Raw genomic sequence first — 53,921 nt, forward strand, 5'->3', positions numbered from 1 at the left:
GCCCGCCTCTGCCAGCGGTTCGATGAGGGTGGCGATCGCGTCGGCTGCCGTGCGGAGCCGGGCCGCGGTGGCGGGGTCGGTGGTGCGGGCGGCGAAGCGGTGAGTGAGGAGCCGTGTGCCGGCGGTGCCGTGGCACAGCGTGTTGCCGGTGAGCCCGGTCAGCTGCCGCGGGTCGGTCAGGCAGGTGAGGAGGGCGTGTTCGGCGAGTTGCCAGCGGTGGTGATCGCCGGTGGCGAGGGCGGCCAGGTGCTGGGCGTGGGCGATGCCGGGAGTGCCGTAGCACCAGGACGGGCGGAGCGGGCCGTTCTGGAGGCTTCGGCCTACCCGTTCCTCAGCGGGTGTGACGGCTTCGGGCCACCACGGTCCGGTGCCGGTGTCCTGCTGCCAGGCGTCGAGCCAGTCGGTGATCCGGCCGATCGCTTCCCGGTGGCCGGGGACCCGGATGCCGTCGGTCCAGGTCAGGGCGAGGAGGGCGAGCGGGCCGGTGATGCCGTGGGCCAGTCCGAGGTTGCCGTGACCTCCGGGGTAGTGGGGTGAGGTGGCGCCGGAGGGCGCGATGTCGGTCCACCAGCCGGGCAGACCGCGCAGGGGTTCGGTGAAGCGGACCAGGTAGGTCAGCACGTCGCGCAGCAGGTGGCTGTCGCCCCGGGATCGCAGGGTGACGCCGAGTCCGGTCATGCCGTAGACGAGGTCGTACTCAGCGAAGATCGGCCGTTCGAGCCGGGTGATGCGCCGGTGGGCGGAGGCCAGGCGCCGTTCGGTCATCCGGTCGACGGTAGCGTCCAGCGCGGTGACCTGCCGCTCGAAGCTGCGGGGCCCGGTCGAGGCCCGGCGCAGGACGTGGGCGACGGCGGGGGCGCCGAAGAACAGGCCGGTTCCGGGGGTGGAGAGCACGGGCTGGCGCAGGCAGGCCGCGATCCAGGCATGCGCCGTCTTCCAGTCGCCGGCGCCGGTGGCGGCGCGCGTGATGTGCAGCAGGGTGATGCCTGGGGCGCCCTTGGCCAGGGACTGTCCCCACTTGGCGGAGGCGCTGTCGGGCGGGGTGAGGAGCGGTTCGGTGAGCGCGGCGAGCAGGTCGCGGTCGGCGGTAGTGGTCATCGGGGCTTCTCCGAGGTCCGGATGTGTGTCAGGGCGGCGGCTCGGGCGAGCCGGTGGCAGGCCCGCTCGTGGTCGGGATCGATGCCGATCGCCCGCGCGTGGTGCAGGTGCAGCAGCGCGCCGGCCACCTCGTCCGCCTTCGGGTCCTTGTGTCGGTCGAGCAGGTGGCGGTAGTCGGCGAGGGCTTCGGCGCGTTCGTGCCAGGCCCTGGCCAGGGCCGGGCCGGAGGCGGTGGTCTCCACCGCGGGCGGGGTGCCCGGTTGCCCGGTGAGGGCGAGCGTCTGCCAGCGGACGTCGCGGGGAAGGGCCTGCTCGGCGTGGTGGGGGACGTGCTCCAGCAGCCAGCGCGGTCCGGCATCGGCGCCGAGCAATCCGGTGGCCAGGAGCAGCATGCTCGCCCCGGTCACGGCCGTCCGGTCGGCCTTCGTCTGCTCGATGTGGGCGAGTTGGGCGAGGACGGCGCGGGAGTCGGCGGCGAACACCTCCTCGGCCTGGCGCATCGCCGCGCTCCGGCCGTAGCGGCCGTTCTCCGGCTGGTAGGTGTCCAGTTGGAGGCGCGTCAGCAGACCGGCCGCGCGAAGGTCGGCGGCCCATGCTCCGATCCTCTCAGCGGCTACGGCGAACGCCTCCGGGCCCGGCAGCGCGATCCGCAGCCGCAGGTGCGGTTCGGGGTCGGTGTGGCGCAGGAACCACCAGGCCGGGTCGTTGCCCCAGCGGCCCAGCAGGGCGGGCACGTGGGTCAGAATGTCGTCCGCCCTGGCCGGGTTGCCGTACAGGCGGGCGTACACCCAGCGGGACGCCCCGGGCAGGTGCCCGTCCCGGTGGCTGGTGGCGCGGACGGTCCGGCGGCGGGTGGACGGCAGCGGGCTCCGGGTGGAGTGCAGTTGGAAGGTGATCTCGTGCGCCCGGCCTTCGCACCAGCCGTTCGCCCCCGGCCCTGGAGCCTCGGTGAGGACGGCGGTGGTCTGCTGGGTGAGGTGGTCGCGCAGCAGGACCAGGTGCTCGTGCAGGTCCAGGTCGATCGGCAGTTTCAGGTCGCGCTGGGTCAGATAGACCCTGGCCGGGGTGCGGTAGAGCTTCAGCCATGAGCGGGCGGCGTGCTCCCACTCGGCCCACGACGTTCCCTGGGGCGGCAGGTCGGCGGCCGGGAGGTTCCAGCGTGCCGGGGAGAGGACGACACGGCCGCGGCGCAGCCGGGGCAGGAAGGGCAGCTTCCCGGCGGCTCCCCAGTCGAAGCCGGTGTACACGGGTGTGAACGCGCCGGTGATTTCGCACAGGAACCGGGCGAGGGGCTGGGTGTGTGCCCGGAACTCGACCGCGTTCAGCACGCGCGGCTCGACAGGACGGCGGTCGGCGAGGGAGACCAGCCACATCCGCCGTTCGTCCGCGCACACGCCGAGACCGTCCAGGCCCAACGGGCCGGTGTCGGAGCCCGGGTACTCGCCGAGCGGCAGCACCGGCAGGAGCGCGGGTGTCCGGGCAACGTTCTCGACGCGGGTGAACAGCGGCGGCACGGAGATCTGCACAGGCTGCGCGTCCGCGCGGAGCGCCGGCGCTGCGGAGATCGCCGCCGTCAGGGCATCCCGGTCGGCCTGGTCCAGGAGGTGGAGGAAGCGGCCCGTGGTGGTCCCTGCACCTCGGGGTGCGGCCACCACCGTGAGGGTGAAGGCGCCCGCGTTCAGCGCCTCCTTGTCGGCGGCGGCCAGATGGACGGTGAGTTCCGCGTGCGGCTGGACCGTCGCCGGAGCCGGTGCGGGAGCCAGCTGTTCCAGCAGGCGGTCGTCCAGGACGCGTTCGATGCCACCTTCGATCGCGGCCTTCTGGGCGAGCTCGAGCAGGCGGGCGTCGCGGCGCCCGAGCCTGGCCGGCGTCTCGGGAAGCAGGGAGTCCCGGTAGCGGGCGGGGAAGCCGAGTCCGGTGTCGGGGTTCACCAGCTCGGTGACGGGCACCACGGCCCCGGGCCCGTACCGCTCGGTGAAGCGGGCGTGGTAGTCGAGCCAGGCCGGGTTGCCTCCGGGGCGCGGGCTGAGCCGGGTCAGCAGCGCGACCGCGCCGGTGACTTCCCGCACGACCCGCTCGGGCAGCGCCAGCGGCCCGGCGTCCAGCCGCAGGTCGACCATCAGCGGCGGACCGGCCTCCGTACCGCCGGCCGTCGATGCCGTGATGGCCGACCGTGCCACCCGCTGTTCCCCGGGGTCGTCGAGGCGGTTGTGGCGCTCCAGCTCGGTATGGAGGCGGCGGAGGTCGGCGGTGATCCCGGTGGCCTCGGGGACGTCGTCCGCTCCGGCCTGCTCAAAGGCTGCGAGCAGGGCGCCGAGCGGATCGGTGGTGGTCATCGGAGGACGTAAGCCGCTCAGCAGCACGCGCTGCCGGACCAGTTCACCCAGCATCGCCCCGACCTGCCCGGGGTGTGCGTCGCGGAACTGCCGCTGCAGACGGTCGGCGAGCACGCCGAGGGGCACCGGCTCACGGGCGCCTTCCAAGGCGGCCAGAACCGCCCGGGTGGCACGCACCGACACCTCGACCGGCGCGCCGCCCGCCGGGTGCGACTGGACCGGCAGCACGATCCGCTCCCCGTGCAGCACGCGAAGGCCGTTGGCCACCACGGGCAGCCGGTCGGCCAGCAACTCTTCCAGCTGGTCGATGACGCCGGCCAGCCACCGCGCGTCGACCCGGGCCACCGCCCGGCCCGCGTCCCACACCGGGGCCGTCGCCTCGTCCCCGATCGGGCAGGCCGTCACCCCGGCGAACAGGCCGAACGGGGTCGCCCTGCCTTCCGCCCGCAGGATGTAGCGCATCACCGTGGCCGTCAGCCGGCCCAGCCGCGCGGTGCCGATCGGACGGCCCGCGATCACCTCGCGCACGCGGTCGGCCAGTCGGCCCCCGGCCGCAGCCTCGATCGCGGTCTCCAGCTGAGGGTCGCTCCAGGCCGAGCGGAGCCAGGATCGCCACGCCTCCGCGCCGGCGGGGGTGGGGTCGGCGAGATCGGGCCACTGCGGCGCGGCGTCGGCAGGGCGTGCCGCGGCGCGGATCAGGGCCGGTCCAACAAGGCGGTACAAGGGGATTCACCTCCAGGATCCGGGATGGCAAGGCCCGGGTGCGGCGGGCCGCACAGCAGCCGCACGCCGGGCCTCTGTCACACGGGACGGGACGGGTCAGACGTTGCCGCCGCCGCTGGCACAGGCCGAGCCGTCGCAGGTGCTGCCGCAGTTGTCGTCGGTGGAGCGCAGCAGGGCGGCGACGGGATCGGCGCCCTCCACGATCCGCACGTCCAGATCGAAGTCGCTGCCGGACATGGACACGGGCGCGGGCGGGGCCTCAAGGGTGCCGATCACGATGGTTCCTCCTGTTTCGTCGGTGGTACTTGGCTGCCTGGTCGCGGGTCACGGCCAGGTGATCGTGAGCCGGACGTACCGCTTGTCGATGACCGGCCCGTCCGGGAGCTGGTCGTCGGGGGTGCCGGCCGGGTAGGCGGTGAACACGGGGCCGGCGCCGGTGCGGTGCCGGCGGGTCCAGACGCCGACCTGTTCGGCGATCAGGTCGGCGAGGCGGTCACCGTCGGGGCCGAAGCCGTGGGCGCCGAACTCGAACACCGCCGGGTCGTCACCGATCTTGCGCAGCGCGAGGTAGGCGAGGCTGTCGCCGTCCACCACGAGCGGGCAGGCCATCCTGTTCGCCGGGGCGACGGTCCCGGTGTCGAGCGTGCGGTCGACGGAGATTAGGCCGAATCCGGGCAGCGCACCGGCCAGCCACAGGTACAGCGAGTCGAACGGCTCCTGGTTGCCGACCGTCACCTGCGTCCACCGCTCGACGCGCGGTGTCTCCAGCACGCCCGCGAGCCGGCTGGTGTCCGGCCGGTCGAGCTCGTCGAAGCGCAGACCGACCTCCTTGGTGCCGCGCGGCAGAACCAGGTGCTCGTCGTGCGCACCGGTGCCCTGCATCTTGACGAAACCGCACACCTCGGCGCTCACGCTGACCAGGCGCGCGCCGTCGCGGCGGAAGCTGATCGAGCGGGTCAGGCCGTGCATCCGCAGCGGCACCGTGATCTTCCCGCCCTCGGCGAGGCCGACGGTCCAGGCGGGCGGCAGGTCCCACGCGCCGACCGTGACGAGGATCCGGTCGAACGGCCCCCCGGCCACGGGCTCGGAGCCGTCGGCGAGCACCACCTTCACCCGGCTGTAGCCGGCCTCGTCGAGGAAGCGGGATGCGCGGTCCGTGACGAACGGATCGATGTCGACCGTCGTCACCTCCCCTGCCGGTCCCACGAGTTCGGCGAGCAGGGCCGCGTTGAATCCGCCGGATCCGATCTCCGCCACCCGCATCCCCGGGCGGACGTCGGCCTGCTCCAGCATCAGGGCCTGGATCTGCGCCGCCGAGACCGAACTCACCGCGATGCCGTGCTCATCGCGCTTGGTCACCAGGGCGCTCACCGGCTCGTAGGCCTCGGTCAGCGGCACCTCGGGGGCGAAGATGTGCCGCGGCACGGCCAGCAGCGCGGCGGCCACACGGTCCGTGCGGATCGTCCCGTCGGCACGCAGGGCTTCGACCATGGCCGAGCGCAGCTCCTCGACGGGCTCGTCGGTCTTCGGCAAGGTGGACATGGTGGCAACTCCTCTTTGTTGGGGCCGCGTTGCGTGTGCTGCGGCGGTCAATTCCTGAGATACACGACGGCGGCCGGTACCGGATGGCACCTCGGGAACACCTGGTGTCGGCCGGCGGGCCGGCTGGCGCCCGATCGGAGTCGGGTGCTCGCCGGAGGCTGGCCTGCCCGAGGCTCGGGAGGCCTGCGTGCCCAGCCCACGGCGTCGAGGTAGGGCAGCGGTGGAGCGGTGATGCGTCCAGCTCTGCTGAGGCAGTTCGAGCCGAACTGGCGGACCTGAAGGCGGTTGTCAGGGGACGAACCCGGAGGCCGATCGAGAGGCGGCCCGGGCTCTGCGGATCGCGACGGCGAGGTCTCCGGGACGGGTGAGCAGCCCGGTACCGTCCGGCTCGACCAGCCACTCCCGGCCGCCGACCCGGCCCACACCGGTTCCCGGCACGGGTATCGCCTGCGGGAGCCTGCCCGCACGGCGGCTCAGCAGCTCAGCCTCCGGGACGCCCCACTCCCCGCGCTCGATCGCCACCAGCCAGAAGCTGTACCGGCGGACGTGGTCCAGCAGAACCGGTCCGGGCCTGCGCCCGGCGGCCCGGAGGTCTTCCACCGCGGCCTGCCCCAGCTGGAGCGACAGCAGCCGGACGACGTCGAAGTGGATTCCGATCGGGATCTCGGCCAGCAGCCCCTGGCTCCACAGCAGTCGAGCGCGGACAGTGTCACCGCTGGCCTGCGCGAGCCACCAGCCCCCGCGCACGGCGGCCTCGGACATCCCTCCAGGTCGGCCACGGTCTGCCATGACTGCTCGCCCTTCTGCCTTGACGGAACAACTGCGGTACTCGGTCTGCGCACTCGACCCCGGCGGCCGTCACCGTGGAGGTGGCGGAAGTGGCCGGCTGGTCAAGCGGCCAGGTGGCCCCTGCCGGTCCGGCGGGTGCCGCGCGCCCTGGTCACCTGCTGCTGGCTCGTCGGCCGTACGTGCGCCGGTGCCGGCGTCGCCCGGGCCGGTGTGCCTGAGGGAACCTCCACCGCTGCCTCCGCCTGCGCGGCCTCGCGACCAGTCGTCGACGGCAGGTGGGCGTCGAGTTCGAACCAGACCGAGAAGCCGATGGGTCTGCCGACGTCGTCGGTGCGCTGCCCCCAGCCGACGTCGTCGGCGTAGCCGCCGAGGACCGCGAGGCCACGACCGCTGGTCGCGTCCAGATCCTCAACCTGTCCGTCCATCTCGGGGAGGGTCAGGCCGCCGTCGGTGACGGTGACCCGCAGCCTCCTGCGTGGCTTGTCCAAGTCGCCTTCGACCAAAAGTTCGGCCTTGTCTCCGAGGCCCACGTGCTCGACGCCGTTGGCCAGTAGCTCCGAGATGCACAACCTGAGCGCATAGGCCCTGTCGTCATCCAGGGTGAAGCCGTCAAGGTTGGCGATGCTGCGGACCAGCAGGTCCCGAAAGACGGGAACTGCGGAGAGGGTAACCGTGGCTCTGAACTTGGCAACGCGGATCATGGCAGGTCCTCCGGGGGTGTGCGTGTCGGCAGGGCTTCCCGGGCCGTCGATGGGAGACGGCATCGCGTCCGTCGCGTGTCCACAGAGATTCGCGGGACGGCGCGTACGCGGCAAACAGAACTCGTTACTGCTGCTCCGCCGAGCTCACGGGTTGGTGGCTTCTGCGACCGCAAGGCAGTAACTAGTTGCGGTTTTCCACTCCCAGTCAGTAACAGGTGACTAGGATTTCGTCAGCGGCTGGGGAGGTGGACAGTGGTGCACAAGCCGTCCTGCGCAGCGCGGATCAGAACGCGCGCCCAGGAGAGCGGTTGGACGATCGAGGCCACAGCGGCGGAGATCGTCAACTGCTGCGAGGCGAGCTGGCTTCGCGCCCATCGCCTTGGCCGGGGGAGGACGCTGCGCCAGGCGGTGGATGAGCTGATCCAACTGTGCGAAACGCGGGGGTTGGCTCGGCCTCACGTGGACCCGGACCAGTTGAGAGCTTGGGAGACGGGCCGAACGCCAAGAGGCGGAACGATCGATCTGCTCTGCCGCCTGTATGAGTCCAACGCTCAAGGCCTCGGCCTGGCAGGGGACTACCGACCGACACCGCACACCGGAGCCGACGCAGCCGTACCGACTCCAGGGCCAGGCAGCCTCCTGGTGCCGCGCCCGGCCACCTGGAGCGCGCCCAGCGACCCCTTCCGCGACCTGGTCGACTCCTACCGCCGTAAGGTCGAGGGAACGCTCGCCAGCACGACCGCCAGCGGTACCCAGTTGGAGGTCCTGGACGAGCAGATCATGGACCTGCGTCGGGCATACGTAGCCTCGCCCCCGAGCCAGATGGTGGCCCGGCTCGTGCAGCTCCTTGAGGAAGTCCGGCTTCTTGCCGCTGACCGGCAGCCGGCCGCGGTGCAGAGCCGTCTGTCCGAGATGATCGCCGTACTGGCGACCCTGGTCGCGGACGCCTTGATGAAGTTGGGCCGGTTGGACCAGGCCCGGCTGTGGTACGGAACGGCGCGCTCGGCGGCCGACGACAGCGGAAGCGGGGAGCTTCGGGCCCGCGTGCGGGTGCAGGCCGCGATGCTGCCGTACTACTACGGCCCGCTGGAGCGCGCTGTGAGCCTGACCCGCGAAGCCCGTCTGCTCAACCGCGGCCGGGCAACTTCCACCGGAGCGTTCGCCGCTGCCGCCGAAGCCCGCGCGCGAGCCCGGCAGGGCGACATCGAGGGCGCCCGGACGGCCATCGCGCAGGCCCACGACCTGTTCGAGCGGTGCCCTCCCTCGCCCCCTGACGATGCCTGGGCGTTCCCGCGGCGCCGACTGCTCCTCTACCTGTCCGGCGCGCACACCGCACTCGGTGACGTGCAGGAAGCCCGCCAAGCCCAGGACGAGGCCCTGTTGCTGTACCCAGACCACAGCGGCATCGACCCAGCCCTGCTGGCCCTTGAACACGCCATGTGTCTGGCCCAGGAGCACGACGTGACCGAGGCGTGCGAACTGGCCTGTCACACCATGCTGGCGGTCCCTGAAGCACATCGGACCGAGATCCTGGGTGTCCGCGCCCAGGAAGTGATCAACATACTGCCCGCCCGGGTGCATACCACCCGCGCCGTGCGCGATCTCGGCGAGGTTCTTGCCCTCCCGACCGGCACGAGGTGACAGGAACAGCCCTCGCCCGTCAGCCTTATGGGCATGACTGTTCCGGTTGTCATCGGCGGATTCGCCGAGTCCGAGGTGCACGCCGTCCTTGAGGAAGCCTGCCGTCGTATCGGAGTAGACCCTGCGGGTGCCGAAATGCTGCGCGGCCACACCAACGCGGTGTTCCTGCTCCGGGCCGCCGGAGCGGTGGCCAAGATCGCTCGTGCGGGTACCCCCGTGGGCGACGTCGAGCGCACCGTGCGGCTGGTCCGGTGGCTCAGCCAGCGCGACTTCCCGACCGTCGAACTGCTGCCGGTGGAGCAGCCCGTTCTCGTCGGTGAGCACGCCGTCACCTTCTGGCACTACCTCCCCCAATCCGACCACCCCGTGCCGGCCGCGCATCTCGCCGTACCCCTTCGCACCCTGCATCAACTCCCACCTCCTCCCTTCGAGGTCCGGCCGCTCGACACGGCCGGGGCGATCCGTCGGTCGATCGCGGCGATCACGGCTCTGCCACCTGCGGACACGGCGTTTCTGCGGCAGCGGTTGTCCAACCTCGAATCGGCACTGGCCAACGTTCACTTCGTACTGCGTCCCGGCCTTCTCCAGGGCGACCCTCAGCACCGAAACGCACTTCACCAGGGCGAAGCGGCGGTGCTGTGCGATTGGGACACGGCCTGTTTCGGCCCTCCTGAACTGGATCTCGTCACGGTGGAGATCCACTGCCGCCGGTTCGGCTACGGCCGCAGCCACTACCGGCGATTCGCCGACCTGTACGGCTTCGACGTGACCACCTGGAGCGGCTACGCCGTCCTGCGCGACCTGCGCGAGTTGCGGATGATCACCACGAATGCGAAGCGCGCCAGGACGGGCAGCTCGACTCTTGAAGAAGTCCGGCGCCGCGTCGAAGGGCTACGGCTTGGCCAGGTCGACTCCGGGTGGACCATTCTCTGAGCCGCTACGCGATCGCCCCGACGTCCGGCGCCGGGCGAGGCCAGGCCGGCTGCCGTCCGCGCACCACCATCAGCCGTATCCCGGCCACCTGAAGACGTTGCCGACGACGGTCCGCGCACCCCCTGGCCCCAAGGTGTGCGTCCGTCGGCAGGACCACGGCGTACAGCCCCTTCCCGGTGATGGACGTAACGACCGCCTCGGGATCGCTTCCGTCGTCGGTGATCACCGTGGAGAGCGCCAACTCCCGCTCCGCGCAGAAGCTCTGAAGTACCTCGGACAGGGCCTGCCTCCGGCGAAGAGAAGTGGCCACGGACGCGTTGAGAAGTCCAACAACCAAGGGAAGCGGTACAGGCAGTTGTTCAGTCAGCATCGGCCGCTCTCCTCTACCTCTGGGCCTCAGTTCCTCCAGCGTGCCGGGCACAGCCGCCGTGGGGAATGAACGGTTGTGGCAGTTGCGTGGCAGTTCCGCCGCACAGGCCCGTCGGTGAGTGCTTCGATGGTCGCCGATCCGGGAGGTGATGCACGTGACCGTGAGCGAGTGGAGCGGGGTCGAGGCCAGAGCCCTACGGCTGGCCAGCCGGCGCAGCGTCCGGGACTTCGCGGCGGACTTAGGTGTCGCGGTGCGCACGGTGTCGAACTGGGAGCGGCTGGGGGCGAGCACGACGCCCCGGCCGGACACCCAGGCGATTCTGGACACGGCTCTGGGCCGCCTCGATGCGGCCGCCGCGCTGCGCTTCGAGGCAGTCCTGTCGGGGAGCGGTCGGCCGGTGGCGGCTCGGGCCAAGGGCGGGCCCCGGTTGTGGGAGTACGAGACGTGGGCCGAGGACATCGAGCGGGCCGTGCTCGCCGCGTCCGGGCAGAACTTCGCGTTCGCGGAGAACCTGCTGGAGCGGTGGCGAACACGCTGGCCGGCACGCGAGTTGGACGACCGGGGCCTGTACCTGTTCGCGCGGACGACGACGCTCGCGGGCGATCTGCTGAGGGACCGCGGGGTGCTGCTCGGCCCGCTCTCGGCGTCGCGGTCGTACGCGGCGGCCCGGTCGGTCTTCGACCAGCTCGGTGTTCCGCGCCGGGTGGCGCAGTTGGACCTGTCGCTGGCGGTGGTCCGGGAGATGTCCGGTGACCTGGCGGGTGCGGCCGAGGCGTATGGGCAGTTGGCCGGCGACGTCCGGCTGAGTCTGCGCGATCGGCATCGGGCCGGGCTGTGGGTCGGCACGTCGTTGGACAAGCAGGGGCTGCACGAGGAGGCCGTACCGCTGATGCGTGCGGCGATCCGGGGGTTCGACGCCTTGACCGAGCCGGAGGACTGGGGCACCGCGCACCAGAAGCTGGCGCTGTTGCACCGCGGCGCGGGTGATCTCGGGGAGGCTGCCCGGATGATCGAGGTCGCGCAGTCGGCCGGCGGCGGGTCATCCCCCATGCAGCAGGTGCGGCTGGGCACGGCGCGCGGCCACATCCTGCTGTCCGACCCAGCGAGCGTCGGCGAAGGGCTGGCCCTACTGCACGAGGCCGCCACCCAGGCGGCCACGTACGGTATGAGCCACCAGCTGCGCGCCATCGAACGCATCCGAGGACGCCTCGACCGCGGAGGTGCGGCAGTCCCGTTCAGGTAACCAGGAGAAGCACGTGACGAGCACTTCCCGGCGCGAGATCACCGACCAGCAGTGGGCGGACACCGTGCTGCTGTGGGACTACCAGCAGATGGGCCACGACCTGCGGCCGTGCGACGTGGCGATCGGCCTGGGATCCCACGACCTCGGAGTGGCCGCCGAGACGGCCGGGCTCTACCTGCGCGGCCTGGTGAAGCGGATCGTCTTCACCGGCGGACCGAACCCGAGCCGGCCGGAGGCGTTCCCGCGCGGTGAGGCCGTGCACTTCGCCGAGCACGCCGTGGCCCTCGGCGTTCCGGAGTCCGCGATCCTGCGGGAGCCGAACGCCCGCAACACCGGGCAGAACATCGAGTTCAGCCGCAAGGTCCTGGCCGAGGCCGGCGTCCGAGTGTCCTCGGTGCTGCTCGTCTCGATGCCCTACATGGAACGGCGGGCGTACGCCACCTGCCTCCAGGTCTGGCCGGAGGTGGACGTGGTGTGCACCTCCAGCGCGATGGACCTGCACGACTACGCGAAATCGATCGGCGACGACCGGCTCGTGATCGACAGCCTGGTGGGTGACCTCCAGCGGGTCATCGAGTACCCGAAGCTCGGCTTCGCCGTCGCCCAGGACGTACCCGGGAGTGTCCACGATGCCTACCAGCGGCTCATCGACGACGGATTCACCAGCCGCCTTCTCCCCTGACCCTCGGCCGGCCCGGCCGGTGTGCGCGATCCACCAGCCCAACTTCTTCCCTCGCCTGTCCACCGTGGCCAAGCTGGCCGGCGCGGATGTGTGGGTGGTCCTGAACGATGTGCAGTTCGCCCGCCGCGACTATCAGCACCGGGCCCGGCTCGGCTCCTTCGCCGACGACAGCCGGGCCTGCTGGCTGACCGTCCCCACCCACCTGCCGGACGGCCGCTCGACGGTGATCCGCGAAGCCCGGGTAGTCGACGCGGCCCTCTCCCGTCGCCGAGTCGAAGGGGTTCTCCACGAGCGGTACCGGGCCAGCCCGACCTGGCCGCTGCTCGCCGAGCGGCTCCAGCCGGTCCTGGAGCTGTTCGAGAACACCGACCGGCTCGCAGAGATCGCGGAGGCGACCACCCGGCTGCTGCTCGACCTGCTCGGATGGAGGGGACGCGTGGTGCACAGCAGCACACTCGCCGCCGGCACAGGGCGGACCCAGCGGCTCGTGGACCTGTGCCGGGCTGTGGGTGCCGCCTCCTACCTGTGCGGCACCGGCGGGGCAAGGTACGTGGAGCCGTTGCTGTTCGCGGATGCCGGGATCGAGCTCCGCCCGTTCTCCGTGCCGGCCTCGGGGGTGTGGGAGGACGCGCGGTCGGTCAGCGCCGTGCACCCATTGATGGTGCACGGCGCGGCGGCTGTCCGGCACCGTGTCGCAGCGCGGCGTGGACCTGACGCCTGGCGGTGAGGAAGCGGACACCGGTACTGGCCGCCGGCAATCCGAGCGGCCCCGGCTATGTCCTGATCAGCCGGTCGGCGCCGCTTGGTGGGACCCTTCGCCGAGCACCAACCGCCGGAGGCCCCGCCCCTCTTCTCCGCAATCAGCTTCAAGCTGATGGGCAATCAGAAAAGTTAGCAACAGGTCAGCGTCGATACGAGCAAACCTTGCGACAGACGCGTAGACCTGAGAATCAACAGGCCTTGCACCTTGCCTCCCAAGGGGGCGAGTAAGCGAAGCGGAAATCGTTCTGCCATGGACCTTCAGATGCCCACACAGTCCTGCCGGCAGCGGCGAGCACGAAGACGACCCTCGATTCATCTTCCCAGGTCAGCGCACCCGCCCTCGCGCCTTCAGGGGGATGTCGGGAAGCTCCGGCGCCCTCAGCCGGGCGCCGTCGTAGCCGTGGACTTCGCCGAAGCGGGTGCCGGTCTCCCAGTCGTTGCGGGCGTGGAGGATCTCGTCGCCGGTGCGGCCGATGAAGTTCCACCACATGACGAGTCTCTCTTCGAAGGGGGTGCCGCCGAGGAGGAGGAGTGAGGCGTCGGTGTGGGCGTGGAGGGGGAGGTGGGGGCGGCCGGTGCCGAGGTAGAGCATGGCGCCGGGGTCGAGGGGGACGCCGTCGACTTCGGTGTGGCCGGACATGGTGAGGACGGCGTACTCGAAGTCGGGTTGGAGGGGGAGGCGGAGGCGGGCGCCCCGGGTGAGGGTGAGGTCGGCGCCGACGAGGGGGGTGTGGGTGGTGCCGGGTGAGGTGGCGGTGTCGAGGGTGCCGAGGATGACGGTGGCGTCGAGGCCGGGGGCGGTGACGTGGGGCAGGTCGGGGTGGTGTTCGAAGGCGGGGTCGGTGTGGCGGTGGCTGTCGGGGAGGGCGACCCAGAGCTGGGCGCCGTGCAGGAGACGGGCGTGCGGGCGGGGGGATTCCTCGGAGTGGGAGATGGCGCGGCCGGAGGTCATCAGTCCGAGTTCGCGGGGGCGGACGGTGGTGAGGCTGCCGAGGCTGTCGCGGTGCAGGACCTCGCCCTGGTGGAGCCAGCTGACGGTCTGCAGGCCCATGTGCGGGTGCGGCGGGACCTGCATGCCCGGCTCGTCGGCGATGTCGTCCGGTCCGTAGTGGTCGACGAAGCACCACGCACCGACCATCCGGCGGCCCAGGCTCGGCAGCAGCCGGCGCACCACGGTGCTCTCGCCCAGCGCCACCTCGCGGGCCGGCAGGAGGTCCCGCACCGGGCCGGAGCCGGTCTCGCCGCCGCAGGTGGTCGGGGCGGGCTTGAGATCGAGGTTGCTCATGTCGCGGATCCACCACCGGGGGGAGGGCGAAGGGCGGGCAGGCCCTGCGGCCGGGCGGCCGTCGGGATCGATCCTCCACCCGGACGGGGCGATCCTCCACCCGGGCGGCCACCCGACCGGGGAGGCCGGACCCGGCCCCCGGTGCGGGTGTCAGGTGGTGGTGCGGCTGGTCAGGGCGTTCCCGAGGAAGGAGACCACGTCCGGGAGGATCCGGCGCCAGTACGCGGCGTCGTGCGCCCCGGAGGTGAAGCGGGCCTGGACGGTGTCGCCGACCAGCGTGCGGGCGGCGTCGCAGAACGGGTCCTCGGTGCCGCACCAGACGCCGATCGGACGGCCGTGCGGCTGGTCCTGGTGGAGCAGCGGCTCGTGCTCGCGCCAGTCGGCCTCGTCTCTGAAGACGCCGACCGCCTCGGCGTCGCCCCAGGTGCGGAACAGCGCCGGGCTGAGGGCGGCCACCGGGCCGAAGCCCTCGCCCCGGTTGCGGGCGTAGCGCAGCGAGCCGAAGCCGCCCATCGAGATGCCCATCGCGGCGCTCGGTGCGCGCAGTCCTCGGGCGGCCAGCCGGCCGGGGAGTTCGTCGAGCAGCATCCGCTGCGGGTCGTCGCCGGACGGAGTGCGCCGCCAGTACGTGGCGTCGCCGCCGTCGAGGGCGACCACCGCGAACGGGGGGACACCCGCCGCGATGGCGGCGACCAGGATCTGCGGCAGCCCGAGCTCGGTCCACGCCCGGGAGGTGGCGCCGCGCCCGTGGAGGGCGACGCAGACGGGGAGTTCGGCGGCGGGCGGGACGCCGGGGCCCTGCGGCACGATCGTGATCATCTTCACGGTGGCGCCGTTGCGGGCCGCGGAGCGCTGCTCCTCGGTGCGGAGCGAGGGGACGACGGCCGGCCCGGCCGGGGTGGCGGTCGTCGAGGGGCTGCCGGATCCGCCCGCTCCGTCGGGCGCGGTGCCTGAGCCGGAGCCGGAGAGAGCCAGGGTCGCGCCGGTGCCGACGACGGCGAGGCCGCCGAGGCCCAGGCCCGCCCGCAGCAGCCCGCGCCGTCCGGGGCTTCCGGGGCTTGCGGGCCGTCCGCGCCGCCGGGCGGTACCCGCGGGCCCGGACCCACCCGGCGGCCCGGGGGGACTCGCGGGCGGGTTCCCGGCTCCCGGGGCAGGCTCGTCGGCGCCGAGGGTGGGCGGCGAGGACGGCGGCGGCGGTACGGCGGGCATGTCGCCCGTTCCGGTCCGTCCACTCCCCTGGTGGTCCCGGTCCACGGTTCTCCCCTCCGACAGTCAGTCAGCCAGCACTGTACGTCGGGCGGTCGGACCGGTCGCACCGATCCGGTCGCAAGCCGTCAGGAAGCGGCGCAGGAGCGATGGAGAGGGGTGGTGAACAGCGGCGAAGAAGGACCGACAGCGGCGGATAACGATCGAGAACGGTGGATAACGGTGGACACCGGTCGGAAGTCGGCAGGTCGGCCGGTGACCGGTGGCCGACGGTCACCGCCGACCGCCAGCCGCCGGCCGCCGCAGGCGCTCAGTGCGCGCAGGCCCACCAGGCTTCCGACGTCGCCCCGTCCGCGAGGGCGCGCAGCCCGGCGACCGCCGCGGCCGGGTCCTCCGCGCCGTACACCGCCGAGCCGGCCACGAAGACGTCCGCGCCGGCCTCGGCACAGCGCTCGATGGTGCTCACGGACACACCGCCGTCCACCTGGAGCCACAGCTCCAGGCCGTGCTTGGCGATGAGCTCCCGGGTGCGGCGGATCTTCGGGAGCATGATGTCGAGGAACGCCTGGCCGCCGAAGCCCGGCTCGACGGTCATGATCAGCAGCATGTCCAGTTCGGGCAGCAGGTCCTCGTACGGCTCGATCGGCGTGGCCGGCTTGAGGGCCATCGAGGCGCGGGCGCCCTTGGCCCGGATCTCGCGGGCGAGCCGGACCGGCGCGGCGGCCGCCTCGGCGTGGAAGGTGACCGAACCGGCCCCGGCCTCCACGTACTGCGGGGCCCAGCGGTCCGGGTCCTCGATCATCAGGTGGCAGTCGAGCGGAATGTCGGTGGACCGGGCGAGCGACTCGACGATCGGCACACCCAGCGTCAGGTTGGGCACGAAGTGGTTGTCCATCACGTCGACGTGCAGCCAGTCCGAGCCCCTGACGGCCTCGGCCTCCTCGGCGAGCCGGGCGAAGTCCGCGGACAGGATGCTGGGGTTGATCTGCGCCATGGGGCCTGCTACCTCTTCTTGCCTTCGTGCGAGGACCGCCCTGCGCGGGCCGGCCGCGGGGCCGCCCGGGGGCGTCCTGCGGGCCGTGCTGCGCGGGTCGGCCGTGAGGGTCGTCCTGCGAGGGGCCGGACGCCCGGCTCCGGGCGCCCGGCCCCCATCATCTCGCGCTCCGTCGCGGGGACGTCACCACCGAGACCTCCCCGTGACCCTCATCACACCCCCGACGGGGTTATCGTGACCGCCGCCGTGGTCATCAGCCTTGTACGACAAGCCCCGTACGGTGCGGCACCTGCACCGGTACCCTCAACCGGCCCCGACCCGTACCCGTCCCCCCGTCCGCACCCGTCCGCCGCTCCCCGCACCGCGCGCGCACCACCCGCAACACCCGCAACGCCCGCGCGCACCGGATGCACCACACCCTGCCGCCCGCACCACCCGTACCACCTGCACCTCCCTGTACCTCCCCGTTCCCCCGCGCTCCCTGCGCGCCCTCCGAGGAAGGTCTTCCGTTGGCCGATCTGGTCCACCCCGCCCGCGCCCTGTGGTGGCTCTTCGAGCCCGTGCACGCCGTCACCTACTTCACCCCCGAGGGCCGCTCCGCGTTCGAGGCGGCCGGGCTCCACGGCGTCGCGCGCGGCTACTTCGGCGGCCGCGCCGCCCCGCTCGGCGCGGTGGACGCGCCGCCGGTGATCGCCGCGTTCTTCAACTTCGCGCCCGCGCCGATCGAGCGCGCCCTCCCGGCGATCTGGAAGCTGGCCGACCCGGACAAAGCGCTCGCCGCCCGCTCCGCCGGCGCCTCGGCGGCCCTGGCCCGACTGCTGGAGCACGTGAACCCGGCCCAGGTCGAGCTGGTGGCAGACCTGCTGGAGACCGCCGTCTCCCGGCTGGACTGCGCCGGCCGCGTGCTGGCCGCCGCCAACGCCGCCCTCCCCCGCCCGGACAGCCTGTACGGGCGGCTCTGGCAGGCGGCCACCGTGATGCGCGAGCACCGGGGCGACGGCCACGTCGCCGCGCTGGTCTCCGCCGGACTGGACGGCTGCGAGGCGCTGGTGGTGCGCTGTGCCCTGGACGTGCGGCGCGAGGTGCTGCAGCCGTTGCGCGGCTGGACCGACGAGGAGTGGGACGCGGCCTCCGCCCGGCTGATCGAGCGGGGCTGGATCACCGAACGCGGCACCATCACCGAGTGCGGCCGGATCCGCCACCAGGCGCTGGAGGCCGCCACCGACCTGGCCGCCGCCCGGGTCTGGGAGAACAACCCGCGCGCGGAACTCGACCGGCTCGTCGCCGCGCTCAAGCCGATCTCGACGCTCTGTCGCACCGCACTGCCCCCGATCAACCCGATCGGACTCCCGGCCGCCACGGCCTGACCGGCCCGGGCCCGTACCGCTCCGGCGGTACGGGCCCGCACGGCAGCCGGACCGGCCGCCTCCGGCAGGATCGGCCCGCTACTCCCCCGCGGGGCCGGCGCCACCCGACCCCGCCGCCCCTTCGCGGGCACCGGCCGACGGCGCGGCGGGGGAGTTCCCGGTGGCGGAGTTCCCGGTGGCCGCCTTCCCGCCCCCGCCTCCCGACCGGAAGGCGAACCGGTCCGCGGCCCGCCGCCCCCGGCTCGCCAGCGGCAGCACTCCGGTGGCACCGGCCAGCCCGAAGGGCGGCATGTCGAAGTAGATCGACTCGTACGACCCCTCCGGCACGACGTACGTCTCGTGCCAGAGCCCGACGTTCCCGCGCGCCCGGCCCGCCTTCACCTTGCGGTTGAGCATCCCCCAGGCCTTGTGGTGGAAGGCGTCCGGCGCGGCCGCGTACCGGTACAGGCTCTCCTTCGACTCCCAGTACTGGACGACGTAGTAGGTGCGCGGCGAGGCGGTCAGCAGGATGCGCCCGCGCAGTCCGCGCCTCGGGTCCCGGGCGAGTTCGTGGAGCATCCGGAACATCGCCAGCATCACCGGGCCCCAGTGGTGGACGGCCCAGAACCGGTTGATCCGCATTCCGATGAGCAGGACCACGGTGTCTCCGGCCGCGGCCGCGGTGGTGTAGCCCGGAGTGGGTTTCGCGAACACGTCTGCCCCCGGTTCCCTGCGCCGTCGGCGCAGTCGTCCGCCGTCATGTGAGCAGTGATTACATCAGCGCACACCGACCCGGTCAACCCTCCGCGCAAGCACAAGAGCCTTACTTTCAGGGTTGGTTGGCGACTCCCCGCCCGAAGGTGTCCAGCACCTGCACGGCGACCTCCTCCGCCTTCTCCACCGGGAGGTACCCGTCCGCGATCATCTGCGCCAGCCCGTACACCAGCGCCTGTCCCGCCAGCCCCACCAGTGCCGGGTCACCGGGCCGCAGCCTCCCGGCCTCCTGGTCCGCGACGATCACCTCGCCGTACGCCTCGTTCAGCCCGGACAGCCGCTCCCGCAGCTCCGGATGCCGGGACGGCGCGAACACCCGCGAACGCACCAGCTCGAAGCGGTGCGGGTAACGGATCGCGTACCGGACGAAGCCCAGCCCGACGGCCCGCAGCGCCGACCCCTCGCTCGACTCCACCTCGGCCCACTGCCAGCGCTCGAAGTCCGCCAGCACCCGGTCCGCCACCGCCGTCAACAACGCCTGGCGGTCGGCGAAATGACGGAACGGCGCCCCCGCCGACACACCGGCCCGCCGGGCCACCTCGCGCATGCTGATCTTGTCCTGGCCCTGCTCGTCCAGGAGCTCGAACGCCACTCCGACCAGCGCCTCGGGCAGCGCCCCGTGGTGGTAACTCCCCCGCCCTGCGGGCCTCTCCGTCATGTCCGCAGTGCTACCAGCTACCCACCAGTCGGTCCAACCGGCTCCCGGCCGCCCCGGCAGCCGACGGCGACGGGACCGGAACCGGGACCGAGCCAGGGACGGCCGGGGCGGCCAGGGCGGGACCGGGCCAGGGACGGCCGGGACCGGGACCGGGACCGGGCCAGGGCCAGGGCCGCGAAGGGCCGCTCCGGCTCACTCCTCCGGCTCGGCCACCAGGATTCCCAGCAGCCCGGGGAACCGCTGCTCGACGTCGGCCCGCCGCAGGGTGGCCATCCGGCTGTTGCCGCGGTCGACCTGCCGGATCAGCCCGGCCTCCCGCAGGGCGCGGAAGTGGTAGGTGACGGTGGCCTTGGAGACCGGCAGCGCGAAGGAGCTGCACGTCCGCGCCGTGCCGTCGGGCGCCGCAGCCAGCTCGCGCACCACCCTGCGGCGCAGCGGATCGGCGAGCGCCGAGAGCACCGGGCCCAGCGCGATCTCCTCGACGCTCGGGTGGCCTTCGTCGTCCGGCACGGGGAGCACCTCCCTTCAGGTACGGATTGCATCGTACCTACAGGTTCGATAGCGTCCGGAAGGTACGAGATTTCCTGTACCTGCTTTCCTGTACCTGTCGAGGGGGAGACCCGCATGTCCCAGCCGTTCACGCTCGTCGGCACCGCCCGCCCCAAGCCCGAGCGCGCCGAGGAGCTGAAGCAGCTCCTGCTCTCGTTCGTCGAGCCCACCCGCCAGGAGCCCGGCTGCCTGGAGTACCACTTCCACGAGGACCGCGACGAGCCGGGCGTCTTCGTCTTCTACGAGGCCTGGCGCTCGCAGGCCGACCTCGACGCCCACCTCGCGCTCCCCCACCTGCGGGCCTTCTGGGAGCAGCGGATGGACTACCTGGAGACCGACCTCGACATCCGCTTCCTCACCATGCACAGCCCCTACGAGGGGAGCAGCCGGACGGGAGCGTCCGCCACGGCACCCCGGTGACCGCCACCGACCGCACCCGCTCCGCCACCACCCGCCCCGTCCGCCGTCACGACCGCGTCCACCTGCCCGGGCACGCGCCGGGCAGGTGGACGGCTCCGAACGGGCACACCGAACGGACCGGGGCCCGAACGGACACCCCGGTCGAACAGTCGCGGGCGGCCTACCAGGCGTAGTCCTCCGGGGCCGGCTTGTGGCCGGGGAAGAGCTCGTCGAGGCGGGCGAGGAGGTCGTCGTCGAGCTTGACGTCGAGGGAGTGGACGGCGGCGTCGAGGTGGGCCGGGGTGCGCGGGCCGACGATGGGGGCGGTGACGGCGGGGCGGCTCAGGAGCCAGGCGAGGGCGAGGTCCGCGGGGTGCTCGCCGACCTCGTCGGCGAGGTCCTCGTAGGCCTGGATGCGCTCGCGGTTGGCGCCGAGGATCTCGCCGGCGTGCTGGAGGGCGCCGCGGACGAGGCCGCCCTCGCGCTCCTTGCGGATGGCGCCGCTGAGGACGCCGCTGCGGAGCGGGGACCAGGGGAGCAGGCCGAGGCCGTAGTGCTGGAGGGCGGGGATGACCTCCAGTTCGATGGTGCGGTCGAGCAGGTTGTAGAGGGACTGCTCGCTGACGAGGCCGAGGAAGTGCCGGGCGCGGGCGGCCTCCTGGGCCTGGGCGATGTGCCAGCCGCCGAAGTTGCTGGAACCGACGTAGATGATCTTGCCCTGGGCGACCAGGACCTCCATCGCCTGCCAGATCTCCTCCCACGGGGTGTCCCGGTCGATGTGGTGCATCTGGAACAGGTCGATGTGGTCGGTGTTCAGGCGCCGCAGGCTGGCCTCGACGGCGCGGCGGACGGCGAGGGCGGAGAGCCGGCCCTCGTTCGGCCAGTCGCCCATCGGGGCGTAGGCCTTGGTGGCGAGCACGGTCCGCTCGCGGCGTCCGCCGCCCTGGGCGAACCAGCGACCGATGATCTCCTCGGTGCGGCCCTTGTGGTTGCCTTCGGCGTCCCGCCCGTAACCGTTGGCGGTGTCGAAGAAGTTGATGCCCCGTTCGTGGGCGCTGTCCATGATCACATGGGCGTCGGTCTCCTCGGTGTGCGGACCGAAGTTCATGGTGCCCAGGCAGAGTCGGGATACGGTGAGGCCGGTGCGGCCGAGGTGGGTGTACTCCATGGGGCCCAACCCTCCGACGCACCGGCTGTGGTGTCCAGCACATTTCGCATCGTGGCATCCGGGTACCGCAGGTGCCACGGACGCCGCCGGTCACCGACCGCCGTGGGTGGCGAACCTCCTTACGGCCGGGGGCTCGCGAACCGCCGCCAGCGCCCCGCACCGGATCAGGATGGCAGGGATAGCCGGGGTGGCCTGCTGCATCGGCCGGACTGAACCGGCGCGGCGAATTCCCGCACCTGGCGGCCGCGTTCGCCACCGCCGGGCCGCCGACGAGCGACCCGGACGCGACCTTCGACCGGGCGCTGGACCGGGTGATCACGGCCGCGCTCGCCTCCCCGGCGGGCCGGTGACGGCCGCCCGCCCGGACCCGCCCGACCGTCAGACGCGGCTGCGGGCCGCCTCCTGGCGGCTGCCCGGGACGACCAGCCAGAGCAGCCAGGCGCCGGTGCCGAGGATCAGCATGTTGACGGCGATCTGCCACGGGAGGCTCCCGAAGCCGGTCTCCCAGTAGCCGAACCAGGCCTCCAGCAGCGAACCGGTCAGGAACCAGAGCCCCACGTCGGCGACGACGGCCACCGGCCAGACCGCCATCGGGTGCCAGCGCGGGCGCGGCACCGCGTGCACGAGGGCGAGCACGGCCGTGATGCCGAGGGCGGTCGGCACGAAGTCCTGGTCCACCCGGTCGAGGTAGTTCCAGGGCAGGGTCGACCCGGTGATCCAGATCAGCGCCATGCAGCCGATGAAGCGCACCAGCATCGCCGACGCGGGGTGCGGCGCCTGCCGCGCGGCGGTGGCGGCCGGGGCAGCGGCGGCGGCCGTGGGAACGGGCGTGCCGTGGCCGCCCGGGGCCTGCGGCGGGTACCCCTCGGCCGGTGCACCGTAACCCGGCGGCGAAGGCGGCGAGCCCGGCGGAGTGCCCGGCGGAGTGCCGTAGCCCGGAGCGGGCGCCCCGTGGCCCGGCTGAGGCGTGCCGTAACCGCCCTGCGGAACGTAGCCGCCGCCGTAACCGCCCGGGCGGCCCGGACCGCCCGGGGCTCCGTAACCGCCCTCGGAAGCCCCGAAGACCCCGGTCGGCGCCCCGACACCCCCGGCGCCCCCTGCTCCCCCGACACCGCCGCCGAACGGCTGGGCCGCCCCGGGAACCACCCCGGAAGGCACCCCGGGACCCACCCCCGAAGCCCCCACCGCCCCCTGAGCCGCCGCCCCCTGAGCCCCCGCCGACTGCCCCGGCACCCACGCCCCGCCGCCCACTGCGGACTGCCACCCGCCGCCCGCCGACGGCCCCCCGCCCGCGGCCGTCGGCGTCGGCGCCTCCGCCGGCCGCACCGGCCCCGTCACCACGCCCGTCAGCGCCACCGCCTCCAGCGCGGCGAGCGCCTGCTCCGCCGTCGGCCGCCGCGCCGGGTCCTTGGCCAGCAGCGCGCCCAGCAGTGGTGTCAGCCCGTCAGCCCGCAGCGGCGGGCGCGGTTCCTTGGTGACCACGGCGACGCACAGCGCCCCGAACGTCTCCCCGCTGAACGGCGTCTCGCCCTCGACCGCCGCGTACAGCGTCGTGCCGAGCGACCACAGGTCGTTGGCGGGCGCCGGCGGCTTCCCCTCCAACTGCTCGGGGGCCATGTAGGCCGGTGTGCCGATCACCGCTCCGGTGCGGGTGAGCGCCGTGGTGGCGTCCGCCATGTGGGCGATGCCGAAGTCGGTGAGGATGACCCGGTCGCCCATCATGAGGACGTTGTCCGGCTTGAGGTCGCGGTGGACGATCCCGGCCGCGTGGGCCTGCTGGAGCGCCTTGACCATGGCCGCGCCGATCGCGGCGACCCGCGCCACGGGCAGCGCGCCGTCCCGGGAGATCGCGGCGGCCAGCGAGACACCGGTGACGAACTCCATCACGATCACCGGCGAGCCCTCGTGCTCGACGACGTCGTGCACGGTGATGATCCCGGGGTGGTTGAGCCGCGCGGCGGCCCGCGCCTCGCGCAGCACGCGCTGGACGAGCTGCTCGCGTTCGGTCTCGGTGACGCCCTGCGGGAGCAGCACCTCCTTCACGGCGACGTCGCGCCCCAGGGTGGTGTCCCAGCCGCGCCAGACCCGGCCCATGCCGCCCTGGCCGATCAACTCCCGCAGCTGGTAGCGACCCCCGACCAGCGCGCCGTTCTCCCCTGTCACGGAGGTCACCCTAGCGTCACCGGTCCTCGCCCTTGGCGTCGCGTCGTCAAATCGTTTCCGCTCGCCGCCTGGTAGCGCGTACCGTGACCCGGCCGAAGGATCTCCGCCACGGACCGGCCCGTGCCCCCTCCCACGAACAGGACGAACCGCCATGCAGCGCCTTCACGGCTGGGCCGACGACAGGTTCGGCGCCGTCGCCGACGCCTTCGCCCGCAACCACGCCGACTTCCCCGAGCTCGGCTCCGCGGTCACGGTCTTCGCGGACGGCCGGAAGGTCGTCGAGCTGTGGGGCGGGGTCGCGGACGAGCGCACCGGGCGGGCCTGGCAGGCGGACACCGTCGTCCCGGTGTTCTCCTGCGCCAAGGGCCTGGTCGCGGTCTGCGCCCACCTGCTCGCCCAGCAGGGCCGGCTCGACCTCGACGCGCCGATCGCCCGCTACTGGCCCGAGTTCGCGCGCCACGGCAAGGAGACGGTCACCACCCGGGCGGTGCTCGGCCACCGGGCCGGCATCCCGGTGCTGGACGCCGTGCTCTCCTTCGACGAGATCGCCGCCTGGACGCCCGTCGTCCGCGCGATCGAGGAGCAGGAGCCGCTCTGGGAGCCGGGCACGGCGCACGAGTACCACGGACACGTGTTCGGGTTCGTGGTCGGCGAGGTGATCCGCCGGATCACCGGCCTCGCCCCGAGCCGGTTCTTCCGTGAGGCGGTCGCCGAACCGTTCGGCGGACTGGACGCCTGGCTCGGCCTGCCGGAGGCCGAACTGCCGCGCCTGGCCCGGCTGGCGGAGGCCGAGGGCCGCCCTCCGATGCCCGGCCCCGAGCACCTGCTGACCCGCATCGTGACGATGAACGGCGCGCTGGTCTTCCCCGGCCTGGACGAGCCGCACGGCTGGAACGACCCGGCCGTGCACCGGCTCGAACTGCCCGGGGCGGGCGCCGTCGCCTCCGCGACCGGCCTGGCGGGCCTGTACGCGGCGGCCGTCACCGGGATCGAGGGCCGGCCGGGCCGCCTCCTCTCCCCCGCGACCGTGACCGACGCGCTGCGCGAACTGTCTTCCGGCAAGAGCTTCCTGGGCTTCGACGGCGGCTCCCCCTGGGGCTCCGGCGTGGTGCTGGGCTCGCCCGGGTCCCGCCCGATGCTCGGCGCCCGCAGCTTCGGCAACGAGGGGTCGGGCGGCCAGTTCGCCTTCGGTGACGACGAGTTCGGCATCGGCTTCGCGTACCTCTCGAACCGCATGATCGGCTACGGCGACGCCCGCGCCGACCGCCTGACCGACGCCGTCCGCACCTCCCTCTGCGCCGCCTGACGGCCGAAGGCCCGCCGGGCGGCCACGGCGGGGGGCGGGGCGGCGGCCGCCCGGCCCCTCGCCGTGGCCGAGGTGTCGACACGGAAACCCGCGCCCCCGCTCACCGGCAGGTCGACGGCTTCCGGCACCGGCCCCTGCGAGGATCGAGCGGTCCCGGCGGCACCGCGGCGGGTCCGCCCCCGCTCCACCACCACGACCCCGACCCCGTCCGCGACCACGACCGGAACAGCGACCGAGAGGGACGATGGCCATGAGCGACCCGGTGTCACCCGACGAGCCCGACCGGGACCCCGACGAGCACGTGCGGTTCGCGCGCTACCGCCGGGCGTTCGACGAGGTGGCCCCGGAGGACGCGGCCCGTCTCGTCACCCGCGTGCTCACCGATCCCGACCCGGCCGTGGCGAACAGCGCGGTGTGCGAGTACCTCGATCGGCGCGCCGCCGAACTGCTCACGGACCCCGGCTACCCGGCCTGGTCCCACGAGATGACCGGGCCCGCGTCAGCGGACGGGTTCACCGCGCGGCGCCTGCGCGAGTGGGACCTGCTCCGGGCCATGACCCTGGAGGAGCCGTGGGACGCCGCGCAGCTCCTCGCCGCGTCGAACTGGCTGCAGCTCGGCACCGCCGAACGCGCCCCGTCCCGGGCCGCCCTCGAAACCCTCGCCGACGCCGGCCGCACCCGCCGCATCCGCAACACCGCCCGCTCCCACCTGCCCCGCTCCCACTGACCATCCGCCCGCATCACGCACGGCAGCGCGGCCGTTCCCACGGCGAAGACCGCTTCCGGCAGCCGATCCGCCGTCGTCGCGGCGCCCGCCCCGGGTCGGTCTACTGGGTCTCGTCCAGGTGGTCGGCGTAGTACTCGACCGCCCGGCGGTACTTCTGCACGCCGGGGTCGGCGCTGGTCTCCCCCGTCACCCGGAGCAGGGTCCGCACCGCCTCGCGGGGCTCGCCGGTGTTGTACAGCGCCATCGCCAGGAAGGTCCGGAGGGCGGCGTCCTCCGGGAACTCCTCCAGGCCGCGGCGGAGCGTCGCCAGCGACGACTCGTAGCGGCCCAGCACCCGGTAGGTGCTGCCGAGTCCCAGCAGCGCTCCGTGGCGCTCCTCCTCGGACAGGCCGGAGCCGGCCAGTGCCCGTTCGTAGCAGGGGACGGCCTCGGCCTCCAGTCCGAGGGAGTCGTGCGCCCAGGCCGCCTGGTAGGCGAGCGCGGCGTCCTGCGGGTACCGGTCCGACAGGCGGATCAGCTGCTCGCACGCCTCCCGGGTGCCCTCCTCCCGGAGCCGTACCGCCTGCGCCAGGGCCGTCGTCCGCTGCTCGTCGTCCATCCGCCGCACGCTGCCACGACGCCACACGGACCGCAACCGGGTTGTGGTCCGCAGCGTGCGGCGGGGGCGGCGATGTGACGGCGGGTCGGGCTCCGGCGGTCGGCGGTCAGCCGCGGAGCGCCTCGTCGAGCTGTCGGCGGAGCACGGCGGGGCGGGTGCGGCCGGGGGCGCACTCCGGGAACCGGCCGACCAGTGCGCGGACCGCCGGTGGGGCGTGTTCGGCCGCCCGACGGATCTCCCCCTCCCCCACGGCCGGACCGGCCGGTGCCGCGCCGCCCACCACCGCCCCTCCGCCCGCCCCTCCGCCCACCGCGCCTGCGCCCGCGGCGAGTTCGAGGGCGAGCGCCGCGTGGACGGCGGGCTCCAGGGCGTGCTTCACCTGGTGCGGGGTGGCCAGCGGGTGGATGTAGGGGGACGCCGCCGCGTAGCCGGCGGCCCGGGCGGCGGCCGCGGCGGCGGGGTCGTCGACCTCGCGGGCGGCCGCGAGCGCCGCGTGGGCCCGGGCGCGCAGGAGCGCCGTCCGCCTCCCCTCCCGGGCGAAGGCGCGGGCGCCCTCGACCGCCTCACGCGGCCGGGTGTCACCGGGTGCCTCCGCCTCGAACAGCGCCAGCGCCCGTTCGGCGCAGTCGGCGGTCCAGAGCGCGAGGAGGCGGCGGTCGTCGTCGCTGATGCTGACCTCGTTCACCCGGTCATCCTGCCGGTTCCGGCGCCCCGCGTCTCCCGACCGGTCGGGAGACGCGGGGAGACGCGGGGCGGGGGCGAGGGCGGGACGAAGGCGGGGAGAGGGCGGGACGGGCTGGGTCCGCAGCGGCGCCCGAGGGTGATGACACGTCCATCATGCCAGCTCAGCGGGCCCTTTCGTAGGGTCGACGACACACTTCTCCGACCTTGTCCGGGCCCTTTCCCGACTCCCAGAATCTCCTCCATGACTCCCTCGACGAACATCGACCAGGACGCGGTCCTGCGAGCGCGGACCATGCTGCTCGGAACCGACCAGCCGAGCCTCGGCCAACAGGTCGGGGCGTACCGGGTGCTGGCGGAGGCCAACCCGTCCGTTCACCTGCCCCGACTCGTGCGGGCGCTCCTCCGGAGCGGCTGGGCAACGGAGTTGCGCGACCGGCCGGACCTCCGGCTGCCCCTGTTCGCCGAGGCGGCCGCGGCCGCCCGGCGCATCGACGCCGCCGACCCGGCGAGGACCAGGCTGCTGGTCGACGCCCTGTCCGGCTACCAGCACCAGCTGTACGCCGCCGGCCGGCGCTCGGAGGGGTTCGCGGTGTGCCGCGAGATGGCCGAGGCCGGACGGTCGGGCTTCGAACGGGGGCAGGTGGAGAGCCCCGTGCACGGGCACGGCCGGCTGGCGGCCGTCCTCGCCGAGGAGGGCCGCCACGCCGAGGCGGCGGCGATCCTCGGGAGGGTCGGGCGGAACCGCCGATCGGACGATGCCCAGGACGACACCTTTAGTGCACACTTCTGGAGGGTGGTCGCCTGGTCGGCCGAACTGGACGCGGCCGGTCTGCACGGGGAGGCCCTGGACGCGTTCGCCGCGCTCGTGGACGACACCCGCGCCGAGCACCGCGTCGACGGCACCGCGTCCGCCGTCCTCGCCTGGACCCTGGTCCGCCACGCCGAGATGCTGGACGCGGCAGGGCGCGGGCCGGAGGCGGGCACCGCCAGGTCCGAGGCCCTCGACCTCCTCACCGGGCTGGCCGACTCCGGGGAGCCCGTGAGCTGGAGCAACATCAACGCCTGGTGGGCCGTGCTGCTCTCGCTCTCCGGCCGGCACGCCGAACCCGCGGGCACGGCCGACGCCCCGGCCCCGCCGTTCGGCCAGGACGAGGACTGGTCACCCGACGTCAGGCAGGTCTACTCCGAGGGCCTGCCCGCCCTCGAAGCCTCGGTCGGCGAGCTCACCGCCCGCACGGCCGCCCACACCGGTGCGGACGGGTCGGGCTCCTGCCAGCACCTCGCCGAACTCGTCGCCGTCCAGCGGCGATTGACGATCCGCACGGCGGTGCTCCGGGAGCGGCGATGCTACATCCTTGAGCCGCTGCACACGCTGTTCGACGAAGGTGTGGCACTCGCCCGACGCCTCTCCGCGACGGCGGAGGCGGCGGACCGGGCCGGCGCGGCGGCGCCCGGAGGGCGGGCCGCGCTCGGCCGGGCCCTCACCGATCGCGCCATGTTCCGCGTGGCCGCCAAGCAGTACCGCGAGGCCCGCGACGACTTCCGGGAAGCCGTCGGCCTGTTGGGCTGACACGGGCGCGGGCGCAGGGGCCTCAGCGTGGGCCGCAGCGTGGGCCGGGGTGTACGAGGCCGGGGGGTGTACGAGGCCGCGGGCGTGGCGGGGCGCGGGCGCGGCAGGGCGGAAGCCGCAGCCGCGGGGGACCGCCCGGAACCGGGGCACACACCGCCCGGGCGCGGGGGCGGTCAGGCGGGCTGCCAGAGTTCGATCCGGTTGCCCTCGGGGTCGGTGACCCAGCCGAACCGGCCGACGCCCTCCATCTCCTGGGTCTCCCCGGCCACGTCCGCTCCCGCCGCGCGCAGCTGCGCGAGCATCGCGTCGAGGTCGCCGACCCGGAAGTTGAGCATGGTCTGCTGGGTGCGGGGCCCGAAGTAGTCCGTCCCGGACTCGAACGCCGCGAAGACCGTCGGCCCGGCGCCCTGCTGCCAGAGGCCGTTCTCGTCGGCGTCCAGGCCCAGGCACTCGCGGTACCAGGCGCCGAGGGACGCCGGGTCGGCGGCGCGCAGGAAGTACCCGCCGATTCCAAGCACTCGTTCCATGCCGCCATCCTGCCAGGGCGGCGGGCGGGCGGGCCCGGCACCACACCGTCGCCCGCTGCGCGCGTCCCCGCCCGGCGGCGAGGGGACCGTACGGCCGTCACGGACCGTCCGCGGCGGCGGGGACGCGCGGCCGGGCGCGTGCTCCGCTCCCGGGCGGTGAACTCCCCTCGTTCGGGTGGGGTTTGGGCGTTCTCCTGGCGCCGTGCCCGTTCGCCGCACTACCGTCGCGGTATGACCGACCTTGTCCGCCGTCGTCACGTGGACTACGGCTACATCGCCGGCGCGGGCTGTCCCGCCGGCCACTGACCGCGCCGCTCACGTCGGCCGCCCGGTCCGGGCGTCGAGGCCCGTGCGCCTCCGCCCCTCGGTACCCCGCCCTCCCGTTCGCCCTCCTTCCCCCAAGGGGACAGCCATGACCGCATTCAGCTCCGTCACCGAGCACTACCTCCACAACAACGCCGCCTACGCCGCCGGATTCGAGGGTCCGCTGCCGCTGCCCCCGGCCCGTCGGACCGCCGTACTCGCCTGCATGGACGCCCGGTTGAACGTCTACGGCGTCCTCGGGCTGAACGAGGGCGACTCGCACGTGATCCGCAACGCGGGCGGCGTGGCGACCGACGACGCGATCCGCTCACTGGCCATCAGCCAGCGGCTGCTGGGCACCGAGGAGATCATCCTGATCCACCACACCGACTGCGGGATGCTGACCTTCGGGGACGACGCCTTCCGCGAGTCGATCCGCGAGGAGACCGGCGTCAAGCCCCCGTGGGCCGCCGAGGCCTTCGCCGACCTGGAGACGGACGTACGGCAGTCGGTCGCGCGGATCAGGACCAGCCCGTTCGTCCCGAAGACGGACGCGGTGCGCGGCTTCGTCTTCGACGTGGCCACCGGCAAGCTCGACGAGGTCGTGCTGTAGGGGAGGCCGAAGCCCCGCGACCTGTTCGGCGCACCCGAGGCAGCCCCCCGACCGCCCGTGCAGGGCTCACCTCCCCGAAGCGGTGAGCCCTGCACGGGCGCGGTCCGCGGAGCCCGCCGATGCCCGCCGACAGGCGCCCGGCGCCGACCGGCACCCGCGGCCGTCGGCCCGGTTCAGAGCTGCTCGTCGTCCACCGCGCCGGGCGCCAACGCCGGTGCGGGGAAGGCGTACCGGGCCTCGCCACCGTCCCACCACACGCCGATCGCGAACACCGCCGCCGACTCCAGCAGCCCCGCCCGCTCCAGCCCGCCGCAGGAGGCGGCCGTGCAGCCCATCGACTCGACCAGCGCGGTCACCAGCTCGACAGCGCCCTGCGAGTCCGCACAGAACGGCACGGTGAGCGGCATGCCCACGAAGGCGGGGTGGGGCATGGTCCAGATGCTCTCGTGGCAGATGCCGAACACCTTGGCCACCCGGGCGCCGGGCGCCGCCGCCGCGAGGCGCACCGCGATGGAGTCGCCGCCGCCGGACGTGGTCACCACCGGGCCGCCCGTGCCGGGCGCCATCGGCACGGTGCAGTCCAGGAGGGTCCGGCCGGCCAGGTCCCCGGCCAGGCCTCCCACCACCGCCACCGCGACGTCGGCGGGCACGGCGACCAGCACCGCCTCGCCGAACCGCGCCGCGTCCGCCAGCCCCCCGCTGCCCGCGGCCCGGATCCGGGTGGCCGTCTTCAGCGCCGCACCGGGGTCGCGCCCGCCCACCAGGACCTCGTGCCCGGCCCGCACCCAGGCCCCGCCGAGTCCCGCCGCCATGGCGCCCGTTCCGAGAATGCCGATCCGCATGCCGTTCTCCCCACCTCGTGTCGATGGCGGCCGACCGCCGCTCCCCGGACACTAGGCGGGCCGATACACACCGCACGGTAGGCATCGGCCGGGCAGGATGTCCGCATGGGAGATGCCGAGAACCCGCCGCCCGCACCGCACCACGGCACACCCGACGGCGCACGGGACGCCGTCGACCGGGAGGAGGACCTGGGCGGGGACGTGTTCGCGTCCGACTGCCGGGCCCGGATCGCCTTCGAGGTGATCGCCGGCCGCTGGGACAGCGTGGTCGTCTACATCCTCGGCGAGCAGGGTCCGATGCGGCCGCGCGCGATGCTCGCCCGGATCGGCGGGATCAGCCCGAAGGTGCTCAACGACGCGCTGCGGCGGCTGGAGTACAACGGCCTGGTCGAACGCCGCCGCTACGCCGAGAGCCCGCCCCGGGTCGACTACGCCCTGACGGAGGCGGGTGCGGCGCTGATCGGCCCGATCCGGGCCCTGGGCGCCTGGTCGGCCGCCCACGGTGACGCCGTGCTCGCCGCGCAGGACCGCTTCGGCGCCGAGGAGGCGCAGGGCGCCTGACGGGCGCGAGCGGACGGGAGTGCGCGCGTACGGGGCGCGGGCGGACGGGGCGTACAGCAGGGCGTGCGCGGCTGTTTTCGCGCCCCTCCCGCGCTTCTCACCCCAAGACGCGCGGCAGCATCACCCGCACCCATTCCTCCGGCTGCGACAGATGCGGAGCGTGACCGGCACCGTGGTAGAGGTGCCGTTCCGGCTTGGGCAGCGAGAGATCGATCAGGTCCAGCACCTCCCCGTACATCGGCTGGCTGTCGTCGCTCTGGGTGAGCAGGACGGGCTCGGTGAAGCGGTTCAGCGCGGTGAGGTCGAGGTCGAGCGCGTCCGGGTCGCGCAGCTCGTCCAGGTACGTCGGCGCGTTGCGGATGTACGTGTGCCGGACCGGCGCGGGCAGCTGCTCCCACGCCCCCGGTCCGAGGGCGATGGTGTCCACGTACAGTTCGGCGGCCGCCGCGGACTCCGCCTGCTCCAGCAGCTCCCGGACGGCGCTGATCCGCTCCGCGAAGGCCACCCCGATCGGCCGCAGCTCCGGATCCGCGAGCAGGACACCGGTCGCGGGCGGCTCGTGCACGGCCACGCCGCGCAACAGGTCGGGGCGGGCGGCGGCGAGGCGCAGGGCGACGAGGGAGCCGTAGGAGTCGCCGATGGCGTAGGCGGGCGCGAGGCCGAGGCCCCGGACCAGGCCCGCCAGGTCGGCGGCGTCCTCGTAGACGGAGCCCTGGGTGAGCAGGTCCTCGCTGCGGCTGTGCCCGCGCCGGTCGTAGGCGACGACGGTGGCCTGCTCGGCGAGACCGGGCAGTACGCGGGACCAGCCGTCGGCGTCGGTCCACGACCCGTGGACCAGGACCAGACCGGGCCCGGCGCCCCGGGTCTCGAAGTACAGCGACACCCCGTTCACCCTGATCTCGGCCATCGCGGGCCTCCCGACCTCGGTCGTGCTCCGACTCCGCCCCACCCACCAGCGTGACACACCCGGTCGCCCCGGTCAGATCAGTGGCCCGAGGACCCCGCGCCCCCAGCGGCCGAGCCAGGAGACGGTCACGGAGTGCTCCGCCTGGCCGTCGGTCGACTCGTCGTAGGGGAGGACGGCGGTGGGCGCGAGCCAGCCCTCCCCCGGGTCGATGCGCAGGCGCAGGACGCGCAGGGGGCGCTGGAGGGCGACGTAGCGGCGCAGGTCGGAGGTGGCGGGGCGGTGGTCCTCGTAGCGGTCGTGGACGGTGCGGCAGACGGACTTGATGTCGGTGTCGGAGAGGAGGAGGTAGCGGCTGCCCGGCCCGAGGTTGACGCACAGGCGCCGGCGGGCGGTCTCGCGGTCCGCGTAGGGGAGGTTCTGGTGGTTGTCGACGTGCAGGCCGGAGCGGAGCCCGGAGGCGGGGTTCAGGTGGGTGACGGGCAGGCCGGGGGCGTCGCAGGCCTCACCGAGGGTGACGGGGATGGGGTCCCCCAGCCCGTACACGAGGGTGGTGAGGGCCCGGAGGTCGAAGACGCTGCCGGGGAGGCGGAAGAGTTCGACCAGCCCGCTGTCCCGGGTGAGGACGCCGGGCGCGAACCGCTCGGGGCAGCCGTCGGAGAGCGGCTGCCAGGCGCCGTCGGGGAGGACGGCGGCGGCGTCGTGGCCCGGCCGGCGGGTCTGCCGGGAGACGCCGGCCGTCTCGCAGCGGGAGCGCAGGCGGGCCGGATCCTGGAAGGCGATGGCGGCGGGGTGCATGGCGAGGTGCTACTCCCTGTCGTGGCGGCGGCTGTCGAGGTAGTCGTCGGACCAACTGACCCCCCGGTTCACGGCCGTGGCGAACGTCATCCACCAGATGAGGTCGGCGGAGACGGGCTCCACGAGCGAGGAGGCGAGGGAGGCGAGCCCTGCACTGGCGGCGAACACGATGGCGACGGCTACGACTTCGGCGGGGGCGGGGCGGTTGCCGCTGTTACACATTCGGGTCAACTCCGGAGCAGGGGCGGCGGGTTGCGGTTCTCGTCGAGCAGGACACGCACCCACACCCGCTTGCCGGCACCGCGCCTGACCACGACGCCGAAGTCGAAGGCGAGTTCGCGGACCATCTCGATCCCCCGGCCGCCCTCGCCGAACCGGCGGGGGCGGCGCTCCAGGAGCGGGAGGTCGAAGCGCGGGTCCCAGACTTCGAGCCGACAGTCGCCGTCGAACTCCTGGAGGTAGAGCCGGACTTCGCCGTGCCCCTGGCAGGCGTGGACGACGGCGTTGGTGACGAGCTCGGAGACGATCAGGACGAGGTCGTCGACCCGCTCCCCCGCCCACCCCCAGGAGGTCAGCTGGTCGCGGATCCGGCGGCGAGCGGTCCGCACCGAGGTGCAGTGGTCGGTGAGGGCGGTCTCCCAGGTGCGGAGGACAGGCCGGCTCAAAGTGGACATGGCGAGCCCCTTCGGCGCATGCGGGAAGCTCCGTCAGGAGCGTGTCCGCTCGGTCACGTTGAGTGTGAATCCTCGCGATTCGAAAACACAACAGAACGTCGTAGAAAATCGGTGGATCTTGAAAGCGGCTTGAGTCGCGGCCCCGCTTGAGGCAAGACTGGTCATCAACATCCGAAGGGAGGAACCCACTTGACCACCGACCTCTCCACGATCCGGCAGATCAGACTCGGCGACGAACTGCGAGCCCTGCGACTGGAGCAGAACAAGAAGCTCCTGGAGGTCACGCGCGGTCTGAAGGGTTGGAGCGCGGCCCGGCTCAGCAAGATGGAGCGCGCCGAGCAGCCCGTCGGCCCCACGGACCTCGCGACCCTCCTGGACTACTACGGAGTCGGCGGCGCGGACCGGGAGTACTACGAGAACCTCCTCGGCAGCGGCCCGCCGAAGCAGTGGTGGCGCAACCTCGACTACGCCGAGGCGATCACGCCGGCGTTCGCGGAGTACCTCGCGCTCGAAGCCGAGGCATCGCACATGCTCGACTACTTTCCCTCCGGATTCCCCGGCCTGATCCAAACCGAGGGCTACGCCAAGGAGATGATCGCCGCCGGTCTCGACTCGCCCAACGAGGAGCGCGTCGAAGCCGGAGCAGAGGTCCGCATCCTTCGCCAACGCCGACTCACGGAAAGTCCGACCCTCACCTTGGAGGCGTACTTCGGCGAAGTCGCACTGCTCATCGCAGGCGATCAGTCCGTCCTCGCGAAGCAGATCCGCCACGCCATCGAGGTCGCACAGTCCGCCAACGTCACGCTGCACATGGTGCCGCTGAGTTGCGGACGCCCCGGCATCCTCTCATCGGGCATCACTCTCATGCGGTTCCCAGGCGATACCGAAAATGGCTTCGTATTCATCGAAGCCGTCGGCGGTATGCTCCCGCGTAGAACGGGACGCGACGTTCGACGAGCCGAGCGAGCCTTCGCGCGGGTCAAGCGGCATGCGTTGTCTCCCGACGACACCATCATCGCCCTTGAACGCAAGTTGGAAGAGCTGAAGTGAGCGAGAAGCACGACCCCTACGGCCACGACCCTGCCGACGCGAACTGGATGAAGTCTCCCTTCTCCGGCGATGGCAACGGCAACTGTGTGATCATCGCCCGCTTCCCCAACGGCGACGTCTGGCTCGGCGACGACAAGGACCTCACCCGCCCCCACCTCGCCTTCGACCACGCCGAATGGGCCGCCTTCACCAAGGCCATCACGACCGGCTCCCCCGACTTCACCGCCTGACCCACGAGGGTCCTGCCCACCCGGGTAGGACCCTCACTCGCACCGTAGGAGACCTCCGTGAGCGCGAAGCACGACCCCTACGACCACGACCCCGCCGACGCCGCCTGGACCAAGTCCCCCTTCTCCGGCGACTCCAACGGCAACTGCGTGATCATCGCCCGCTTCCCCAACGGCGACGTCTGGCTCGGCGACGACAAGGACCTCACCCGCCCCCACCTCGCCTTCGACCACGCCGAATGGGCCGCCTTCACCAAGGCCGTCGAAACCGGCTCCCCCGGCTTCACCGCCTGACCGGCTCGCCCTCCCCGTGGCCCGCGCCCGCGCTTCCGCTCAGTCGAGGTCTAGGACGACAACGGCGCGGGCGCGGACGGCCGCCACGGACATCAGGCGGGACCACCAGTGCGCCCGTCTGTGCTCGGTTCCCCGGCGGGGGACGTCCTCCACCAGCTCCGTCCAGGCCCGCTCGTCGTCGAGCCCCTCCGGCTCCGGCGCGAGCTCCTCGTCTTCCCCGTCCTCGCCCTCCGCCTGATCCACTGCGGGCATCAACTACCCCTCCCCACAAGCCGTAGAGCCGCAGCATAACTCCGGAACGGCCGCCTCGTCCCCGACCGCGGCGGCCTCGTCGTGCCACCCTCCCGCGGGAGTGCGAAGTCGGCGGGTCCGACGTCCCACTCGGCCTCCTCACCCGGGTCACGTGTCGTAGTACTCGCCGTCGTCCCCCTGGACCCGCGCGTCCAGCGCCCTCGCCAGCCGGCACATCTTCGCGAGCAGCTCATCGCCGGGATGCTTGGCCGAGATCCGCCCCGCACTCCACCACAGGGCCTCGCGGAGGAGTGGGCTGCCCCTCCCCCCGGGGCCGGCTTCGGGAACCCACTCGACGTCCCCCCGCCACTCCTCCGGCGTCGGCAGCATCACGAGTTCGGGATCGGCCGCGACCACCGCTTCCCATGCGGCCGCGCCGATGTCCTCGCCCTCGTCGTCCCACCAGTCCTGACGCCGCGTGATGTGCACGTCGTAACCCATACCGGCCAACGTAGGGCGCAGGACCGACACTTGATCACCGGGCCGGGGCCGGGGGTGGACCGGGGCCGCACGAAGGCGCCCGGGCCTCCGGCGCTCCGGCACGCTCCGCGCCCTCCTCCGCGCCCTCCCCCACAGGTCAGCGGGCGGGGCCGGTGGTCGTTCGAAGATCACCGAGCAGTATGATCGCTCCGCAACACGACGCGAAGGGGAGTTCGGTGGCGCGGGTTGCGGTGATCGGTGGAGGAATCAGCGGGCTGGGCACAGCGCTCATGCTCGGTCGTCGGGGCCACGCGGTCACGTTGTTCGAACAGGACGCGCGGCAGGCCGGGGACGACCTGCACCAGGACTTCTTCCGCTGGAGCAGGCCGCGCATCCCGCAGGCCGTCCAGCCCCACTCGCTCCTCGCACCGGTGCGCTCCGTGCTGCTCGCCGAGATACCCGACGTCTACGCGGACCTGCTGGCGCGCGGGGCCCGGGAGTACCACGAGTTCGACTGGTTCGGCGAGCACCCGCCGCATCGCGACGGCGACGAGGACCTGGTGACCCTGCGCACCCGCCGCATCGTGCTGGAGGCCTCGCTGACCTCGGCCGTACGACGGGAGCCCGGCATCGACGTGCGGCAGGGCGGCCGGGTGCAGGGCCTCACCTTCGACGCGGACCGCCCCACCCGGGTCACCGGCGTGCGGGTGGACGGCGGGGCGCACCCGGCGGACCTCGTCGTCGACGCGTCGGGCCGCCGCTCGCGCGTCCCCGACTGGCTGGTCGCGGCCGGCTGCCGCCCGCCCGTCGTCGAGAGCCACCGCACCGGGCTCGCCTACCTCTGCCGCTGGTACCGGCTGCGCGGCGACGGCCCGCGTGACCCGGGGAAGGTGAAGAACGGTTCGGCCGCGCCGTACGCGATCGCCGGTGTCTTCCCCTCCGACAACGACACCTTCGCGGTGAACCTGCTGCTCTCCACGACTGATCCGACCCGCGGCGCGCTCACCGACCCCGCCGTGTTCGAGGCCGTCGCCCGCCGGTTCCCCGCCACCGCCGCCTGGCTCGACCTGGACCCCGAACCGCAGTCGGCCGTGCTGGCGATGGCCGGCCTGGACAACCGCTGGACCTCGCTCGTCGACGAAGAAGGCCCGGTCGTCACCGGCCTGGTCAACACCGGGGACAGCCTCGTCCACACCAACCCCACCCTGGGGCACGGCGTGGCCTTCGGCCTGCGCGCCGCCCAGTACCTCGCCGGGCACGCCGACCGGATCGCCGCGGACCCCGCCGACTACCACGCCTGGGCGGCGCAGGCCCTCCGCCCGTGGTTCGACGACCAGGTGACGGCCGACCGCGCCAACGAGCAGCGCCTCACCGGGGGCGCGCCGCCGCCGGAGCGGCGGGCCGCCGCCCTGGCCGCCTGCGCGTTCGACGATCCCGTCGTCATGCGGGCCCGCGCCCACGTCCGCCACCTCCTGCAGCCGGCCGACGCCGCCTACGGCACCGACGAGGTGGACCGGCACGTCACCGCCTGGCTGGCGGCCAACCCGGACTTCTCCCCGGAGCACGACGGCCCGAGCCGCGCCGAGTGGGACGCGCTCATCCCGGGCTGAGCGCCCCCCGGCGACCCTGCGGCCCGGCGGTCCGCCGCTACTTGCTGTGCACGATCTGGATCAGGTTGCCGCAGGTGTCGTCGAGGACCGCCGTGGTGACCGGGCCCATCTCCGTCGGCTCCTGCGTGAAGCGCACCCCGAGGGCGCGCAGCCGCTCGAACTCCGCCGGCACGTCGTCCACCGCGAAGGAGGTCGCCGGGATGCCGTCCCTGACCAGCGCCGTCTTGTACGGCTTCACCGCGGGGTGGCCGTCGGGCTCCAGCAGCAGTTCGGTCCCGTCGGGCGCCTCCGGCGAGACCACGGTCAGCCACCGGTCCTTGCCGATGGGGACCTCGGTCTTCTTCACGAAGCCCAGCACGTCCGTGTAGAAGCGCAGGGCCTTCTCCTGGTCGTCGACGAAGACGCTGGTCAGGTGGATCCGCATGAGGCCCTCCGGGGCGTCGGGCCTGAGCCGCCGGGTCACGATGCGCTCAGGGGTTCGGTGTCCAGATCATGAAACCGGGTGCGCCGACGCCGCCCGCCCACCGACACGCGGCCCGTGGCCGGGCGCCGCGCGGGCCGTCGGGGCACGGACCGGCGCCCGGGGTACCGCCGGGCCGCTCCGGGCGATGCCCTGCCGTCCTCGGGAAGCCGGTGTCGTCCACGGCCGACAGCTCGGGCCGCCCCGGCCGCACCGCCCCCGACCGCACCGCCCCCGGCTGCATCGGCCCACACCGGCCGGGTGAGGACACCCGGCGGAGCGCTACCGGCCCACCGCCCGCCTGACGAGCGCGCCGATGCGCTCCTCGTCGGCCTCGGTCAGCTCCCGCACGGCGAAGGCGGTCGGCCACACGGCGCCGTCGTCGAGTGCCGCCTGGTCGCTGAAGCCGAGCGTGGCGTACCTCGACTTGAACTTCTCCGCGCTCTGGAAGTGGCAGACGACCTTGCCGTCCCTGGCGTACGCGGGCATCCCGTACCAGAGCTTGGGCGCGAGGTCCGGAGCGGCGGTCCTGATGATCCCGTGGATCCGCTCGGCGAGGACGCGGTCCGCCTCCGGCATCTCGGCGATCTTCGCGAGCACGTCCCGCTCCTCCGCGGCCGCCTTCTCCGCCCGGGACGAGCCGCGCCGCGCCGTCGCCTTCTTCTGCTCGCTCGCGTGGTCCTTCATCGCGGCCCGCTCCTCGGCGGTGAATCCGTCGTACTTCTCGGCGGTCGTGCCGGAGACCTCGGCGGGCGACTTCGTGGACGGCATGGCGGGTTCCTCTCGTACGGGGTCAAGCGAGACGGGGTCAAGCGGGGCGGGAGCGGGGGCCGGAGGTCAGGACGGCGTGGGGGCGAGCGACTTGGCGGCCTCCCAGGCGAACCCGTCCGGGTCGGTGAAGTCGTCGGCGGTGCCCCCGAGGACGATGCGGTGCGAGCCGGTGCCGTCGACGGGCACGCCGAGGTCCTTGGCGAGGGCACGGCGCTTGTACAGCGCCAGCGTGACCTGGCTGGACTTGCCGGGGGCGAACTCGGCGTACTTGCCGCCGAAGCTCTTGGCCACGGTCAGGCCCCGGCCGGTGTAGAGCTGCCTGGTGGCCTTCACGTCCTCGACGCCGATCAGCAGGACGACCGCGTCGATCTCGCGGGTGGCGGGGCCGGTGTCCTTCTTCGCCGAGGTCGCGATCTTCCAGATCGTCCCGTCCGGGGCCCGGACGACGCCGCTGTAGCCCCACAGCGACTTCGCGGCGGGCTTCAGGACCGTGGCGCCGGCGTCGACGGCGGCGTTGAAGAAGCCGTCGACGGTGGCCGGCCCGGACACGGTGAGCGCCAGGGTGAAGCCGCGGAATCCGGTGGAGTGCGCCGCGGACGCCCGCAGACGGATGTACGAGTCCACGCCGAAGGCGCTGTAGAAGCGGCCGGCGGCCTCGGGGTCGGCCACCTCCAGGGTGACGGAGGCGAGGGACGTACGGGCTGCGGTGGAAGCGGTGGTTGCCATGACCATCACGCTAGGGGCTGCTCGGCGGCCGGGGCTTCTCGATTCCTGACCGGTCTCGAAACCTGCTTCGCCACGCACGCCGGCATCCCCTCCACCTTGACCGCCGTCCCCGCGTCGGGGGCCGCTCCCGCGGCGTCGGTGTGACCGGCCGCCGCGTCCGCCGCCTGGCGCCGGAAGGCCCCGGGCGGCATGCCGACCAGCTCGGTGAAGCGGGTGGTGAACGTGCCCAGCGACGCGCAGCCGACCTCGAAGCAGATCTCGGTGACACTGAGGTCGCCCCGCCGCAGCAGCGCCGCCGCCCGCTCGATGCGACGCGTCATCAGGTACGCGTACGGCGACTCGCCGTACGCGGCCCGGAACTGCCGGCTCAGGTGCCCGGCGGACATGTTCACGTCCCGGGCGAGCGCCTCCACGTTCAGCGGCTGCGCGTACTCCCTGTCGATCCGGTCGCGGACGCGGCGCAGCCGCGCGAGATCGGCCAGGCGCTGCGCCTGGACGCGTGCACGCCGCCATTCGGACTTGCACATGGATCCGTCCTCCCCTTGGTCCTTCATCTTCCACTTCCCCTTCCACCGACGTCTTCGGGTGCCCGGTGGTCCGCCCGGGCGGACCACCGGACCCCGCCCGCCGGGCGGGCGGGCGCGGTACCGGCCCGCACCGCCGCACCGGCCCCGTACGGCTCAGCGCACCTCCTGGATGCGGACCAGGTTGCCCGCGGGATCGCGGAACGCGCAGTCGCGCACGCCGTACGGCTGCCGGGTCGGCTCCTGGACGACCTCGGTGTCACCGGCCTGCACCTTCTCGAACGTGGCGTCGAGGTCGGGGGTGGCCAGCAGGATCCAGCCGTAGGTGCCCTTGGCCATCATCTCGGTGATCATGCGGTGCTCGTCCTCGGTGATGCCGGGGTCGGCGGCGGGCGGCGCCAGCAGGATCGACGTGCCCGGCTGACCGGCCGGACCGACCGTGATCCAGCGCATCCTGCCCTGCCCGACGTCGCTGCGGACCTCGAAACCGAGGACGTCGCGGTAGAAGGCGAGCGACGCGTCCGGGTCGTCGTGCGGAAGGGCGGTCGTGTGAATGGTGATGTCCATGGTGAGCAGGCTAGGGGCGGCTCCGTGGAGCGCGCTTCTCGATTCCTGATCGGCCCGGACACACCAGGACGTTCACGGGCATCCCACCCGCGGGTCTCCGCCTCCCGTGCGGGTGCACTCCGCCGTGGGGGCCGGCGACCGTCGGGCCCGCGGACGACGTGGCGCCACCACGGCGTCAGGGGATGTCATGAGCGTCGTGGGCAAGGCCCTCCGCCCGATCGACGGCGAGCACCGGAGCGTCTGCACTCCGCACCCCCGGCGCCTTCCGGGTTCCGCCGCGGACGACGGTGCGTCAGGCCCGCTTCAGCGGACCGGCCGGCCGGGCGCCGCAGCACGTACTCGATCACGTGGCGGACGCCGGAGGCTGCACGACGGACAGCCGACGGGTGGCCTCCCGCACCGTCACGGCCAGCCGCCCGACCTCCACCGCCAGCCGCTCCCGCCCCGCCGGGGACAGGGTGAAGATCCGTCGGGCCCGCCCGTCGACACCCGGCCCCGGAGGTCCGGGTCCGCCGCCCACCCGGCCGAGCCCCGGCGGCCCCGACCGTCGCCGCAACCCTCAACCGGCTCGCAGGGCCGACAGAACGCTTCCCAGGCCCTCGCCGAGGAGCCCGAAGGCCCGGTCGGCGTCCGAGACGGCCTCGGGGTGGACCTCGTCCGCGGTGCGCCCGGCGACGATCTTCCGCCAGTTCTCCCGGGCGAGGACCTGGTGGACGGCGACGAGCTGGGTGGCGGCCAGCCGCGGCGCCAGGTCGTACGGCTCGACGGCGACCGCCTCGCGCAGGGCTTCGGCGAGGGCGTCCTGGTCCTGGGCGCCGAAGCGGGCGAGCCGCGCCTCCAGGGCCGGGGTGGAGTACACCAGGCCGTGGAAGGCGAGCACCTCGGGATGGTCGTTGAGGCCGGTGACGGGGTCGCGTTCCTTCAGGCCGGTGCGGAAGTGGCGGTGCAGCGCCGTCAGCGGCGGCTCCCCGGGGGCGCGCTCGCGCACGACGCGGGCCGCCTCGCCCTGGTGGTCGGCGAACCGGTGCAGGACCAGGTCCTCCTTGGAGGGGAAGTACCGGAAGAGCGTCGGCTTCGACACCTCCGCGGCGGCGGCGACGTCGGCGACCGAGACCCGGTCGTACCCGAGCTCCAGGAACAGCGTGATCGCCGCGTCGGAGATGGCCCGGTGCGTCCGCTCCTTCTTGCGCGCCCGCAGACCCGTCTGCTCGTTCATGCGGTCCACCGTAGCACGCGGTGCAACCCGGTCTCTATCGTTACCCGGTTGCGTTTTTAACCGGGTTGCGCTTTCCTGGAGGCCGAACGAACACGCCGAACGACACGACGAACGAACACGAGCGCGACGTGACGTCACGCAGACGAGGAGTACCTGTGACCAGCGTGCTGATCGTGGGGGCCGGACCGACCGGACTGACACTGGCCTGCGACCTCGCCCGGCGGGGCATCGCGGTACGGATCATCGAGAAGGCGCCGGAGTACCCCCGCAGCTCACGGGCCAAGGGCCCGAACCCCCGCAGCCTCGAAGTCCTCGACGACCTCGGCGTCGTCGACCGGATCCTCGCCGCCGGCGCGGAGCCCCCGGTGATGCGCAAGTACCGGGACGGGCGGCCGATCGCCGACACCCACCCGTACGAGGGCTCCCGTCCGACCCCGGACGCGCCCTACGACCGGGGGTGGCTCATCGCCCAGTGGAGGCTGGAGGAGGTCCTGAGGAACCGCCTCGCCGAGTACGGCGTGAGCGTCGAACTGGCCACCGAACTGGTCGGGTTCGCGCAGGACGGCGACGGAGTCGTCGCCACGCTCGCCGACGGCGGGCGCATCGGAGCGCGCTACCTGGTGGGCTGCGACGGCGGCCACAGTCCGGTCCGGAAGCTGCTGGGCGTCTCCTTCGCCGGCCGGACGGCCGAGGACCAGGTGATGGTCTGCGGAGACGTCGAACTCGACGGGCCGGACCGCGACCGCTGGCACCAGTGGTTCGACGAGGACGGCGCGGTGATGCTCTGTCCGATCCCCGGCACCCGGTCGGGGTGGTGGTTCCAGGCCGGGCCCGAACGGGACGACGACGGCAGTCCGGTCGAGCCCTCGCGGGAGGGCTTCCAGCGGCTCCTCGACCGGCACGCCAGGATGCCCGGCGCACGGCTGACCGACGCGTCCCTGCTGTCGACCTACCGGGTCAACGTGCGGATGGCCGACCGTTACCGGGTCGGCCGGGCGTTCCTCGCCGGTGACGCCGCGCACGTCCACCCCATCGCGGGCGGGCTGGGCATGAACACCGGCATCCAGGACGCCTTCAACCTGGGCTGGAAGCTGGCCGCGGTCCTGACCGGCCGGGCGGGGGCCGACCTGCTCGACACCTACGAGGAGGAGCGGCTGCCGGTCGCCGCCTGGACCCTGGACCTCACCTCCGAACGCCTGAGCGCCGCCCTGGAGGCCATCAAGGAGCCGGGCGGCGGCCTGGACGTGGTGTTCACGCCCGAGACGACCAACCTCGGTCTGGGGTACCGGTGGAGCTCGCTCTCCCGCGAGCCCGACGGTCGGCGCGGCGCTGCCGACGAACCCGGGCAGGACGGTCCGGGCGGCCGACTGCGGGCCGGCGACCGCGCCCCGGACGCACCGTGCCGCGACGGCGCGACCGGCGCCCCGGTCCGCCTCTTCGAGGTGTTCGCCGGTCCCCACTTCACGCTCCTCGGCTTCGGCGCCGGCTCGGCCCCGGCGCTGCGGGAAGCAGCCGCGGCGCACGGCGACGCCGTGCGGGTGTGCGCGGTGGACGCCGGGCCGGAAGGGCTGCTCGACGACCGGGGCCACGCCCGGTCGGCCTACGGGATCACCGGGGACGCGCTGGTGCTGATCCGGCCCGACAACCACGTGGCCCTGACCGCACCGGCGGACGACGCCCGGGCGGTGACGGACTACTTGGAGGGCCTCGGCCGCTGACCGGCCGCCGTCCGGCAGCCGACGCGGCACTCGACCGGCATCCGACAGGTGGTTCCCGGCCCCGCCCGGGCCGGGAGCCGCCCCCTGGCCGTCAGCCGATGCCGAAGCTCACGATCACCCGGGCCGGAGTCCGGAACGCGGCGCCGCCGGCGGGGGAACGCTCGACCAGGACGCCGACCCCCGTCCCCGTCCCCCGGTTCCAGTAGCTCCAGGCGGGCTCCCTGAGCGCCGGGCCGCAGAGCTCGTCGGGAGGCTCGCTCTCGCCCCTGACCATCCCGTACGGGCTGCCGTAGGCCCTGTCGAACAGGGGCTTCGACTCCGGGATCACCCCGGCACGGTGCAGGTAGTCCGGCACCTGGCCGCTGAGGAAGGAGACCGTGGCGACGCCGTTCCTGGTGAAGTAGTGGACGTCCGAGGCGTCTTCGGGGATCCGCACTCCCCCGTCCGAGATGACCCCGGACAGCACCGCGTCACTGCCCTCACAGGCCCGGGAGTCCCCGAAGGGGTAGTACAGGTCGTCCCAGAGCACCCAGACGACGCCCCCTGCCACCAGGGTGACGACGGCCACCACGAACGCCAGGCAGGACAGCCACCCGACCCGTCCGGCGGCATCGCGGGGAGCATCCTCCTCGCGGTCCAGCAGGGGGATCACGTCCTCCCCGTCCTCCCCCTCCTCGCCCGGCCCTCCGCCCGGCTCCTCGTCCAGTACGTCGTCCAGTACGTCGTCCAGTTCCAGCACCTCGTCCAGCGGGAATCTCCCGCCGTCCCCGCCCTCGGCACGCGTCAACGCCCCGTCCCCTCCCCCTGGTCGGCCACTGCGGCCCGGAGCGTCGGCCGACGGCGGTTCCGCCGGGGACTCCCCGGCGGAACCGTACCGTTCGAGTGCGCCCCTTCGGGGGCTCGGCCGCATTCCGGCAGGTAACGGCCACGGGGCACCCCTCCGCACCGGCCCTTCCCCAGCCCTTCCGCCGGGCCTTCCCGGCCCTTCCCCGGCCCTTCCACCGGGCCCGAAACCGACCCGGTTCCGGGCTTTCCGCCGCCTCCGACACCGTCGGCCGGTCCGCCACCGGAGCCGCGGCCCCGCACTGCCCGAAGAGGCAGACCTACCGTTCGGTTGGGCAGCCGGCCGCACCGGCGACCGCCCGCGGCCGCATGGCGGCCAAGCCGAGTTCACACTCCCGTGGGCCGGGGGCGGAGCGCGCCCGACCGGCGCCGTCACCCGCCCCCACCAGGCGACAACCACCCCGACGGGCACCGCCCGTCCGGGACGGGCCGGATCCCCCGGTCCCGCGCCGATCGGACGCCGCCGGAGCCGAAACCCGAACCGGAAGGGCAATCGGCGACCACGGCCGACCTCTTGACGGTGGATCTTCACGGGGATTCACTTCTGGACGACGGGAAGCGGGGAACGGATTCCGCGCATTCCGTGGAACACGCGGATTCCGCGCAACCCGTGGAATCCGCGCGCTCCGTATCCCGTCGCACACAATTCCGAGACAAGCCCTTTCCACCACCCATCGGAGGGATTTCCATGAAGCTCGTGCACTTCGTGAAGAAGGTCATGCCGGAGAAGAGCCTGAAGGCCTACGCGTGGTACCGCTGGGTCTAACGGGGTAGCTCGACTGCCCGGTTCGCGTCCGGCGGGGACCGAACCCCGCCGGACACGAACCGCTCACCCTTGGAGTGCCACCGATGCCCACACCCAGCACGGGGAACAGCGCCCGGACCACCGTCTTCGCACCACGGATCGAGGAACTCCTCCGCAAGCACCGCGGGGCCGACCTCTTCCGCCTGGAACGCGACACCGTCGGGGTCGCCGGCGCCGAGCTGATGGACGGCCTGCTGAGTGCCAGGCCGGCCAACGCCGAGGAGCGGCCCACCTTCAAGCCCGTCCAGCGGCGGCACGTCACCCGGACCGACGCGTCCGCCCTCATGCAGGCCGTCTCGGCCGACGTCCGGGCCGCGCTGAAGAAGCCCCTGGACGCGGCGGACGACCTCACCGGGAAGTGGCCGCACGTCGCGCACGTCCACCTCCGCAACCTGGTATTCGGCCGCGAGAGTTTCCGCTTCCGGATCCTGGTCGACCGCCGGCTGGAACTCACGCCGAAACTGACCTGGATGGCCGTCGCGGCAGGTACGGCCATGCTCGGAAAACCCGGGACGGAAATTCCGCTGTCCAATCTGGCGGCCCGGGCACTGGAGGCGGAGGGCTACGACGACCGGCGCTACGCCATGTACCTGTACCGGCGGGTCGCCGCGCCGATCTGCTTCACCGTGGCGGCACTCGTGACGAACGCGCTCTGGCTCGGTTCCCCGTTCGACGACGACGTGCCGAACCGCGACATCCTGTCGGAGGCGTTGCGGCTGCTTCCCCCCTCCTGGAACCTCCTCCGCGTGGCCTCCCCGGAATTCGGCGCCGTGGACGAACGGATCGGCGCACGGGACGACGTCCTGATGCTCCCGCTGCTGAGCCACCGTGACCCCCGCCTCTGGGACGCCCCGGACGAGTTCCGCCCCCGGCGGTGGGCCGACCTCGACCCCGAGACCCACCCCGGATACCTCCCGTTCGGCCATGCGAGCGAGCGGTGCTGGGGGCGGCACATGGTCATACCGCTGGCCGAGCGGCTCCTCGACATCGTCCGCCGCGACGGGCTCGTGGTGAGCCCCGACCAGACGGTCGGGAAGGTCGAACTCGACGGCCTGCTGGAGGTCGCCGGCGTCCGGATGGTCCGCCGCTGACCCACCCGGGCGGACGGGCCGGGCGGACGGCCGCAGGGCCGGCGATGCCGGGCCCGGCGTCACGGGCCCGGCTCGCAGCCCTCCGCGGGCCGCCGGTCTCCGCCCGACGGGTTACCAACGTCCGCACACGCTCGTTCTCCGGTGTGTGAAGACCCGAGCCCGAGCCTCCGCCGCCGCCGCGGCCGTCCTGCTGTCCGCCGGCCTCACCGCCGCCGCCGCGACCGCGACCCCGACCGCCGCCGCGACCCCGGCCTCGACCGCCACCGAACCGGGCACCGAGGCCGCCGCCGAACCCGCCGCCGAAGCCGCCACCAGCCTCCGCCTGACCGTCACCCCCGGTGCGACCCCCGCCGGTACGTCCCGCGCCGCCGCGCTGGAGTGCCCGCCCGGCAGCGCCACCACCCACCCGGACCCGGTCACCGCGTGCCGTCTCGTCGACTCGGTCGACGGCGACCTCACCCGCCTCGACGTCGACCCCGGCGTCTGCACCGCCGAGTACGACCCGTACACCGTCACCGCCTCCGGCACCTACCGGGGCCGTCCGCTCTCCTTCCGGCACACCTACGGCAACCGCTGCTCCCTCGCCCGCACCACCGGGGCCGTCTTCGCCTTCTGACCGGAGACGGACGAACCACGCAGTCCGAGCAGTTCGAGCGGCACCCCCTCGGCGGCCCGGGGCCGCGCCCCCACGGGCGGCCCCGGGCCGCCGCCGTTCCCCCCTCCGCCCGCCGTTTCCCCTCCCCCGCCCCGCCCTTCCGCGTGAACCGCGCCGCCCACCCGCCCACTCATCCACCCACCTGCGGATCCTTGCTTCACCTGCTATCTTGCTTTGCATGGTACCTGGTATGACAGACCCGGAAGGAAGCGGCGCAGCGGACGGCTCGGTGGCCACCCAGCTGCGCAAGGGGGTGCTGGAGTACTGCGTCCTGGCCCTGCTCAGGGACGGCCCGCGCTACGGCGTCGAGCTGCTCCAGGAGCTCGGCCGGTTCCCGATGCTGGCGACCAGCCAGGGCACGATCTACCCCCTGCTGTCCCGACTGCGCCGCACCGGGCTGGCCGACACCTTCCTGCGCGACTCGGCCACCGGCCCGTCGCGCCGCTACTACACCCTCACACCCGCCGGCCGGAGCGCACTGGAGGAGTTCGCCACCCTGTGGCCCGACTTCCGCTCGGCCGTCGACCACGTCCTCGCACCGGGAGAGCAGTCATGAACAACCCCATGGACGACCCGATGGAGCACCCGCTGGTCCGCGCCTACCTCGACACGGTCACCCGCCGCACCGCCGCGCTGCCCGGCGAGCGCCGCCGCGAACTCCTGGCCGACCTGCGCGAGCACGTCGAGGTCGCGCTCGCCGAGCACGGATCCGCCGACGAGAACGCGCTGCGGGAGGTCCTCGACCGGCTCGGCCGACCGGAGGAGGTGGCCGGTGCCGCGCTCGCCGAGGAGGGCCGGGCGCGCCCCGAACCGGAGAACGCCGGGCGCACCGCCCTCACGCTCTCCCTCGCGCTCGCGCCCCTGCCCCTGCTGGTCGTCCCGGCCGTCGGACCCGTCCTCGCGGTCGCCGCCGCCGTCGCCGCCCTGGTCAGGATCCGGAAGTCCCCGCAGTGGGAGCGGCGGGAGAAGAAGCAGGCGATCCTGCTGCTGCTCTCGCCGGTCCTGGTCACGCCCCTGATCGCCGTGCTCCTCTCGATCGCCTCGGGCGGCCTGGACCCGCTCACCCTCCTCGCCGCCTGCCTGGCCGGCGTCCTCCTGCCCGTGCTGGCGGTGCTCCGGCTCGCCCGCTCCGCCTCCCGCCTCCGCGCCGACGCCGGCGGCGTCACCGTCACCGCCTGACCCTGCCCGGTCGGCCCGCCCTGCCACGCCGTCCCCTCGTGCCCGCTCGGACACGACGGCCCCTGTCGGACCCGCCTGCCGGCATGGCGCCCGTGGACGGACCGGTGGAGCGGGTGGACGCGGACGACCAGGTCATCGGAGTGGTGGACCGCGGCGAGGCCACCCGGCACGGCTGGCTGCACCGCGTCGCCAGCACCGGCTGCCGGGGCGCGGAGGGCCGGGTCCTCGTCCACCGGAGCCGCACCGGACGCGCCGAACCTGCCGCCAGCGTCGACCGGATCGATCCGGGCGCCGAGGCCGCCGAGACCATCGCGGGCGCCGGGGCCGCCGGGGCCGAGCGAGGGGGCCGGGGGGACCGGCCGGCCACCTGACCGACCGCCACCGGGTGCCCCGGACCCGCCCGGTGGCGACGGTGATCACCGCCTGTGGAATGCTCGTCCCCGCCGCCGCAACGGAGGCACGACATCGGGGACGACGCGTCGCGGACAGCACGTCACGGACGGCGCACCGGGGACAGGGGGAACCATGGCGGTGGCGGAACTGCTGCAGGACCACGACGAGCGGGCCTGGCGGAACGCCCACCGGTTCCAGCGCTGGGGCGTGAACCTCCTCGGCGTCCTGACCGTCGTCGGGTGGATCTGGGCCATCGGCCTCGCCTTCCTGCCCGCCTCCGCCGGCAGCAGCGGCTCGTCCGACTGCGGATCACCGGCACTCGTCGACGACTCCTCCCGCACCTACGCCCGCGACCGCTGCGCCCGCGTCGTCGACGGACGGATCCGCAGCGCGGTCGGCCTCACGGTCCTGACGGTCCCGCTCTCCGCCGCCTGGATCTGGGGCGCGGTCACGCTCCGCCTCCAGCGCATCGAGGACACGGCCGCCCCAGACCACCGGTAGCACCGGGCGGGACCGGCAGCACGGGCAACACCGGCAGCACCGGCACCGGGCGGGACGTCGCCCCCTGCCCGACCGAGCGCCCCACACCGGCCGACTCCACCGCCGAACTCACAGACCGCACCGTCGCAGCCGCCCCGGGCCCCGGGCCTCCGGGCCTCCGCAGAACTTTGCAAAGTCCCTTCCCGGCACCCCGGCACCCCGGCACCCGCCCCGCCGGTCGCCCGAACACCCTGCGGCCTCGCCGTTCACCTCACGGACCGCGGCGCCGTGCGGCCTGGCACAACACTTTGCAAAGTGTTCGCCCGGCACCACGGAGCGCGCCCGCCCGCCCACCACCCCGCCCGCCCGCCGGTGGGCGGGCGGGCGGCCGAACGGGCGGCGGAGGTGCGAACGTGCAGGCGAGCGACGGAACAGGCGGCAGGCGGGCGGGCGGACGGGCAGCAGGCCGGCGAGCCGGACAGCGGGCGGGCGAACGGCCGGACAGGCAGCAAGCCGGCGAGCCGGGCAGCAGGTGGGCGAGCCAGCCGAACGGGCAGCAGGCCGGCGAGCCGGACGGCGGGCCGACAAACGGCTCGCCGACGAACGGCTCGTGGGCCGCCCAACCTTCCGCCCCCGACCTCCCCACCTCCCTGTGGCCGGGCACAGGACTTTGCAAAGTATTTCGCCGGCGCCGCCACCACCTGCGAGGCTGGACCCGATCCCGTCACCATCGGCCGACCGTTTCCCGCAGGAGCTGCGACGTGCACGACCTCTCGTACGACGACATCAAGTCCGCCGCCGACCGGATCGCGGGGCACGTGCGCCCGGTCGCGGTCGCCCCGGGGCCGGGCGGGGTGTGGCTGGCACTGGAGCACCTCCAGCACACCGGCTCCTTCAAGGCCCGGGGCGCGCAGAACTTCCTCCAGGCCCACCGCGAGGCCGGCACCCTCCCGGAGGCGGGGGTCACCATCGCCTCCGGCGGCAACGCCGGACTCGCCTGCGCCTGGGCGGCCCGGCAGCAGGGCGTCCGGGCCACCGTCTTCCTGCCCGCCAACGCGCCGCGCGTGAAGGTGGCCCGGCTCCGCTCGTACGAGGCGGACGTCCGGCTCGTCGGCTCGGAGTACGCCGAGGCCCTGGCCGCCTGCGAGGAGTTCGCCGCCGCCTCGGGTGCGCTCGCCAGCCACGCGTACGACCACCCGCTGATCGCGGCCGGGGCGGGCACACTGCTGGAGGAGATCACCCAGCGGATCCCGGACCTCGACACGGTGGTGGTCGCGGTCGGCGGCGGCGGACTGTTCGCCGGTGTGGCGACGGCCGCCGGGCACCACGGCGTGCGGACCGTGGCGGTCGAGCCGGAGAACTGCCGCGCGCTGGACGCCGCCATCGCGGCCGGACGACCGGTGGACGTCACCGTCGACTCGGTCGCCTCCGACTCCCTCGGCGCCCGCCGCGCCACCGCCCTCGCCGTGCAGGCCGCCCGCCGGGGCGAGGTCCGTTCCGTGCTGGTGCCGGAGGACGGCATCGTCCGGGCCCGCCGGGCCCTGTGGGACGACCACCGCCTCGCGGTCGAGCACGCCGCCGCGACGGCCCTCGCCGCACTGCCCGCCGCACTGCCCGGCGACCCGGACCCGGAGGGCCCCGGCGGCACGGGCTACCGGCCCGAGGCCGACGAGAAGGTCTGCGTCATCCTCTGCGGCGCCAACACCGACCTCCGCACCCTCACGGACGACGGGCAGTAGGACGGCCGCGAGGCCGTCGACGACCAGCCCGACCGGAGGAGTCCGACTCCGTCCGGCCGATCACGCGCGGAAGCGGTTGAGAACCGCAGGGGACGATCGGCCGGACGGACCCGCGGTCGGCCACCAGGCCGACCGCCCGATGCACCGTCAGCGTGCGACCGGCGTGCCGACCGGGTCCGCCCCGAACACACTCCCGGCGGCCAGGAGTTGCCGCTGCAGCCGAGCCTGACGCTCAGCCTCCGGCCCTGCGGTGATCGGCTTCGTCGGGCTGCGGTCCGGGGAGGTGGTGGATGCGGCCGACCCAGGAGTCGGGCGCCCCGGCCTCCTCCCATGCGACGTCGAGGACGGCTCCGTGGAACCCGTGCCCCAGTTCCCTCACCATCCCGGTGGCACGCGCCTTGGCCAGCTCGGCGTCGGCCTCCGCGGGGAGGTCGGGCAGGTGCCCGCAGACGAATCCGCCGTCGGAGGTGACGAGGCTGTGGCGCCAGCCGCGCGGGGTCGCCACCAGGACGATGTCCTTCGGCAGGCCGAACGGAGCCCGCTTCCGTCGCCGGCTGCTCTTCATACGACCATTCAATCGGACCGGTCGAGCCACACCGAGGCCGGGCGGGCCCTCACCCCTGAACGGGTCGGACGCGCGCCCCACCGGAGGCCAGTGCTCCGCCCGCCTCGTTGCGCGCGGCCGGCCACTGGTTCTTCGAGCGAACCGCCAGCCAGGACGCTGTCACAGGCGATCGATAGCGTCGTCCCCGAGCATTGCTGCGCGAAGGGGGATCGATGACCAAGCAGATCACGGACATCATCAAGGGCTTCTGGCGAGAGGCTGCGGTTGCCGGCGATCGGGAAGCCCAGGGAGGCACCGATTGGCAGCCCCGGCGAGGATTCGCCACCAGCCCGCACAGGAATCTTGAGAACGCGCTGGTTGACGAACTTGTCCAACGGGGCATCGACCCCACCTGGATCCGTACCGGCCGCGCCGCAAACCTGCCCGGATTCCACGCCGTCGGGCGCCCCTGGGACATCACCGTTGTCCGAGACGGCATCCCCCTGGCGGCCATCATCGTCAAGGCACAGTCCAGTAGCGGGTTCTCCAAGAACGTGACGAACCGAGTCCAGGAGCTCATGGCCTCGGGATTCGACGTCCGGCGCGGCTACGGATCACCCGACCTGGATCCCTACCAGCCCTTCCTCGGGCTGATCTTCATCCTCGAAGACGGCAAGCAGGCAACCACGCCTACCGCCGGAAACCGACGAACCCCCTCGGAGGCTCGACGCCTGCTCTCCGTGAAGGACAGGTTCGCAGATGCCTTCCAACGCTTCCTGGTCGACGAGCTCTACGACGGGATCTGTTACGCCACCCCCAACACGGCCGGGGATGCGGAGCAGGTCGAGCCGCATGCGCAGATGAGCATGGAAGGGCTTCTCACAGCCTTGACCGATCATGTGTCGCAAGTCGGCGAGCTCAAGGATGGAAGCGGTCTGACATCTGTGCGGTTCGGTGAACTGCTGGTGCAGAACAGCGACATCGACGCACTGATGACCGGCTTCACCTCGACACGCAAGGGCCTCGTCGCCGCCGAAGCCGCAGTCATCCGCCGGCGCCGCGAGTTGATCGCGAACCTACGTGCGCTGGCCTTGTCCGATGGCGTCAACGAAACAGCCATGCAGACGGCCCTGGGAGGAAACTACTGGCTCTTCGGAGGTCAGTACGTGGGCGTAGCAGAGCGCCGGGACCTGATGCCCCTTCAGCAACACGACATCCCACTCATCTCGGCCGATCAGAGCCTCAACATCATCGAGCTCAAAGGTCCGGAGGCCCCACTGGTCCGGCGGCACCGGAGGAACCACCCGATCGTCACCAGCGACGTCCACGAAGCGGTCGGCCAGTGCATGAACTACCTGAGGACGATGGACGAGCTGGGCGCGGCCCTTCGAACCGTCCAGCGCAGCGATCTCGGCATCGACCACGACTACCGCCGCGCCCGTGCAACCGTCGTGATCGGCCACCCCGACAGAAGCGGATCGGCGACCCGAGAGGAAGTCGACCAGACCATCCGCACCTACAACGCGCACCTGAGCCGAATTCAGGTCCTCACCTATGCCGACCTCCTGGACGGCGCGGAGCGTGCCCTGAACTTCGAGGAACTCGCCGGCCGGTCCGAATGATCGGATCTGGTGGCGTGCGACGGCCGGGGGCGCCACCGAGGTGTGGCGGCCGCCGCCTGCGGACGCCGCACCTCCACTTGGGCGGCATTCCGGAAAATTTAGGTAAGCCTTGCCTATGTTCCCTAGGATGCGAGGCATGCAGAAGATCATCCGCACGTTAGCGGTCACCACCGCTGCCCTGCTCCTGGCCGCACCCGGCGCCGCCGCGACCCCGGCGGCCGCCGCGACCGGCTCCACCACCGGCCCCGCCACGGGTGCCGCCCGGCTCGAACTCCCGCGCCCCACCGGAGACCTGGCGGTCGGACGGGACACCCTCCACCTGGTCGACCGGAGCCGCAAGGACCCCTGGACGCCCACCGAGGACCGGGAGCTGATGCTCTCCCTCTACTACCCGGCGGTCGCCCGCACCGGCTCCCCCGCCCCCTACATGGCCGTCCCCGAGGCCAAGGCGCTGCTCACCGACCGGGGGCGGCTCGGCGAGTACACCACCCCCGAGCAGGTGGCCGCGACGCGCACCCACGCCCGTACCGACGCGGTGCCGCGGATCACCTCCCACCGCTACCCGCTGGTCGTGCTCTCCCCCAGCTTCACCATGCCGCGCGCCTCGCTGACCGCCCTGGCCGAGGACCTCGCCAGCCGCGGCTACGTGGTGGCCGCGGTGGACCACGCGTACGAGTCGGACGGCACCGTCTTCCCGGGCGGACGGCTGCTGACCTGCAAGGCGTGCGAGCAGGTCTTCCCCGACGGGTCGCTCCACCGGGTGTCGGACGGCCGGGCCCGCGACGTCTCCTTCGTCCTGGACCGGCTCACCGGCCCGCACTCCGCCTGGCGGTACTCCTGGCTGATCGACGCCCGGCACATCGGCATGGCCGGCCACTCCATCGGCGGCGCGGCCGCCTCGGCCACCATGGCCGTGGACCCGCGCGTGGACGCCGGCGTCAACATGGACGGCACGTTCTTCACGCCGGTGCCCGAGACGGGCCTGGGCGGGCGGCCCTTCCTGATGGTCGCGGGCGACCCCGCCCTGCTGCCGCCGGACTTCCCCGACACCTCGTGGGAGGACACCTGGCCGCGGCTGGACGGCTGGAAGCGCTGGCTGACCGTCACCGGGGCGGGCCACCCCGGGTTCACCGACTGGCCCGTGCTCGGTGACGCGGCCGGCTACCCCCACCCGGAGACGCCGCTGTCGGGCACCCGCTCGCACCAGATCGTCCGGTCGTACGTCGG

The 53,921-nt window shown here is 73.4% G+C and carries 61 protein-coding genes (2 of these 61 only partly in view); 28 read left to right on the plus strand and 33 right to left on the minus strand.

Going from position 1 to position 53,921, the window contains the following annotated elements:
• The 6 genes from OG550_RS06400 to OG550_RS06425 form a co-directional block, all read right to left on the minus strand.
• Positions 1-1,098: the 5' portion of a lanthionine synthetase C family protein gene (locus tag OG550_RS06400; RefSeq protein WP_327675464.1), read on the minus strand. It extends 99 nt beyond the left edge of the window; 1,098 of the gene's 1,197 nt are visible here — the first part of the coding sequence; its start codon is at positions 1,096-1,098; its stop codon lies off the left edge, out of view.
• Positions 1,095-4,157 (minus strand): lantibiotic dehydratase, encoded by a 3,063-nt coding sequence (locus tag OG550_RS06405; protein WP_327675466.1) that lies wholly within the window; start codon positions 4,155-4,157, stop codon positions 1,095-1,097. Before OG550_RS06405 ends, OG550_RS06400 begins: the two co-directional genes overlap by 4 nt.
• A 96-nt stretch (positions 4,158-4,253) precedes the next feature.
• Positions 4,254-4,433 carry an FxLD family lanthipeptide gene (locus OG550_RS06410; RefSeq protein ID WP_380749332.1) on the minus strand — a complete coding sequence of 60 codons (180 nt, stop codon included), beginning with the start codon at positions 4,431-4,433 and terminating at the stop codon, positions 4,254-4,256.
• A gap of 48 nt (positions 4,434-4,481) precedes the next feature.
• On the minus strand, positions 4,482-5,699 hold the full coding sequence (gene fxlM / locus OG550_RS06415) for a methyltransferase, FxLD system (RefSeq protein ID WP_327675468.1): 1,218 nt from the start codon (positions 5,697-5,699) through the stop codon (positions 4,482-4,484).
• A 288-nt stretch (positions 5,700-5,987) separates the two neighbouring features.
• On the minus strand, positions 5,988-6,461 hold the full coding sequence (locus OG550_RS06420; protein WP_327675470.1) for a hypothetical protein: 474 nt from the start codon (positions 6,459-6,461) through the stop codon (positions 5,988-5,990).
• Positions 6,462-6,589: 128 nt separating this feature from the next.
• Positions 6,590-7,189: an ATP-binding protein gene (locus OG550_RS06425; protein WP_327675472.1), complete on the minus strand. Its 600-nt coding sequence runs from the start codon at positions 7,187-7,189 to the stop codon at positions 6,590-6,592.
• Between the two features lie 252 nt (positions 7,190-7,441).
• Here OG550_RS06425 and OG550_RS06430 point away from each other — a divergent pair, with 252 nt between their 5' ends.
• A complete protein-coding gene (locus tag OG550_RS06430; protein ID WP_327675474.1) occupies positions 7,442-8,830 on the plus strand; it encodes a tetratricopeptide repeat protein in 1,389 nt (462 codons plus the stop codon).
• A gap of 33 nt (positions 8,831-8,863) precedes the next feature.
• Positions 8,864-9,763 (plus strand): phosphotransferase family protein, encoded by a 900-nt coding sequence (locus tag OG550_RS06435; protein ID WP_327675475.1) that lies wholly within the window; start codon positions 8,864-8,866, stop codon positions 9,761-9,763.
• A 4-nt stretch (positions 9,764-9,767) separates the two neighbouring features.
• On the opposite strand, the gene OG550_RS06440 is transcribed toward OG550_RS06435, so the two are convergent.
• Positions 9,768-10,133 carry a hypothetical protein gene (locus tag OG550_RS06440; protein WP_327675477.1) on the minus strand — a complete coding sequence of 122 codons (366 nt, stop codon included), beginning with the start codon at positions 10,131-10,133 and terminating at the stop codon, positions 9,768-9,770.
• A 148-nt stretch (positions 10,134-10,281) separates the two neighbouring features.
• Here OG550_RS06440 and OG550_RS06445 point away from each other — a divergent pair, with 148 nt between their 5' ends.
• Genes OG550_RS06445 through OG550_RS06455 form a run of 3 tightly spaced genes read left to right on the plus strand, consistent with a single transcriptional unit; the run spans position 10,282 to position 12,785 of the window.
• On the plus strand, positions 10,282-11,376 hold the full coding sequence (locus OG550_RS06445) for a hypothetical protein (RefSeq protein ID WP_442905945.1): 1,095 nt from the start codon (positions 10,282-10,284) through the stop codon (positions 11,374-11,376).
• A 13-nt stretch (positions 11,377-11,389) separates the two neighbouring features.
• Positions 11,390-12,058 carry a YdcF family protein gene (locus OG550_RS06450; RefSeq protein WP_327675480.1) on the plus strand — a complete coding sequence of 223 codons (669 nt, stop codon included), beginning with the start codon at positions 11,390-11,392 and terminating at the stop codon, positions 12,056-12,058.
• Positions 12,006-12,785, plus strand: a complete 780-nt coding sequence (locus OG550_RS06455) for a WbqC family protein (RefSeq protein ID WP_442905946.1) — start codon at positions 12,006-12,008, stop codon at positions 12,783-12,785. The genes OG550_RS06450 and OG550_RS06455 overlap by 53 nt, the downstream gene beginning before the upstream one ends.
• A gap of 360 nt (positions 12,786-13,145) precedes the next feature.
• Here the strand turns inward: OG550_RS06455 and OG550_RS06460 are convergent, their stop codons facing one another.
• The 3 genes from OG550_RS06460 to rpe all read right to left on the minus strand — a co-directional run bounded on the left by OG550_RS06460 (position 13,146) and on the right by rpe (position 16,305).
• On the minus strand, positions 13,146-14,105 hold the full coding sequence (locus tag OG550_RS06460; RefSeq protein ID WP_327675484.1) for a pirin family protein: 960 nt from the start codon (positions 14,103-14,105) through the stop codon (positions 13,146-13,148).
• A gap of 150 nt (positions 14,106-14,255) precedes the next feature.
• Positions 14,256-15,314: an alpha/beta hydrolase gene (locus tag OG550_RS06465; RefSeq protein WP_327675486.1), complete on the minus strand. Its 1,059-nt coding sequence runs from the start codon at positions 15,312-15,314 to the stop codon at positions 14,256-14,258.
• A gap of 307 nt (positions 15,315-15,621) precedes the next feature.
• Positions 15,622-16,305, minus strand: a complete 684-nt coding sequence (rpe, locus tag OG550_RS06470) for a ribulose-phosphate 3-epimerase (protein ID WP_327675488.1) — start codon at positions 16,303-16,305, stop codon at positions 15,622-15,624.
• 509 nt (positions 16,306-16,814) lie between these two features.
• Between rpe and OG550_RS06475 the strand changes: the two genes are divergently transcribed.
• Positions 16,815-17,672, plus strand: coding sequence for an SCO6745 family protein (locus tag OG550_RS06475; protein ID WP_327675490.1), 858 nt, complete (start codon positions 16,815-16,817; stop codon positions 17,670-17,672).
• A 78-nt stretch (positions 17,673-17,750) separates the two neighbouring features.
• Here OG550_RS06475 and OG550_RS06480 read toward each other — a convergent pair whose 3' ends face one another.
• The 3 genes from OG550_RS06480 to OG550_RS06490 all read right to left on the minus strand — a co-directional run bounded on the left by OG550_RS06480 (position 17,751) and on the right by OG550_RS06490 (position 19,593).
• Positions 17,751-18,365, minus strand: coding sequence for a DUF4188 domain-containing protein (locus OG550_RS06480; RefSeq protein WP_327675492.1), 615 nt, complete (start codon positions 18,363-18,365; stop codon positions 17,751-17,753).
• A gap of 115 nt (positions 18,366-18,480) precedes the next feature.
• Entirely contained in the window at positions 18,481-19,083 is a 603-nt protein-coding gene (locus tag OG550_RS06485) for a TetR/AcrR family transcriptional regulator (RefSeq protein ID WP_327675494.1), read from the minus strand.
• 192 nt (positions 19,084-19,275) lie between these two features.
• Positions 19,276-19,593, minus strand: a complete 318-nt coding sequence (locus tag OG550_RS06490; protein WP_327675496.1) for an ArsR/SmtB family transcription factor — start codon at positions 19,591-19,593, stop codon at positions 19,276-19,278.
• A 114-nt stretch (positions 19,594-19,707) separates the two neighbouring features.
• Here OG550_RS06490 and OG550_RS06495 point away from each other — a divergent pair, with 114 nt between their 5' ends.
• Both OG550_RS06495 and OG550_RS06500 read left to right on the plus strand, forming a co-directional pair.
• The gene (locus tag OG550_RS06495; RefSeq protein WP_327675498.1) at positions 19,708-20,052 is read left to right on the plus strand and encodes a putative quinol monooxygenase; all 345 of its coding nucleotides are present in this window, start codon (positions 19,708-19,710) and stop codon (positions 20,050-20,052) included.
• Positions 20,049-20,225 carry a hypothetical protein gene (locus tag OG550_RS06500; protein WP_327675500.1) on the plus strand — a complete coding sequence of 59 codons (177 nt, stop codon included), beginning with the start codon at positions 20,049-20,051 and terminating at the stop codon, positions 20,223-20,225. The genes OG550_RS06495 and OG550_RS06500 overlap by 4 nt, the downstream gene beginning before the upstream one ends.
• Here the strand turns inward: OG550_RS06500 and OG550_RS06505 are convergent.
• Both OG550_RS06505 and OG550_RS06510 read right to left on the minus strand, forming a co-directional pair.
• Positions 20,213-21,199: an aldo/keto reductase gene (locus tag OG550_RS06505; RefSeq protein ID WP_327675502.1), complete on the minus strand. Its 987-nt coding sequence runs from the start codon at positions 21,197-21,199 to the stop codon at positions 20,213-20,215. The two genes, OG550_RS06500 and OG550_RS06505, sit on opposite strands and share 13 nt — an antisense overlap.
• A gap of 378 nt (positions 21,200-21,577) precedes the next feature.
• Positions 21,578-23,362: a serine/threonine-protein kinase gene (locus OG550_RS06510; RefSeq protein WP_327675504.1), complete on the minus strand. Its 1,785-nt coding sequence runs from the start codon at positions 23,360-23,362 to the stop codon at positions 21,578-21,580.
• Between the two features lie 151 nt (positions 23,363-23,513).
• Here OG550_RS06510 and OG550_RS06515 point away from each other — a divergent pair, with 151 nt between their 5' ends.
• Positions 23,514-24,668 carry a serine hydrolase domain-containing protein gene (locus tag OG550_RS06515; RefSeq protein ID WP_327675506.1) on the plus strand — a complete coding sequence of 385 codons (1,155 nt, stop codon included), beginning with the start codon at positions 23,514-23,516 and terminating at the stop codon, positions 24,666-24,668.
• Positions 24,669-24,918: 250 nt separating this feature from the next.
• Complete coding sequence (locus OG550_RS06520) at positions 24,919-25,395, plus strand: hypothetical protein (RefSeq protein WP_327675509.1); 477 nt, start codon at positions 24,919-24,921, stop codon at positions 25,393-25,395.
• Between the two features lie 100 nt (positions 25,396-25,495).
• Here the strand turns inward: OG550_RS06520 and OG550_RS06525 are convergent, their stop codons facing one another.
• A complete protein-coding gene (locus OG550_RS06525; RefSeq protein WP_327675512.1) occupies positions 25,496-25,993 on the minus strand; it encodes a tetratricopeptide repeat protein in 498 nt (165 codons plus the stop codon).
• A gap of 106 nt (positions 25,994-26,099) precedes the next feature.
• Complete coding sequence (locus OG550_RS06530) at positions 26,100-26,678, minus strand: putative immunity protein (protein ID WP_327675514.1); 579 nt, start codon at positions 26,676-26,678, stop codon at positions 26,100-26,102.
• Between the two features lie 240 nt (positions 26,679-26,918).
• Here OG550_RS06530 and OG550_RS06535 point away from each other — a divergent pair, with 240 nt between their 5' ends.
• A complete protein-coding gene (locus OG550_RS06535) occupies positions 26,919-28,247 on the plus strand; it encodes a hypothetical protein (RefSeq protein WP_327675516.1) in 1,329 nt (442 codons plus the stop codon).
• A gap of 173 nt (positions 28,248-28,420) precedes the next feature.
• Here OG550_RS06535 and OG550_RS06540 read toward each other — a convergent pair whose 3' ends face one another.
• On the minus strand, positions 28,421-28,774 hold the full coding sequence (locus tag OG550_RS06540; RefSeq protein WP_327675518.1) for a VOC family protein: 354 nt from the start codon (positions 28,772-28,774) through the stop codon (positions 28,421-28,423).
• Positions 28,775-29,186: 412 nt separating this feature from the next.
• On the opposite strand from OG550_RS06540, the gene OG550_RS06545 reads away from it, so the two are divergent.
• Positions 29,187-29,690 carry a beta-class carbonic anhydrase gene (locus OG550_RS06545; RefSeq protein WP_327675520.1) on the plus strand — a complete coding sequence of 168 codons (504 nt, stop codon included), beginning with the start codon at positions 29,187-29,189 and terminating at the stop codon, positions 29,688-29,690.
• Between the two features lie 173 nt (positions 29,691-29,863).
• Here OG550_RS06545 and OG550_RS06550 read toward each other — a convergent pair whose 3' ends face one another.
• Positions 29,864-30,532, minus strand: coding sequence for an NAD(P)-binding domain-containing protein (locus OG550_RS06550; protein ID WP_327675522.1), 669 nt, complete (start codon positions 30,530-30,532; stop codon positions 29,864-29,866).
• Positions 30,533-30,637: 105 nt separating this feature from the next.
• Here OG550_RS06550 and OG550_RS06555 point away from each other — a divergent pair, with 105 nt between their 5' ends.
• The gene (locus OG550_RS06555) at positions 30,638-31,093 is read left to right on the plus strand and encodes a winged helix-turn-helix transcriptional regulator (protein ID WP_327675524.1); all 456 of its coding nucleotides are present in this window, start codon (positions 30,638-30,640) and stop codon (positions 31,091-31,093) included.
• 97 nt (positions 31,094-31,190) lie between these two features.
• Here OG550_RS06555 and OG550_RS06560 read toward each other — a convergent pair whose 3' ends face one another.
• The 4 genes from OG550_RS06560 to OG550_RS06575 all read right to left on the minus strand — a co-directional run bounded on the left by OG550_RS06560 (position 31,191) and on the right by OG550_RS06575 (position 33,469).
• Positions 31,191-32,000, minus strand: a complete 810-nt coding sequence (locus tag OG550_RS06560; RefSeq protein WP_327675526.1) for an alpha/beta fold hydrolase — start codon at positions 31,998-32,000, stop codon at positions 31,191-31,193.
• Positions 32,001-32,072: 72 nt separating this feature from the next.
• Complete coding sequence (locus OG550_RS06565; protein WP_327675528.1) at positions 32,073-32,795, minus strand: hypothetical protein; 723 nt, start codon at positions 32,793-32,795, stop codon at positions 32,073-32,075.
• 9 nt (positions 32,796-32,804) lie between these two features.
• Entirely contained in the window at positions 32,805-33,026 is a 222-nt protein-coding gene (locus tag OG550_RS06570) for a hypothetical protein (RefSeq protein ID WP_327675530.1), read from the minus strand.
• Positions 33,023-33,469: an ATP-binding protein gene (locus OG550_RS06575; protein WP_327675532.1), complete on the minus strand. Its 447-nt coding sequence runs from the start codon at positions 33,467-33,469 to the stop codon at positions 33,023-33,025. Before OG550_RS06575 ends, OG550_RS06570 begins: the two co-directional genes overlap by 4 nt.
• 189 nt (positions 33,470-33,658) lie before the next feature.
• Between OG550_RS06575 and OG550_RS06580 the strand changes: the two genes are divergently transcribed.
• Genes OG550_RS06580 through OG550_RS06590 form a run of 3 tightly spaced genes read left to right on the plus strand, consistent with a single transcriptional unit; the run spans position 33,659 to position 35,040 of the window.
• On the plus strand, positions 33,659-34,519 hold the full coding sequence (locus OG550_RS06580; protein WP_327675534.1) for a helix-turn-helix domain-containing protein: 861 nt from the start codon (positions 33,659-33,661) through the stop codon (positions 34,517-34,519).
• Positions 34,516-34,749 (plus strand): DUF397 domain-containing protein, encoded by a 234-nt coding sequence (locus OG550_RS06585; protein WP_327675536.1) that lies wholly within the window; start codon positions 34,516-34,518, stop codon positions 34,747-34,749. The genes OG550_RS06580 and OG550_RS06585 overlap by 4 nt, the downstream gene beginning before the upstream one ends.
• A gap of 57 nt (positions 34,750-34,806) precedes the next feature.
• Entirely contained in the window at positions 34,807-35,040 is a 234-nt protein-coding gene (locus tag OG550_RS06590; RefSeq protein ID WP_327675538.1) for a DUF397 domain-containing protein, read from the plus strand.
• Positions 35,041-35,079: 39 nt separating this feature from the next.
• On the opposite strand, the gene OG550_RS06595 is transcribed toward OG550_RS06590, so the two are convergent.
• Both OG550_RS06595 and OG550_RS06600 read right to left on the minus strand, forming a co-directional pair.
• Positions 35,080-35,292 (minus strand): hypothetical protein, encoded by a 213-nt coding sequence (locus OG550_RS06595; protein WP_327675540.1) that lies wholly within the window; start codon positions 35,290-35,292, stop codon positions 35,080-35,082.
• A gap of 147 nt (positions 35,293-35,439) precedes the next feature.
• On the minus strand, positions 35,440-35,772 hold the full coding sequence (locus OG550_RS06600) for a hypothetical protein (RefSeq protein WP_327675542.1): 333 nt from the start codon (positions 35,770-35,772) through the stop codon (positions 35,440-35,442).
• A gap of 215 nt (positions 35,773-35,987) precedes the next feature.
• Here OG550_RS06600 and OG550_RS06605 point away from each other — a divergent pair, with 215 nt between their 5' ends.
• Positions 35,988-37,361, plus strand: coding sequence for an FAD-dependent oxidoreductase (locus OG550_RS06605; RefSeq protein WP_327683706.1), 1,374 nt, complete (start codon positions 35,988-35,990; stop codon positions 37,359-37,361).
• Positions 37,362-37,398: 37 nt separating this feature from the next.
• Here OG550_RS06605 and OG550_RS06610 read toward each other — a convergent pair whose 3' ends face one another.
• The 6 genes from OG550_RS06610 to OG550_RS06635 all read right to left on the minus strand — a co-directional run bounded on the left by OG550_RS06610 (position 37,399) and on the right by OG550_RS06635 (position 41,625).
• Entirely contained in the window at positions 37,399-37,785 is a 387-nt protein-coding gene (locus tag OG550_RS06610; protein ID WP_327675544.1) for a VOC family protein, read from the minus strand.
• A 318-nt stretch (positions 37,786-38,103) separates the two neighbouring features.
• Entirely contained in the window at positions 38,104-38,592 is a 489-nt protein-coding gene (locus OG550_RS06615) for an iron chaperone (protein WP_327675546.1), read from the minus strand.
• Between the two features lie 66 nt (positions 38,593-38,658).
• Entirely contained in the window at positions 38,659-39,324 is a 666-nt protein-coding gene (locus tag OG550_RS06620; protein WP_442906135.1) for a glyoxalase, read from the minus strand.
• On the minus strand, positions 39,324-39,845 hold the full coding sequence (locus OG550_RS06625) for a helix-turn-helix transcriptional regulator (RefSeq protein ID WP_327675550.1): 522 nt from the start codon (positions 39,843-39,845) through the stop codon (positions 39,324-39,326). The genes OG550_RS06620 and OG550_RS06625 overlap by 1 nt, the downstream gene beginning before the upstream one ends.
• A 153-nt stretch (positions 39,846-39,998) precedes the next feature.
• The gene (locus OG550_RS06630; protein WP_327675552.1) at positions 39,999-40,409 is read right to left on the minus strand and encodes a VOC family protein; all 411 of its coding nucleotides are present in this window, start codon (positions 40,407-40,409) and stop codon (positions 39,999-40,001) included.
• Between the two features lie 559 nt (positions 40,410-40,968).
• Positions 40,969-41,625 carry a TetR/AcrR family transcriptional regulator gene (locus OG550_RS06635; protein WP_327675553.1) on the minus strand — a complete coding sequence of 219 codons (657 nt, stop codon included), beginning with the start codon at positions 41,623-41,625 and terminating at the stop codon, positions 40,969-40,971.
• A gap of 155 nt (positions 41,626-41,780) precedes the next feature.
• Here OG550_RS06635 and OG550_RS06640 point away from each other — a divergent pair, with 155 nt between their 5' ends.
• A complete protein-coding gene (locus tag OG550_RS06640; protein ID WP_327675555.1) occupies positions 41,781-43,343 on the plus strand; it encodes an FAD-dependent oxidoreductase in 1,563 nt (520 codons plus the stop codon).
• Positions 43,344-43,434: 91 nt separating this feature from the next.
• Here the strand turns inward: OG550_RS06640 and OG550_RS06645 are convergent, their stop codons facing one another.
• Positions 43,435-44,130 (minus strand): hypothetical protein, encoded by a 696-nt coding sequence (locus tag OG550_RS06645; protein ID WP_327675557.1) that lies wholly within the window; start codon positions 44,128-44,130, stop codon positions 43,435-43,437.
• 744 nt (positions 44,131-44,874) lie between these two features.
• On the opposite strand from OG550_RS06645, the gene OG550_RS32760 reads away from it, so the two are divergent.
• The 8 genes from OG550_RS32760 (at position 44,875) to OG550_RS06680 (ending at position 50,528) form a co-directional block, all read left to right on the plus strand.
• A complete protein-coding gene (locus OG550_RS32760; RefSeq protein ID WP_363555679.1) occupies positions 44,875-44,952 on the plus strand; it encodes a tryptorubin family RiPP precursor in 78 nt (25 codons plus the stop codon).
• Positions 44,953-45,035: 83 nt separating this feature from the next.
• Positions 45,036-46,082, plus strand: a complete 1,047-nt coding sequence (locus OG550_RS06650) for a cytochrome P450 (protein WP_327675559.1) — start codon at positions 45,036-45,038, stop codon at positions 46,080-46,082.
• Positions 46,083-46,227: 145 nt separating this feature from the next.
• Positions 46,228-46,698 carry an SSI family serine proteinase inhibitor gene (locus tag OG550_RS06655; protein ID WP_327675561.1) on the plus strand — a complete coding sequence of 157 codons (471 nt, stop codon included), beginning with the start codon at positions 46,228-46,230 and terminating at the stop codon, positions 46,696-46,698.
• A gap of 229 nt (positions 46,699-46,927) precedes the next feature.
• The gene (locus tag OG550_RS06660) at positions 46,928-47,293 is read left to right on the plus strand and encodes a PadR family transcriptional regulator (RefSeq protein ID WP_327675563.1); all 366 of its coding nucleotides are present in this window, start codon (positions 46,928-46,930) and stop codon (positions 47,291-47,293) included.
• A complete protein-coding gene (locus tag OG550_RS06665; RefSeq protein WP_327675565.1) occupies positions 47,290-47,916 on the plus strand; it encodes an HAAS signaling domain-containing protein in 627 nt (208 codons plus the stop codon). Before OG550_RS06660 ends, OG550_RS06665 begins: the two co-directional genes overlap by 4 nt.
• Positions 47,917-47,999: 83 nt before the next feature.
• Positions 48,000-48,287 (plus strand): hypothetical protein, encoded by a 288-nt coding sequence (locus OG550_RS32765; RefSeq protein WP_442905947.1) that lies wholly within the window; start codon positions 48,000-48,002, stop codon positions 48,285-48,287.
• A gap of 154 nt (positions 48,288-48,441) precedes the next feature.
• The gene (locus OG550_RS06675; protein WP_327675567.1) at positions 48,442-48,810 is read left to right on the plus strand and encodes a hypothetical protein; all 369 of its coding nucleotides are present in this window, start codon (positions 48,442-48,444) and stop codon (positions 48,808-48,810) included.
• Positions 48,811-49,550: 740 nt separating this feature from the next.
• On the plus strand, positions 49,551-50,528 hold the full coding sequence (locus OG550_RS06680; protein ID WP_327675569.1) for a threonine/serine dehydratase: 978 nt from the start codon (positions 49,551-49,553) through the stop codon (positions 50,526-50,528).
• 232 nt (positions 50,529-50,760) lie between these two features.
• On the opposite strand, the gene OG550_RS06685 is transcribed toward OG550_RS06680, so the two are convergent.
• On the minus strand, positions 50,761-51,093 hold the full coding sequence (locus OG550_RS06685; protein WP_327675571.1) for a hypothetical protein: 333 nt from the start codon (positions 51,091-51,093) through the stop codon (positions 50,761-50,763).
• A gap of 212 nt (positions 51,094-51,305) precedes the next feature.
• On the opposite strand from OG550_RS06685, the gene OG550_RS06690 reads away from it, so the two are divergent.
• Complete coding sequence (locus OG550_RS06690) at positions 51,306-52,694, plus strand: Shedu anti-phage system protein SduA domain-containing protein (protein WP_327675573.1); 1,389 nt, start codon at positions 51,306-51,308, stop codon at positions 52,692-52,694.
• A gap of 136 nt (positions 52,695-52,830) precedes the next feature.
• Positions 52,831-53,921 carry the 5' portion of an alpha/beta hydrolase family protein gene (locus OG550_RS06695; RefSeq protein ID WP_327675575.1) on the plus strand. The gene runs 94 nt beyond the window's last position, so the window shows 1,091 of its 1,185 coding nt (coding positions 1-1,091); the start codon lies at positions 52,831-52,833; its stop codon lies beyond the right edge, outside the window.

Source organism: Kitasatospora sp. NBC_00458 (assembly GCF_036013975.1).
GTDB lineage: Bacteria > Actinomycetota > Actinomycetes > Streptomycetales > Streptomycetaceae > Kitasatospora.

Excerpts from the sequence above, each read along its gene's own strand:
- OG550_RS06620 (WP_442906135.1), bottom strand. The coding sequence starts at position 39,324 with ATGGTCATGGCAACCACCGCTTCCACCGCAGCCCGTACGTCCCTCGCC.
- OG550_RS06650 (WP_327675559.1), top strand. The coding sequence starts at position 45,036 with ATGCCCACACCCAGCACGGGGAACAGCGCCCGGACCACCGTCTTCGCA.
- OG550_RS06535 (WP_327675516.1), top strand. The coding sequence starts at position 26,919 with ATGACTCCCTCGACGAACATCGACCAGGACGCGGTCCTGCGAGCGCGG.
- OG550_RS06685 (WP_327675571.1), bottom strand. The coding sequence starts at position 51,093 with ATGAAGAGCAGCCGGCGACGGAAGCGGGCTCCGTTCGGCCTGCCGAAG.
- OG550_RS06440 (WP_327675477.1), bottom strand. The coding sequence starts at position 10,133 with ATGCTGACTGAACAACTGCCTGTACCGCTTCCCTTGGTTGTTGGACTT.
- OG550_RS32765 (WP_442905947.1), top strand. The coding sequence starts at position 48,000 with ATGGCGCCCGTGGACGGACCGGTGGAGCGGGTGGACGCGGACGACCAG.
- OG550_RS06675 (WP_327675567.1), top strand. The coding sequence starts at position 48,442 with ATGGCGGTGGCGGAACTGCTGCAGGACCACGACGAGCGGGCCTGGCGG.
- OG550_RS06625 (WP_327675550.1), bottom strand. The coding sequence starts at position 39,845 with ATGTGCAAGTCCGAATGGCGGCGTGCACGCGTCCAGGCGCAGCGCCTG.
- fxlM (WP_327675468.1), bottom strand. The coding sequence starts at position 5,699 with ATGTCCACCTTGCCGAAGACCGACGAGCCCGTCGAGGAGCTGCGCTCG.
- OG550_RS06485 (WP_327675494.1), bottom strand. The coding sequence starts at position 19,083 with ATGACGGAGAGGCCCGCAGGGCGGGGGAGTTACCACCACGGGGCGCTG.
- OG550_RS06560 (WP_327675526.1), bottom strand. The coding sequence starts at position 32,000 with ATGGCCGAGATCAGGGTGAACGGGGTGTCGCTGTACTTCGAGACCCGG.
- OG550_RS06550 (WP_327675522.1), bottom strand. The coding sequence starts at position 30,532 with ATGCGGATCGGCATTCTCGGAACGGGCGCCATGGCGGCGGGACTCGGC.
- OG550_RS32760 (WP_363555679.1), top strand. The coding sequence starts at position 44,875 with ATGAAGCTCGTGCACTTCGTGAAGAAGGTCATGCCGGAGAAGAGCCTG.
- OG550_RS06630 (WP_327675552.1), bottom strand. The coding sequence starts at position 40,409 with ATGGACATCACCATTCACACGACCGCCCTTCCGCACGACGACCCGGAC.
- OG550_RS06495 (WP_327675498.1), top strand. The coding sequence starts at position 19,708 with ATGTCCCAGCCGTTCACGCTCGTCGGCACCGCCCGCCCCAAGCCCGAG.
- OG550_RS06555 (WP_327675524.1), top strand. The coding sequence starts at position 30,638 with ATGGGAGATGCCGAGAACCCGCCGCCCGCACCGCACCACGGCACACCC.
- OG550_RS06505 (WP_327675502.1), bottom strand. The coding sequence starts at position 21,199 with ATGGAGTACACCCACCTCGGCCGCACCGGCCTCACCGTATCCCGACTC.
- OG550_RS06600 (WP_327675542.1), bottom strand. The coding sequence starts at position 35,772 with ATGGGTTACGACGTGCACATCACGCGGCGTCAGGACTGGTGGGACGAC.
- OG550_RS06660 (WP_327675563.1), top strand. The coding sequence starts at position 46,928 with ATGACAGACCCGGAAGGAAGCGGCGCAGCGGACGGCTCGGTGGCCACC.
- OG550_RS06610 (WP_327675544.1), bottom strand. The coding sequence starts at position 37,785 with ATGCGGATCCACCTGACCAGCGTCTTCGTCGACGACCAGGAGAAGGCC.
- OG550_RS06435 (WP_327675475.1), top strand. The coding sequence starts at position 8,864 with ATGACTGTTCCGGTTGTCATCGGCGGATTCGCCGAGTCCGAGGTGCAC.
- OG550_RS06525 (WP_327675512.1), bottom strand. The coding sequence starts at position 25,993 with ATGGACGACGAGCAGCGGACGACGGCCCTGGCGCAGGCGGTACGGCTC.
- OG550_RS06465 (WP_327675486.1), bottom strand. The coding sequence starts at position 15,314 with ATGCCCGCCGTACCGCCGCCGCCGTCCTCGCCGCCCACCCTCGGCGCC.
- OG550_RS06460 (WP_327675484.1), bottom strand. The coding sequence starts at position 14,105 with ATGAGCAACCTCGATCTCAAGCCCGCCCCGACCACCTGCGGCGGCGAG.
- OG550_RS06635 (WP_327675553.1), bottom strand. The coding sequence starts at position 41,625 with ATGAACGAGCAGACGGGTCTGCGGGCGCGCAAGAAGGAGCGGACGCAC.
- OG550_RS06520 (WP_327675509.1), top strand. The coding sequence starts at position 24,919 with ATGAGCGACCCGGTGTCACCCGACGAGCCCGACCGGGACCCCGACGAG.
- OG550_RS06595 (WP_327675540.1), bottom strand. The coding sequence starts at position 35,292 with ATGCCCGCAGTGGATCAGGCGGAGGGCGAGGACGGGGAAGACGAGGAG.
- OG550_RS06665 (WP_327675565.1), top strand. The coding sequence starts at position 47,290 with ATGAACAACCCCATGGACGACCCGATGGAGCACCCGCTGGTCCGCGCC.
- rpe (WP_327675488.1), bottom strand. The coding sequence starts at position 16,305 with ATGGCGCAGATCAACCCCAGCATCCTGTCCGCGGACTTCGCCCGGCTC.
- OG550_RS06445 (WP_442905945.1), top strand. The coding sequence starts at position 10,282 with ATGCACGTGACCGTGAGCGAGTGGAGCGGGGTCGAGGCCAGAGCCCTA.
- OG550_RS06540 (WP_327675518.1), bottom strand. The coding sequence starts at position 28,774 with ATGGAACGAGTGCTTGGAATCGGCGGGTACTTCCTGCGCGCCGCCGAC.
- OG550_RS06515 (WP_327675506.1), top strand. The coding sequence starts at position 23,514 with ATGCAGCGCCTTCACGGCTGGGCCGACGACAGGTTCGGCGCCGTCGCC.
- OG550_RS06690 (WP_327675573.1), top strand. The coding sequence starts at position 51,306 with ATGACCAAGCAGATCACGGACATCATCAAGGGCTTCTGGCGAGAGGCT.
- OG550_RS06455 (WP_442905946.1), top strand. The coding sequence starts at position 12,006 with ATGCCTACCAGCGGCTCATCGACGACGGATTCACCAGCCGCCTTCTCC.
- OG550_RS06425 (WP_327675472.1), bottom strand. The coding sequence starts at position 7,189 with ATGATCCGCGTTGCCAAGTTCAGAGCCACGGTTACCCTCTCCGCAGTT.
- OG550_RS06565 (WP_327675528.1), bottom strand. The coding sequence starts at position 32,795 with ATGCACCCCGCCGCCATCGCCTTCCAGGATCCGGCCCGCCTGCGCTCC.
- OG550_RS06545 (WP_327675520.1), top strand. The coding sequence starts at position 29,187 with ATGACCGCATTCAGCTCCGTCACCGAGCACTACCTCCACAACAACGCC.
- OG550_RS06575 (WP_327675532.1), bottom strand. The coding sequence starts at position 33,469 with ATGTCCACTTTGAGCCGGCCTGTCCTCCGCACCTGGGAGACCGCCCTC.
- OG550_RS06615 (WP_327675546.1), bottom strand. The coding sequence starts at position 38,592 with ATGCCGTCCACGAAGTCGCCCGCCGAGGTCTCCGGCACGACCGCCGAG.
- OG550_RS06420 (WP_327675470.1), bottom strand. The coding sequence starts at position 6,461 with ATGTCCGAGGCCGCCGTGCGCGGGGGCTGGTGGCTCGCGCAGGCCAGC.